This window comes from Sphingobacterium yanglingense, assembly GCF_004363245.1.
GTDB lineage: Bacteria > Bacteroidota > Bacteroidia > Sphingobacteriales > Sphingobacteriaceae > Sphingobacterium > Sphingobacterium yanglingense.
Genome location: NZ_SNYV01000013.1, coordinates 1 through 57,671 on the forward strand (window position 1 = coordinate 1; position 57,671 = coordinate 57,671).

A 57,671-nucleotide genomic window follows, 5' to 3' on the forward strand; every position below is an offset into this window, starting at 1 on the left:
GTTATAACCGCATAGTAGCTATGGCCGGACTTTGACTGTGCATGTCATTTTTATTATTATGAAAGAGATGTTGCAACAGATTATTGATCAACAGAGCCAAACGAATTCTTTGTTGAGCCAGCAGAATGAGATGTTAATGGGGCGCTTGTACCCGGCCGCAGGTAATGCTACCGAACCACAGCGTATACTACCTAATCAAAAACCTGATGTGTTGCCTAGGCACCTAACGGTCAGTGAGGTCATAGATTATTTTGACGTGTCGCAGGCTACATTCTACCGCAATATTAAAAATGTGCTGATCCATCCAGTCAATAAGGTGGGCAATAGGCCTTACTACCTATTTAGTGATGTGGAGGAAGTTATGAAACATATTCCGGCTCATGAAAAAGGGGCCTGGACCTTTAAGAAGCTCAAAAATAGATTAAAAGATGGCTAGAAGGGATTGGTTCTTGATAGCTGTTGATTGCTTTTAGTGAATAAGGGTTCACTTTTCCTAAAAAATTGAACCCTTTTAACAAGGAAGGACCTCCTTGTTGAAAATAAGGAGGTCCATTTTGAGATAAAGGAGATAGAATTTTGTAAAAAGGGGGTACTTGCTGTTAAAAAGGGATTATTTGTTCTGAATAAGTAATCCCTTTTTCTGAAATAGGAACTGCCATTTGTGAATAAGGTGTATCTGATTGATAAATAGTGGCTTGTTTTTTTGTGGAAGTGACCACTATTTGTGTAAAACCTTTCGATTGGTATTAAAAAGGGGACGTAATATCATACGAGGGAAAATGGTTTTGATAATAAGGTGCTCCTTTTTGCTCAATAGGGGCTGTAAATTGGAGATAAGTGCTTCCTTTTTCTTAAAAAGGGGGGCACTTGTTGTGAAAAAGGGAATGGTTGCCCGCGATAATCATTCCCTTTTTGAAGGCAACTGAATGTAGATTTTCTCAGTACAGGATCTTGTTCCTCTCAGTATGCCCTATACTTTATCAGTTTGAAAGAGGGATTCTCTCAGTTCGTCTCAGTCTGTTTTTTTAGGGATAATCCGAGATATGTTTGTGTCATAAGGTCGGCCGCGGCGACCAGTGTTCATTAATTTATTAACAGGGAATATTTCCCAAAAAACATTACAGTTATGCGTACAAAAAGAGTATTGCTAGATTATTCGGGGTTCAAAGATGATGAGTTGAATACCCTGGTCGGGAAGGTCTTGGACTGCCTTACAGATCACGCTGTTTTTACGGATCCGCCGATCGAACTGACTGAGCTGAGTGCACAGATGGTCGATTTTAGAGAAAAGTGGCAGGTGGCAAGTAGAGGGGGAAGTCTGTTAGAGATTTCCGAAAAGAATGATGCTAAAGGTGTATTGGCTGCTAGCTTGAGGGACATCGCTTTTTATGTCAATAAGATGTCGAATGGTTCGCGCTCTAAACTGTTGAGCTCGGGGCTACAGCTTGAAGCTGATCCAAAGGAGGCGCAGGTGCCGAATAAGGTGACAGGTGGAATGTTGGTCGATGGTAAACAACAGAATCAGATGGATATCAAATTCAAACCACAGAAGGAGGCGCTGATTTACGAATATCAGATTGCAGATGGTGTAGATGATGATGGTGCTCCGATATGGAAGGAAACTTTCCAGACGGGCAGCAGTCGAGGCAATATGTATGCGCCTACGGTGCCTGACAGAACCTACTACCTGCGCGTACGTGCCCGCAATAAAAAAGGTATCGGCGATTGGTCGGATGTCTTCTCTCTGAAAGCGAGGTAAATCATCAATGGTTAATTATAGGAAGGGCGGATATGCGTATTCGCCCCCTTTATTAAAACTGGATAACTCGTTCACTTGCGTAGTGCAACGAAGTCCCGACATAGTCGGGAATAACTTCTTAACTTTTATAACATGACAACACTAACAAATAATCCTTCATGGCTGGCTCAGGGCTGGGCGGAAGAACTCACATTAAAAGAAAAGCTGTTCTTTGGCTTTCTATTTCTAAGCATCGGATGGATAGGGATATCGGTCATCCTACAATTGATAGACCCGGCTATAGGTGTGCTGGATTTTGGTACACTGACGGTGGCGGTCTTTGGTCTACTGGTCGGATGGCTCGCTATCTATATCAGTATATGGTTGCAGGAGCTCCTATGGAGCCCCTTTAAATCTTTTCGTAAACGGTTTGCACAACATTTTAACCAATTGACATCATGGCAACAATGTATTATTTACTTCTCAGTTTTCTTTTTATTGCTTTATGCAGTGATAATGGTTATGGAAGTGGTGATGTAAGCTCGCTCAGGCCACAGCTGTCATTGTCCATGACGAGGATTTCATTTTTTTCCTTGATGAAAAAAACGAAACAAAAAAAATCAAGACTTGGGCAATACGACGCTAAATATTTCATGACAGGTCTAAACATCTCGGAGCCGTTACACTTCGCTTCACTTCATCGATATGTTTTTTACGACCATCAAAAAATATTTTTAACGCTGTATCGCCCTAGGTCGTTGGAGGATCAAAAATCAAGAACACGAACGGTCTCACAACCTAGGCCGTTTTATTTAACTAGTGTTAGTAGTCCCTTACAATCAGAAATAATTGACAATTCTTTACGCCTTGCGCAACCTAGGCCAAATGAAGGGGGGAGTGCTAATAAGCCGTTTTATTCAGGAAGTGCTAGGGGGTCTATCTGTACAGTGTCGAAAAACGTCGCCTTCGATATTTTTAAAAATTTGAAGGAAGAGGCACAATCCATTGTTTTAAAAATATCCAGCGACGAGTTTTTGCGTACTTTTTGCGGAAAAAAGTACGAGCCTCGCCACGGCTTGAGTGGCATAAAAGCTAAGCATTCTGGTATGGAAGACAAAAGAAACCTCATTATTAACATTGCTTCTGCTGAACTTGGCGTTCACGAAACTACGGGCAACAACGATGGTCCCCGTGTCGAGGAATATCTCCGTTACACAAACCTAGGCAAGGGATACGAATGGTGTGCTGCATTTGTCTCTTGGTGCTATGGGCAGGCTGGACTTGAGGTTCCACGTAACCCTTGGTCTCCGGCGTTATTTCCCAAAGCTAGGCAGATCGCTAAAGATAAAGCCAGGCCCGCTGACGTGTTCGGGATATATGGGGCCAAAGCCAAACGCATCAATCACGTAGGCTTGGTCAAAGAGCACCATGATGATTATCTGATTACAATCGAAGGCAACAGCAATGATCGGGTGGAATCCCGACGGAGACATCTACGAACCGTGTATGCAGTGGCGGAATGGGTTAAATAGTATTTAGTATCTAGTATTTAGTATGGAGACTGTCAATTTCCTTAATTTTATCACTTCATCATTATGAAACATATCACTCTTGTCCCAATTATCGGGTGCTTCGCTATCATAACCCTCATATCCTTCTTCACTTTTTCTTCTTGCCGAACGCTAAAAGAGAAGGCTGAACAGCAGCAATCAATGGTTCAAAAACATTTTACGGAGACGCAGAGTCGGCAGGCGGCAATGTCGCAGTGGTGGGACAGCACCGGGCGGTACTGGTATTTTACTACAGACAGTGCTTTCTATTACCATCCTGATAGTGGATTGTATGCTGCACAGGGCATGCTGTCTATGAGCGAAAGCAACCTACAGGTACAGCGTCAAGAGCTACTGCTTGATAGTATCCATACAGTTACGGCCCAACAGGAAAGCTACAATGTCTGGAAGACATACTATCGTCGGGTAACAGATAGTATGTGGACGATACTTTTAGTTGTAGTCGTATTATTGGGCTGTGGCTTTCTCTTTAAACGTATAAGACGGATGTGAAGTTGTTACTTACATCCGTCTTAATATTTTATTTTGAATTATTGTGTTCTATTTTAGGTAACCGTAGAAAAAATCAGCGGCATTGCTCTGCGGAGATAATCCACCTAGAGGTTCCGTAACTTTCGAGGAACTACTACTTACCCAGTCAAGTACAAAAGGTCCTTTCAGAATATAATCTTCTAACACACTAAGCTGTGCCAAACGAGAAGTCCAGTTTCCGTTGGAAAAATCTCGCTTTGGATCGGTGAGCTTCAGTAGGTTTTGATTAATGGTGTACGTAAAAGACATATCTGCTATATAATTTGTCGTACCCGATGAGTAGTACACCGTTAGGGTGGCCTGATTTTCTGATATCAATTTAAATTCTATATATCGGATGGTACGTCCACTGCTTGTAAAGTTAGTATTGACTGTCTTCCAAAGGTTATTGAAAGTCGAGTTTACACCATCTGGCAGTGTATTATTGTTGGTGCCAATAATAGAGTATGTCTTTTTAAAACCAAATTGTAGAACAAGAGGAAAAACTGGTGTTGGATTGCTCTGCACCTGGATCTGTTGACCAGCAACGGTCAATATGTAGGTTTTCTTTTCATTATCCCATTTGATTTCTTCTATGTAATTTTTCCCGAGTTCCAAGAAAGGGGCGATTATACCCTCAGGTGTATAAAAAAAGGGCGAAGACAGATTCGTAATGGTCGTACCATCTGCTTCGAGCCAGCTTAAGGTCACCTGGCGGCTTGACTGATCGATAGCAAGCGCTATTTTTTTATTGTCGACCAATATGTAAGGATATTTATGACTATTCATAAACGTCGTCAATAACTGTCTTGACTGTCCTAAGCCACCCTCAAGATAGCTTTTTTGTTCAGCTTCAGTTGCTTTTATGAGAAGAAGCTGAGAAGTGTTTTTATTCCCGATTAACCCTACCGAATCACCACTGAATTTCAGAAAGCTATAATCATTGTCACCAAACAAACCTTGGCCATTAGTTCCTCCATTGACTGATCCCTGAGGATCGGCTAGCATGGAGATGTAATTGTAGGTGTCAAAAATTACACTTGGACGTTGTAACGCTTTTAGGCGATAAGTGCTGGATTGTAACTTCACTGCCGAGTTTCCATCAAAATCAGACAACATACTTACGCGACCGTCTTTATCGAATTGCATAAAAAAAGCAAAGGTCTTTTCTGCCTTTGTAAATAAGGTAGCTTTGTAGCCATACGGGGCTTCTGTCAGAGTCTGTAAACTATTTTCCAGGTAGGTGTTCAGTCGGCTATCTGGATCGTCGAGGATTGGGTCGTCTTCTTTTTTGCAAGCAAAAAACGAAGCAAGTAGGATCACAAACAGGAGACTATGTATTTTTCTTAAATTCATCTTAATAACTATTTTTTAATAAACCATACATATAATTTTCAGGATTATCATCTCTTCGCATCTTGGCATATGGGGTCGGATAAATACCATCATTGGACCAAGAAAAGTGGAATGTCTTACCATCAAAATAATTGATCATTTCGCGCAGATAGGGTAGTACAGCGTTTGCATTGCCACCAGCAGTCGAATTTAGATCTGTTGAAGTCCCTACAAATGCAAAGGTTGTCTTCTTTGTATTTGCATTCTCTACATAGTTAAATTTGAAATCCGCGTTATAGATAGAATTCGGTGAGTTTGGATTCTTATATTTTAAGCGGAGCATCATATTATTCTTGCTGTAATAGATGACATTTACATCTTCAAGGTATCGTCCTACATTGCCATAAGTTCCCAAAGAAGTTGATGCTTTTTCAAAAGTCTCTTTAAACAAGGGAGACCAATTTGGAATATCGGTCGTATTGGATGTGAACAGTACAGACGAAGATCGTTCAAAGCCAAGCTGTTCGAATGCGCTTGGTGGGGGAGATAGCTTATTGATTGCTGCTTCTGTTTTCTTTTGTAGTGCATACAAATCAATATTCCAAGTTTGTCTGAAATAATTCAATACAACCTGTTGTTTCTGACGTATCTTTTCTACTCCCTGCGGATCAGTGATGGATTTGATAATCTCTTCAAAGGGCTCATAACCTTGTGTCAGCATAATTGACGCTATTTCTACAAAGTCTTCATCTGGTCCAGACATGGCATATGAAGAAATAAAGCCAGCTTTGCGAGCATCAGCGACATTCACCTGATTCCAGGTCGAAGTGTAATCGGCCGCTGTAATGGCTTCAAATTCCTTAGGGTACATTACAGTCTGGTGTAAGATGTGTGCAAACTCGTGGTGTATGGTTTTTAGCATTGCCTGCACCAATGCACGGTCTTTCACATCAAACCAATTGACCCGATAAAGGACAATTTTTGCCCCTGCTTCGGCCGTACCCAAGGTAATCGTTCCGGAGGAGTTATACTCTGGGCTACCCACTAACAGATATTGGCGGGGAGCAAATTTCTTGATAAAATCTTCTCCTGCTATTTCTACATAAGGTTCGATCCATCCTTTCATGATCATGTCCATTACAGGAATGATTTTATCCTCTTTTGGCGGGACCAAATTGTTTACAAAACTTACTTCAGAAGCATTCCAACGGTACAAAACATCGATATTATAGGGCTTTGTAAATTGCTGGTAGATATATTGGTCAATTTCATTCTTTACCCATTTCTCCCCACCAAGGCCAACAATATCCTTGTCAAGGTCGTCCTTTTTAGCACATGAAAGGGTAAAAAGGGATAGGGTAAAAAGAAAAATATAATTAATTAATTTATTGATTTTCATAACATATAAATTATTCATTATCAGTACTTGGTCGTGGATTTAGCTCGATATTAGATAGACGGACTTCATCAGGAAGTTGCAATACACGTCTTAGGTCATTGGGAGCCAGCGTAATAGAAGCACTATTATACACTGCATGAGTTACTGGTATTTTGTGGCGTAGAATATCGAACCAACGTAATCCTTCATGCATGAACTCGGCACGTCTGAACTGTAAACAAGATTGGATCAATCCTGCTTTTAGATTTGCATCTGTAAATTCATCCTCGGTGAGATCTTTATAGAAAAAGGTGCGGATTTTGTTTTTATCAATCACACGGGTTCCGTTATAATCAGCAGGCTTGATTCTGTTTTTTGCATAGCCATTCAAATCATTCATAGCTTCTTCATATTGTCCTAAATTGGCATATGCTTCGGCACGACTCAACAAGACCTCTTCTGTGGTGAATAAAGGGACCATATTGTAGCCCACACCCGTTGTTGCATTGATGCTGTTGCGTACAAAATGTTCCATAGACTTTCGGGTATAGTAGGACTGGCTACTGATAGACCAAGTACGGATCGCAGTCAGGGCGCCAACCACTGTATTTCGAGTGATCTCGTTCATCAATGCCGATGTTGTTGAATAGCGGTATTGACGGAAGCGACGTGCCCACCAAGAGGTGGTTTCCGCAATCAGAAGGTTGGCTCGTTCTGTAGATTGCGTGTATGTCCGGGCAAACTCCTCGGAGCCAAAGGCAGCATATTTTCCATTGAGATCACGCATGTTTGCTTCAATGTTTCCTTCAGGAAATGCATGGCCTGCATGAGCCACTACTTTAGGGTAATCGCCTTTGAACAAGTAAAAGCGGACAGCGAAAGCATGAGCTGCCTTTCTAGTAAAGTGGTATGATGGCACTTTATAATTATCAACAATCAACGGCAAACCTGCAGTTAGATCACGCTCAATCTTCTCGTATACGGCACTTACTGTATTACGCTCATAGTTTTTCCAAACCACGGTCTCAGGCACCTCTACATATGGAATGCCCATATCAGAACTGGCGGTGGCTGGATCGTAGAATTTGGAAAATAAACTCACCAGCATAAAATGTGCATATGCTCGTGCGACTAAGGCTTCCCCTTTCTTGGAGGCGTAGCTTGCAGGATCTCCTGCTTCTTGGATTGCTTTTAAGACCTCATTGGCTGCTGCTATGGCGCGGTATGCATTATTCCAATAATAGATCGGCGAATCCTGACCTACGGCATTTACATCCATCCAGGCATAGCTATTGGTATTAATCTCATCATTGGTGGTCATCCCAAAGTTGTCGGTGACATTGTCGCCCATAGCTTCACAAAAAGTGATATAGTTGCCAGAAGGGTAAGCAGACACCAATAACTCAGACAACTTTTCGCCATTGTTGAGAATAGTACGCTGATCGGGTAGAGTGTCCAAGTACTTTTCACAGCTTGAAAAACTCAACGCTAATGCGCAGAGCGTGATAGTATATATATAGCGATTCTTTTTCATCTCTAGATTCCGATTTTTAAGGTTAATGTAAATTGTTTAGGCATGGGATTGGCCACACCGCCTGAATTGAAAAACTCCGGATCCTGACCTTTTAGTTTTTTGTCTGCATAGATCAACCAGATGTTGTTCGCATTAAAGGCTGTAGAAAGGGACTTCACTTTAAGATAGGAACTGATACGCGCCGGTAACTGGTAGTTTAATGCGATGGTTTTTAACCGAACAAAAGAACCATCTACCACTCTTTCTGTCGAGAAATTGTAGTTATTATACGGATAGGTACTGCCCAAGACTTCTTTTATCTGCCCGTCAATAATAGATGGAATATTGGTGGTTGCTTCGTCGCCAGGCATTGTCCAGCGATCTAAAAACTCTCTAGGGGTGGCATCCAGATCACTGTATTCGCTTTTGAATACCCTGTCCAGACGGATCTTATTACCCCATTGGTAGGTTACAAAGACATTTAGTGTAACACCCTTGTAGGAAACCACATTAGATAGACCTCCTGTATAAAGAGGGTCTACAGAGCCTTCCATTTTCAGGTAGTCTGTATTGGTGCTTTGTAGGTATACATGTGGGTTTATTGAACCATTATGATCAATGAAAGTCGGAACCCCAGTAAGTGGATCGAGCCCTTCAAATGCAACGGAATATAAACCTCTAACTGGACCGCCTATTTTTGGTCCCCCTTCGGGAATAACTAAATCAAAGATCCGAGGTAAGCTGCGGAGGTTTTTGATTCTATTCTTGACATAGCCTAAGGTGAAATTGGTACGGTACCTCCAGTCTGATTCGCGAAGCCAGCTCATACCCATGGTGATGTCTATCCCGTTTGAAGTCATATCCGCATAATTCGCCGACTTAGTAGCTTGGCCGCCGATTCCAGAGGTACGTACGGTATTGATCAACTCAAAACCATTCCTGTGGAAATAATCTGCAGATAATGTAAACCTATTTTGGAATATTCCTAGATCAAGTCCCGCATTGGTCTCGTATTGTTTTTCCCAGGTCAGTTCGGCATTCTCTAAAGCTGAGATTACGATTTTGGATTCGATCTCTGAAACATACGGTCTGTTGGTTTGGGTGTTGTTAAAGATCGCTGTAGAGTTGCGCGCATTTCCAATATTGGCCGTTAGACCATAGGTACCACGGAGTTTTAACATGGATATGGCCTCGAAATCCTTCATAAAAGGTTCTTCGTCTATATTCCAGGCTCCGGAAAACGTCCAAGTGGGTAACCATCTTGACTTGCGGGTATTTCCCATCTTATTAGAACCATCGTAGCGGCTGGAGAAACTGAATACATAGCGACTCTTATAATCGTATTGTACATTTCCAAAGAATGAAACAAACCGATCATAGTTGTAGTCCATGCCAAAGTAATTATAATTTCCTTCTAGCATCTGTTTGACAATACGGTAATCAGTGAAGGGAACACCTCCTTTATCATATTGGTAACCGTATCCGTTGTTATAGCTATTCTGGCGGTCTGCAAAACGGATGTCCTGTCCGACAAAGGCATTGATCCGATGACCATCCATAAAATCTGTCTTGTATTGTAAGGTGTGACGCCCATAGTAACTCTTCAGCATATCATCACCACGCAGATAGAAGCCTCCTTCAGGCAAGACAATCTGTTTTTCCTGATACGGTTTGTCAGGGTCATTGTACAAGAAGTTGTTGCGATCCCGGATTGTAGAGTTGTTGGCCGCACGATAGGCACCCGACATATTCGAATATTCAGTAACCATATTCTCTCTACTGCTCTTAACATATCTTACAGATCCTAATGCTTTATACTCTAGGTTTTTGAGGATCTTTACACCCAGTTCTCCTTGAATCTTAAAGTCTACCATGTTTACCTGGATCTTATTGTTTTCCAGTTCATGGATGATATTAAATGGTGCGTAGTTGCGGGTGAAAAATTCGAGGTCACCATTTTCATCGTATGGTGTGAGTGTGCGACTTGTATTTAATGCGTACGAATAGGGGTTGATATCAAAGTTACGCGTATATTCACCGCGTACCACGTCATTTTCCCTTGCTAATGTTCCAGGTACTTTCTGATCCCGTAAGGAGCCATTCACAATAACACCAGCCGTTACGCGGTCTCCGATTTTGTATTCCGAACGCATATTTCCGGTAAATCGTTTTACATTATCAGCAATAGTATAGCCATTATCGTCGTAATAACTGCCCGAAAAATAATGACTGGCTTTATCAGTCCCCGATGAAATGGAGATTGAATGCTCCTGTACAAAGGAGTTGCGGAACAAGACATCAAACCAATTGGTATTGGCCTTGGCGTAGCGGTTCAAAAATTGTTCTCTAGCTTCGGTTGTGTTCTCTAGAAGAAATTTTCCTGTAGACTCATCGTATGTGTTAATAAGATTGTACATTTTGGTGTAAACCCCACCGTTTGCTTTACGGAGTGCAGGAGCAAGGTTAAGTAATCCCTTACGATCCATCTCAGAGTATACTGACATCTGGTCTGCAGAGTTCATGATATTGAACGTAGAATAGGAAGGTTTTAGGTAGGTAGAGAAGTTTCCCGTATAGTTTACAACGGGTGCACCAACTTTTCCTTTTTTGGTGGTGATCACTACTACACCATTCATCGCACGTGCACCATATAGGGCTGTTGCCGATGCGTCTTTTAGGATTTCGAAAGACTCGATATCTTCTGCGTTGATACCTGCGACCGAAGAACCAATTAAGGTAAGTGCGTCTCCACTTGACAATTGGTCATTGGAGATATTTACGATATCTTCTAGCACGACCCCATCAACAACCCATAGAGGTTTGTTATCTCCAGTAATTGAGGTGGCTCCACGAACCCTTATTTTAGGAGCCGAACCGAAGGTGCCGGAGACGTTCTGTACGGAAACCCCCGCAACACGACCTTCCAACATCCGTCCGATATCTGTCATTCCCTCAATCTTTGTATCTGCCATCTTTACCGAAGCGGAAGCACCGGTGAATAGCTTTTTGCTTATGTTCTGAAATCCCGTGACGACGACTTCTTCCATTTCGTTGTCACTCAATCGCATTACTACCCGAAGTGGAGATTCTTGATAAGGGAGTGTTACAGCGGTGTAACCAAGCATATTGATGCGTAGGCTGGCATTTTTTCCCTGTACGCGGATATGAAAAGCCCCATTGCCATCGGTAATCGTTGTTAGAGTAGCTCCGACTTCAGTAACCGTCGCACCAGCAACTGGTTTTCCTTGCTCATCAACGACTTTTCCTGACATTTCAAGTTGCTGTGCGGCCTGCAAACGTTTTGTTGCTTCGTCGACAGTGGACTCTTTACGTGGTGCAATTGTTATGATTTTGTTATTCAGGCTATAACCGAAAGGTTGTTGTGCAAAGATGGCATCCAGTGCCTGCTGTATAGGCGCATTTTTCAGCTCTATAGAAACTGTCTTTGCTTTACTTAGGTATGCCGCGTTAATGAAAAAATCATAAGTCGTTTGTTTTTGTACCTCATTAAGAGCCTGCTTCAGCGGGACGTTCTTCAGCGACAAGCTAACGTGTTGAGCCATAGTGTTGCCCATGGCCTGTAAGTTAATACACAGAAATATAAAAAATGTTAATCGCATACAGATCAAACTAATAGAACGGGTGAAATCTATTTTTTTACTATTTTTTCGGTGAAATGGAACAGTAGATACTGTTATATCTTCCATAATTATTTAATTGGATTGCACAAATACAGGATACCAAATCCATTGATATCTTTATATTTGTACAATAAGGTTAGTTATTCTGTTTACTTATTCAGTGTGAAAACCTTAGCTTATGTTCCAAGGGTGTTGCAACCACCCTTGGTTCAATATATTACTAAGGACAAAGTAGAGTTTACATGTCCATAAATATCCTCCTTCCTTTCATTGAAAACTTATAGGATGTATTTACCGATAATACTGTCAGCAGCTGATCTAAAGCTACATTTTTTGACAAGCTACCTTCAATTAGGATTGGAGGGATAGCTCCATTGTGGACGAACTCAATATCATACCAGCGCTCAATATCGCGCAAGACTTCCTCCAAGGGAGCTCTTGAAAAAATAAACCGATTTTGAATCCAGCCTACATATTCCTCTGTTCGTACAGCTTGCACGTGGATCTGTTGGTTATGAACAGTTGCCTGTTCACCAGGTTTAAGCAGAATACTCTTAGGTGTAGGAGCATCGTCTAGGCGTACGTTGACAGCACCTTCTATGAGGGTGGTTGCCATTGAATTTTCTTCTGGATAAGATTTGATATTGAATGTGGTTCCCAATACTTCTACAGCTTGGTTTGCAGTGTGTACGACAAAAGGAGCTGCAGGGTTCTTGACCACTTCAAAATATCCCTCTCCCTCTAGATATACCTCGCGTTTTCCGGCTTTAAATGCCAGCGGGAAACGTAGTGTCGATTCTGAATTTAAATACACCTTGGTGCCATCTTCCAATAAAAACTTGGTAAATCCGCCTTTAGAGGTGTGGATTCTATTCATCTGTTGGTTAGCCTGCTGTTGGGCTTGGTTCGTATATAACAATTTGAGTTCTCCTGTTTCGGCCCGGACGATATGAATATCCTCGTCTTGATATACGGTGCCTGGCACATTTTCCTGTATTACGACAACCTTTCCATCAGGTAGTGTAATTTTAGAAATGTTTTCTGAAGAATAGACTGTCGAAGGTGAAGTAATCGGCAATTCATCAGGAGAGGGAGGGGCTGCAAGGTACCAATAAAGCCCAAAGACGGCCAAGAGAGAGGCTGCCACACCGGTCAAGATGCGAAATTGTAATGTACGCTTATTCCCCTTGGGAGATAAGGTGGCCATTGGAATTGCTCCCTGGCTTGTTGCTATGTCAATATTTTCCCATAGCTTGTTCAGCTTGCCATGCCATAAATTGGGGCTTTTATCTGTAATCTGTTTCCAGTCTGAATCCTCGATCCCCAAGATTGTTAGGTAAGCAACAAGCTCATCCTTATCTACCTGTTGTAGCTCTTCCAGAAAAGCGTCTAAGGAATGCTGGTCCAATTGATTGGATAGAAAACGGACTACATTATGTTTAAATTCCGTGGTTAGTGGCATAACAAATTAAGGTTTAACAAAAGTTAATTTAATAAGAATACGAAGTGAAAGAGAGAAACACACTATTGGGAAAGTGTGTTTTTTTAAAAAAAGATATAAATATTTGGTATTAAGAGGGTTAAAATGATGGCGTCTTTGTGCTTATTGAACTCTTCACGTAAGGTCTTAACACCCATGACCAGTTGGTTGCTGACGGTTGATGTAGAGATTCCCAGCTCATCAGCGACTTCTTGGTAAGAGTAACCTTCTAGTTTACAGCGTGTAAAGATTAAGCGTCGTTGCGGTGGGAGAGAGTCTAGTAGTTGGTCAATTAATACCGCTTTTTCTTTGATTAAAAACTGTTCTTCAACTGATAGCGCTAGTTCATTCATCTGTTGGTACAGATGTTGTTTTTTGCGTTCTTGCTGCGCAATCTGACGGAGGGTGTCAATGCAGAGGTTGGAAGCGATCTGAAAGATGTAAGCATCAAATAGTTTCTCTTCGTCAATCTGCTCACGGTTATTCCAAATACGTACAAAAGTGAGCTGTAAAACATCGTCGGCAAGATCTACATCCTTTACAACTTTGAAGATAAATGAATAGAGCCGCTGTGCATAAGCATGATAGATCTTTTTGAACGACAAGTAATCGCCTTTTCTTAACTCTATCAGTACTTTTTTATCTACTTGACCCGCGCTCTTCATAACTTAGTTTATTATAAAGATAGTTTTATTTTCCCTTATAAGAAAAGTGTTCATGGAAAGATTGGACTAACTTATAAAAAGTAGGTCTAATCCTTTTAGCAGAGCCTAATCCAAGAAGACTGTTTTCGCTGTTTCTACTTTTATCTTTCATTTTGTTTCTTTTGTTGATCTCCTCACTTAAAACCAAAATAGAGTTTACGCTAACTTAATATAAGATTAATGATATGATAATTGCCTTTATTGGGCTTTTGTTGGGGGGCTGTGTAGTTTTGCAGCGTTAAAAATATAACACCACAAACTGATATTAACTTGTATTGTATGTTTCTGATAGTTTCGGATTTTATTGAGAAGTTTTTGTTTTGTTTCTTTTTTGTCCAGAGTGATTTTAGAAATGAAGCTTACTCCCTAACCTTTGAGCATAATTAACCCCATATATGTTATGAAAAAACGTAATCTATTGACATTTCCTTTGGTGTTTTTGCTGTTTTTCTCTTCTTGTAAAGAGGATTCTGCATCAACACAGAGTGAGCATGATCCCAACAAACCGATCGTGCTGACCTCATTTTACCCTGCAGAAGGTGGGGCAAAAGACAAAATCCTATTGAATGGTGAGAATTTTGGTTCTGACCCAAAGAAAATCAAAGTTTATTTTAACAACGCCAAAGCAGCTGTCGTGTCAGCTAGTGGAGGTCGTGTGTATGCTATCGTCCCTCGTTTGCCGGGAGAAAATCCAAAGATATCGGTAGTAATCGGTAAGGATTCTGTAGTATATGATAATACATTCTCCTATCATGTACAGGCACAGGTGACTACAGTTACAGGAACAGGATCTCGCGAATTTATTGCGGGTACTCTTGACCAAGCGCGCGTTTGTGCCAAATACCTGGAACTGGATGCAGAAGGTAATCTATTTATGACCTGGCGGGACGGTAAAGACAACGCGAAATTTGGTGTCGGACGTGTCAGTGAAAAGGAGAATCTAGTTACAGCCATGTATCAGGTAAAGGAAAGTCCCTATCCTTATGCGAATGGAGTTACTGTAGATAGGAAGACAGGAGTAATGACGGTCTCACATGAGTCCGTTGTTGAAACATTTTTCTCGTTCGATCCTATCGAAGGTTGGTATCCGCGTCAGCGTAATGCCAAATTTGCGCAGGCCCATGGTATACCCAATGGGGATCAATATATGAACTTTATTACTTTCAGTCCTTATGATGGTTATCTCTACAGCCGCTCGCGTGATGGAAGTGTGATCAAGATACATCCAGATACGTACGAAGCGACACTGGTTCATAAAGGATCAAAAGCTGCAGGTTCTACATGGCCATATGGATCGCAGTATGGACAGGGGATCAACCCGGCCAAACCATGGGAGCTGTGGATGACACTGCACTCGAATGCGAGTCCGATAGAATATCGCCAGGGACTTATGGTACTGGACCTACGTCCGGAGCATATCGGTAAAGGTTTCCGGCGTGTGAACGGTACAGGTGGTAGCGACCATCGGGACGGACCGATCGAAGACGCGATATTCAACTATCCAAAGGATATTAAGTTTGATAATGCTGGTAATATGTTCATAGCAGATTCGGGCAATCAATGTATCCGTATGGTATCTGCCGATGGAATCGTTACGACTGTAGCAGGTCAGCCTAAGGTCAAAGGTTATAGGGATGGTGGTCCGTTGGAGTCGATGTTCAATGAGCCATGGGGAGTGGCAGTCAACGAACAGGGCGAAATCTATATTGCTGACTATGGTAACTCACGAATTCGCAAACTAGTTATTGAATAATTAACCTAATTCTATATCATGAGGATTATTTATATTCTGTGTATGCTACCGCTATGCCTATGGTTTACGGGGGTGTCTGCACAACAAACAGAAGAATTGATAATTACAGGTACTGTTGTCAATGAAAAAAGTGTACCTGTACAAAGTGTTTCTGTATACATAAAGGATAGACCGGCAGGTGCTGCATCTACCGATCAGAACGGAAAATTCAGCATTAAAGCGATATATGGCGATATGTTGGTATTCAGTTATGTAGGTTACGAATCGATAGAGCATCTCGTTACAAAGTCTGAAGCTAATTTGAGTATTAAACTTGCAGACAAAAGTCTTGATGTGGAAGAGGTGGTAGTGGTCGGTCTAGGGGCTACGCAACGGAAAATCAGTTCAGTCGGGGCTATCACTACGGTAGATGTCAAGCAGCTGCAGAGTCCCGCTCCGTCGATGTCGAATCTCTTGGGTGGACGCGCTGCGGGAGTAATCTCAATGCAGACGTCCGGAGAGCCGGGTGCTAATATTGCCGATTTCTGGATACGTGGAATCGGTACATTTGGGGCTAATAGTAGCGCCCTAGTACTTATTGATGGATTGGAAGGTGATTTAAATACCATCGACCCTGCCGATGTGGAGAGCTTCTCTATCTTGAAAGATGCGTCGGCTACAGCAGTGTACGGTGTACGTGGTGCGAATGGGGTGGTTTTAATAACCACTAAAAGAGGTACGGTAGACCGTATACAGATTACTGCTCGAGCTAACTCTACACTCTCTACGCTTAATAGGTTGCCTAAATATCTAGGAGCTTATGACTATGCAAAGCTAGCTAATGAAGCAGCTTTCTCGCGTGGAGAATCACCAGTATATAATCCGACGGAATTGGGGATTATTGAGCATGGACTGGACCCGGATATGTACCCTGATGTGGATTGGCAGAAGGAGATCTTGAACAACAGCTTCTGGCGCCAGAGTTACTATGCCTCAGGGCGTGGTGGATCGGAAATAGCACGTTACTTCTTGAGTCTCGGTGGAAAAAGTGAAACGGCTGCCTATAAAGTAGATAAAAACAGCCCCTATAGTTCCAATGTAGGATTCAATACCTATAATTATCGTGTAAACTTGGATTTGAACCTAACTAAAACGACCAAAGTATATCTTGGCTCGGACGGGTATTTATCCAGATTATTACAGCCGGGTATCTCAAATACGGATTATATATGGGGGGCACAATCTAGTCTGACCCCACTGTCGGTGCCTACAAAATATTCTAATGGCTTGTTTCCTGCTGCAGGAGGTGGGGAGCTTTCCTCTCCTTATGTATTGATCAATCGCACAGGCCGTGCTTCGGAGGAGTGGTACAAAGGTAAGACTACACTCGCTATAGATCAAGATCTTACTAGCCTATTAGATGGTCTTAAATTCCGCATGCAGGGAGCCTATGATATTCATAGTAATTTTGAGGAGCGACGTTGGGTACAACCGGCTCTTTATCAAGCTATGGGTCGTAATTATGATGGATCGCTTATTATGAAGGAAACGGTGCAGGAACGTTCAGCGATCTACGGTAAATCATTAAGACAGTTTCGTAAATACCATTTCGAAACTACCCTTAACTACGATCAGAAATTCGGAGAAGATCACCGCACGTCGGCATTGCTGTATTATTATATGAGTGACTCCAAAGACACTAAATATGCAACAAATAATCTTACGGCTATTCCTGAACGCTATCAAGGGGTATCCAGTCGCTTGACTTATGGATTTAGAGATACTTACTTATTGGATGTCAACTTCGGGTATACAGGATCAGAAAACTTTCAGCCTGGACGTCAATATGGTTTCTTTCCTTCCGTAGCTTTAGGTTGGGTACCGACCGGTTATAAGTATGTACAGGAAAAAGCACCTTGGTTGGATTATTTTAAGATCAGAGCTTCTTATGGTACAGTAGGTAATGACCGTATTATTGACGGTGTCCGGTTTCCATATTTGACGAAAGCGGATCAGTATTTCAGCAATGTATGGGGAATAGGAGGTGTAGAAACGATAACCGAAACCCGTATTGGAGCTGATAACCTGGCTTGGGAAAGGTCGATTAAGTCAAATCTGGGAATTGAAGGTAAATTGTTCAATAACAAGATTGACTTTGTGGTAGACTTCTTTAAAGATCAACGTAACGGTATATTCCAGCCCCGTGTGCAGGTGCCTGAATATGTAGGGGTTATTTCCAACCCTTGGGCTAATGTCGGACGGATGTGGAGTGCCGGAGCGGATGGTAATATTAGTTACAATATGCAGATAAATCAGGATATGGGATTTACGGTGCGTGGTAATTTTACCTACTCTAAGAATATGGTGCAGAACTGGGAGCAGCCTTATATGGAGTATTCATACCTAGAGTACAATGGATTCCCTTATGGTTCTATCCGTGGTTATCAGGCGCTTGGTTTGTTTAAGGATGAAGATGATGTCAAGTATAGTCCGAAACAAACTTTTGGAACGGTATTGCCCGGTGATATTAAATATAAAGATGTAAACGGAGACGGAGTAATCAACTCGCTGGATAAAGTGCCATTGACGCACAACGATTATCCATTAACAATGTTCGGATTTGGTGGTGAGTTTCGCTACAAAAATCTATCGGTAGGGGTTTTATTTAAAGGAACAGGTAGTACACCTTTCTACTACGTGGGAATGCCTAAAACATATAAGAATGTAACAGAGATCAATGGCAAGGGGTATATGCCGTTCTATAACGGTAGTGAAGGTAATGTAATTACTTTGGCCAATGATCCTGCCAATCGCTGGATACCTCGCGAATATGCTTTGCAGGAAGGAATGGATCTATCTCTAGCAGAAAATCCGGATGCCCGTTTTCCTCGTTTGCAATACGGTAAAAATGAAAACAATACGCAATTGTCCACATTCTGGAAGGATGATGCGCGCTACATAAGACTACAGGAGCTAACGGTTAATTATCGGGTTAACCCTAATTTTCTTAAACGCGTAGGGGTTAAATCTATGGATCTACAGTTTGTAGGAAATAACCTGTACATCTGGGATAATGTCAAAATATTTGATCCTGAACAGGCTGCCTGGAATGGACGTAAATATCCAATACCATCCACTTATTCGGTGCAGGTATATGTTAATTTTTAATACGATTAGATATAGATCAACGATATGAAGACGTCAATAATCATAAAGAGAATAGCGAAAGCAGCCTTTATTATTCAACTGTTTTTTCTGGTGACATCCTGTAAGGACTACCTGAATATCGATAATTATTTCGATGATGAATTTAATATAGATTCCGCTTTCAGTAATGCGCGGAATATGGAAGCTTATATGTGGGGAGCTGCAGCTATGTTTCCAGACGAATCCAGAACGATACGAGGCAACTATACCCCGGGGCCAATGGCTACAGATGAGGGATTTAACGGTTTGACTGGGGCTGGAACAACTAATATCTATTATGGGATGGATTTTGCAACAGGGAATATCACTCCGGATAAATTTGGGGGGCTTAATCAATGGGGCAATTATTATAAAATAATCCGTAAGTGTAATCTAATCTTGCAGAATCTGCAAAAGCCAAAGGATATTACTTCAACAGATAGGCTTCGTATAGAGGGGTATACCCGTTTTATCAGAGCTTATGCTTATTACAACATCTTAGTGGATTATGGCCCTCCTATTTTATTGGGCGATGAGGTTGTAAATACCAATGAAAGTATGGAATATTACGACCGTCCGAGGTCTACGTATGATGAGGCCATGGAGTATACCTGCGCAGAATTTGAGAAGGCAGGTACGCTAATGCCTCCTGATGTCGGTCTTTTGAATTTTGGACGACCTACTCGAGGTGCTGCTTTTGCTATGATCGCTCGTCTACGTTTGATACACGCTAGTCCTTTGTATAATGGAGGTAATGCTGCGCGTTCTTACTTCGGAAACTGGATGCGTAAGACTGATGGGGTGCATTATGTATCGCAGCAGTACGATGAGAGTAGATGGGCCGTGGCAGCGGCAGCCGCAAAGCGTGTTATGGATATGGGGAAATACCAGTTATATACTGTTCCTGCAGATAACATGACCGCTCAGTTGCCTTCGGGGGTAACTTCGGATCCAAATTTCTATGGATCATATCCTAATGGTGCTTTGGGAATAGATGCATTCAAATCCTATTCGGATATATTTACGGGTGAGTCTGTTGCGGCGATTAATCCGGAGTTTATCTGGGGAGTGAGTGCACCCTATATCAACACGGACATTAATCAGGGGGCTTTCCCGCCTACACTGGGCGGATGGGGCCGTTTCTGTGTGACACAGAAAGTAGTGGATGCTTATCTGATGGAAGACGGACGTAGTATACAGGAAGCCCGTGGTGATACCTATTTTGAAAGCGTAGCCGATCTACCTGCAGGCGGAACTTTTAATGACCTCTTTACGGAGCAGTCTAAAACTTTCTCTGGATATCCACTTAATGCTGGTGTGTATAAGATGTACGCAAATCGTGAAATGCGGTTTTATGCCTCTGTTGGTTTTAACGAAGCTGTGTGGCAGGCGTTGTCAACGTCTGATGCTGCATTACAGAATCATACTGCTAAGTATTATTTTCAGGACCTTGATGGCCGTGGTGGCGTATCTGCAAGCTCTCCTAACTATCCTATTACTGGATATATTATTAAGAAATGGGTTCACTCGTATGATGCAAAAACCGGTACAGGAGCTCGTACACTTCCTAAATTCTATCCTATTATACGGTATGCGGAGATCTTATTGTCTTACGCAGAGGCATTGAACAATCTGAACGGTAGTCATACGGTCAAGATGGGAGAGAGAGAATATACGATGTCAAGAGATGTGGAAGAGATTAAGAAAGCATTCAACCAGGTACGTTACCGTGCAGGGCTACCGGGATTGTCCCCAAGTCAATTGACTTCTGCAGGCACTGTTCAAAAAGAGCTTGTACGTGAGCGTATGGTGGAGTTTTTGTGGGAAAATAGACGTTTTTACGATGTACGTCGTTGGGGAATGTATGAGGAAACCGAGCGTGAACCTATTATGGGAATGAATCCGGATGGAGCGACCAAGGAAGCATATTATAGACGTGTGATTCCAGGGACATCATCTTTCTTGACAAGAGAAGTGAACAAAAGACTGAATTGGGTGCCGATACCGCGTTCGGAGATGAGAAGATTACCTTCTGCGGATCAGAATCCGGGATATAATTAAAAAAGTAGTACCTGAAAACTAAAAAAATAACAGATGAAACGAAGATATATAACAGTTCTCGCACTCCTGTTGGGCGTGGCTTCATGTAAGGATAATGAGGTGTTTGAGAAAGAAATGTATAAGAATGAGGTTTCCCTGATTAGTAGCGAAAATCACAATGTCTTTCAAGAGGTGGTGCATATGACAGGTGAAGAAATCATTGGCTATGTAGCTGCTTCTGCTGGTGGTACATTGGCTCCAGCAAAGGATCTGGTCGTAGGATTGGAAGAGGATGCCGAGCCGCTAAAGGAATATAACTGGGCTAATTTTGACGCTGCAGAAGAGCTCTATGCTAAGCTGTTGCCTCAGGATAAGTATGAGATCATGGATGACAAAGTGGTGATCAAGGCTGGTGAGCGTACGGGAAGGACGATGATTAAATTGAGACCAGAAGGGCTATCGCCAGATTCGACTTATTTTATCGGATTGAAGGTGGTTGATAAGTCGGGGGTTGAGATTAATCCGAAGAAGAGTACGATGTTATATCAGGTGTCTTTTCAGAATGATTATGCTTCGCAAGTGAATAGTTCGATGTATATGATGACGGGGGTGAAGGATGATGTAATCCCTGTTGCGGCCAATAAAAAGCTTTTTCCATTGACTCATAATAGTGTAAGATTGACTGCAGGTAATGAATTGTTCGAACCGAAGCTTGCGAACATTGATAAAAACTCAATGATATTGGAAATTGATGACTCTAATCGGGTGACCATCAAACCGTATAAGACTATACATGTTGTGCAATTGGATAACGATCCTAAATATCCGAATACATTTCAGGTCGAAGAGTCTTTTGGTAAGAAAACTAATGTGTTCTTGATTTCTTATCAGTACTCGGTTGATGGGGGAAAAACTTACAGTAAGATGAAGGAACGCGTGGAGATGCAGGTTAAATAATAAAAGAAGGAATCCATGAAAACGACTAATTATTATAAAATTAAGGCGATGTCAAAAGTAGTTTTTGCTTTTGTCCTTTCCCTGACAATGCTATTGACGTCCTGTAAAGATGAAAATGAGGTGAAGGGCCGCTTTATGTTAAAGGACAATCCATCGAAGATGGAAGTGCCTTCGCGTGGCTCTTCGGAGACCTATACCGTGCAATCTAGTGGTCACTGGAAGGTGGAACCACAGCGTAAAGAGAAGTGGCTAAAGATCGATCCAATGGAGGGTAATGGCGATGGTACATTTACAGTGACGGTGAATAAGAATATGGCTCAGGAAGCCCGTAATGTAACGCTCTTTTTTACAGTAGATGGTCAGCTTCATAATAGTGTGCTTAAGATAGAACAGGCAGCTGGGACAGGAGAAGGAGAAAATGAGGAGCCTTATATTTACCTTGATGGAAAGCCAATTAAACTGGAATCAGAGGAAGCTGGTGCTGTGACAAATTATGTCTTGCGTGCTAATGGAAAATGGCGCTTGGAGTTGGAAGATCAACCAGAATGGGTGAATGTGGAGCCAATGGAAGGTCAAGGGGATACGCCAGTAAAAGTGACTATTGATAAAAATACTGACCTAGAACGTACAGCAAACCTGTTGTTCTTTTTGGATGGTGTACAGCAGGAAAATGTGTTGAGTATTTATCAAAAAGGTCAGAAGTTACAGGTTTCAGGAGATTTGGTCTTGAAAGAGGATTTCAATTGGCTGAGTTACGGTAGTGAGATTTTTAATGTGACGACCGGCGAGACGAGAATTGGTTCGTGGAAAGAAGAAGACCTAGCTAAAGGTTGGACAAGTACCATAAATACAACAACAGGAGCTAGCGATTATGCTTCCATCTATGGGCGTCCGGGGTTTGTGAAGTTAGGACGCACCAATTACGGTGGAGATCTGATATCGCCCAAGTTGGAAAATGTACAACGTACGAAGGACCTGTTAGTGACTTTTAAAGCGGTACGATATGCAACAGGGGATCATTATCTTCTTACGGTAGGTGTCAATGGCCCGGGAACGGTCAGTGTAAAAGAGTTTGATATTATGAATGTGGCTAGCCCGAATTCGAATCTAGAGGCATGTAGAGCTGCATGGCAAGCTCCTGCAGCGACATATTCTTTTGAAATAAAGGGAGCGACTGCCGAGACGCAAGTATGGTTCTTAGGGGGAGCTTTTGATCAACGTGCAGGAAACTGGCCTAAAACGACAAACCGCATTTTTATCGATGATGTCGTCGTCACTGTAAAGTAAATGTAATCAACCTATAGTTAACTATAAAGTCCGTGCAGAGTATTCCGCACGGGCTTTTTAATAACAGACAACAATGAATAAGAAATTCCATTATAGTAGACGTTCCTTTATCCATGCTTCTCTGATAACAGGATTAGGTCTTTCGTTGAATCTTTATAGTTGCACAAAATCTGTGGCCGAGCCTGCAGAACCTACCACACCAGATTCTGGGGGAGGGGATGATGGTAAATTGAGTATTACAGGCGTGCTTATCGCTGCACATATAGATGCAACCAAAGGGTCAGAATATAGTATTAGCGGAAAGGGATTTGCAACGGGTGATCAGCTCTACTTTGAATCACGGGCTAATCTAACAGCAACTGGGAAATACACAATAACGAGTAAAAATGTTACAGCAGATCAGATCAGTTTTGTGTTTCCAATGGATATCCCTTCGGATAGCTATAGGGTATCGGTAAAACGAGGTGCGCAGTCTTTTTTACTAGGGACGACAATCCTTAACCTGTATTTTAATGCTAATATTCCGGATAAGGCAGGTATGACTGTAAAAGGGGTAGTCTATGCAGCAGGTGTTGGGATTGCCAATGTGGTGGTATCTGATGGATTTGAAGTGACGACAACAGATCAGGATGGTGTATATTATCTTCCGTCTAATAAAAAAGGAAGGTATGTCTTTGTGTCTATCCCCGGGAATTATGAAGTAGCGACTAGCATGAATGCGCCACAGTTTTTTCAACGTCTCAATTTGCCTGCGGATGTTGTCGAAACCAAAGATTTTGAATTGAAGGCGGTCAACAATGAAAAGCATGCTGTAATGATTTTGGGTGATATGCATCTGGCTCGACGTACGGATGATATCAATCAATTTCAAAAAGGATTCTTGCCCGATGTCAATAAGTCTATTCAGGCCTATAAGAGCGCAGGTAATAAGGTGTATGCACTAACACTGGGGGATATGACCTGGGAAAGTTATTGGTATTCGAATAATTATGCTCTACCACAGTACTTGACCGAGATGAATAAGATTGAGGCTATGGTGTTCAATACGATGGGTAACCACGATAATGATCCTAAGGCCTCTGGCGATTGGGAATCTGAAAATACCTATAGAACGATTATCGGACCGACTTATTATTCTTTCAACTTGGGTAAGGTACACTATGTCGTACTGGATAATATTGAGTATCTGAATGTAAATGAGGCGAGGAATTATAACACTAAAATTGTAGAAAACCAGATTGAGTGGCTTAAAAAGGATCTGGCGACGATAACGGACAAAAGTACACCTATAGTAGTCGCTATGCATGCACATTTGCATAGTAACCCTTCATTAAATAGTAGTGGTAGTGAGACAACAGGCTATAGGATTACTAATGCGGCTGATTTTGTCAATGCGTTGAAGGGCTTTACGACGGTTCATGTGGTTACGGGACATACACATATCAATTATAATGTAGAGCTAGCTACTGCACCGAATATTATGGAGCATAACACGGGGGCAGTGTGTGCGACCTGGTGGTGGACCGGTAATGTGGGGTATGCAGGAAATCATATCTGTAAGGATGGTGCACCAGGTGGCTATGGTATTTGGGAAATGCAGGGGAGAGATTTGAAATGGAAGTACAAGGCTATAGGCGAAAGCGAAGATTATCAGTTTAGGGCTTATGACCTCAATCAGGTGCATCTGACTAAGGATAAATATGCTCCAGCTTACACAGGATCGGAGTGGAATACGTATGCGGCTGAATATGCGAATCCAAATAAGAACAACGAGGTCTTAATTAATGTCTGGAATTATGATAAAGGCTGGAAGGTGGAGGTTACAGAAAACGGAACGCCCCTTACAGTAAACCGGGTGCGCATGCGTGACCCGTTGCATATTATATCGTATTCGGCGCAACGACTGAACCGTAATGCCGTACCTACGGAAGATTTTGTGACGACCCTGACAGCACATATGTTTAAGGTAAAAGCTTCTTCGTCTACCAGTACATTGGAGATCCGGGTGACTGATCGTTTTGGAAAGGTATATCGGGAAAGCATGGTGCGGCCTAAAACATTGGGCTATTTAATGAAGTAGTCGAGTACGTCATGTCGCAGCGTCACGATTGTGGTCGACGAGTTCTCGGTGTCGGTTTATCGCGGACCTTGTGGAGACATCTATAGGGTATCTAGACAACGGATGTAATGCTCGAGGGGATAAGTCGTAATTCTTGGTAGCCGGTACTCCGTCATGTCGACCTTGTGGAGACATCTATGGGCTATCTAGACGGTGAGTATAATTATTATTAGTGTTAAATTTTTTTAAAATGAAAGCTATATTAATATCATTTGTCGGGATTTTGGTGTTTGGCTTTAGCGCACAGGCACAAACCGAATTTGGGCTAAAAGCAGGAGCTAGTTTTCCCTCTTATAAATGTGCTGATTCGGAAGTACTTGGAGAGACGAAATCTCTTACTAGTTTCTATTTAGCAGGCTACCTTGATACGCGTATTGCTTCAGGACTTTATTTTCAACCTGAGGTATCCCTACAAGGAAAAGGAAGTAAGCTGGTAGAGTCGCAGGAACGAGGGGCATGGCAGATTGAACAGAAAACCAAATGGTTGGATTTTGCTTTTAACTTTTTGGGGAAAGTGCCTATTGGGCAAATAGGGAAGGTATTTGTTGGTGCTGGTCCTTATATTGGATTTGCGATGGACGGGATCAATGAATATGCCGAAAAGGGCACTACCACAGCCGTGATTATCTATGATGATAATGCCATGAGAAGCTTTGATTATGGTGTTAATGCGTTGACAGGGATTAAATTTGCCAAGCGTTTTTCTGTGACAGCTAATTATAGGATGGGGATGGCTAATATCGCAGAGAGTGCTTTTAAGTGGTCGGATAATGTCAAAAACCGAGTGTTTTCTGTAGGTGTTGGAGTTGGTTTGTGATGTAAGGTATGACTTTTAGAGGAGCTATTTGTGCTGAGGAGCTTTTTTACGGTTAACTGGAGGTTTAGCTTTGGAAAGGTATACCGACAGACGATGGTTCGTCCCAAAGGATTGGATTATTTAATGAAGTAATCAAAAGCGGCTGTTTTTTAAATAGCTTCTTCTTTATTCTTAATGTTTTGAATAATGGATGTTTTTTCTTTATCTTAAAGCATTATAAACGAGATTATGAAGATAAAAAATATTTTATGCTGTTCGCTGTGCTTTATTATGTCATCATGGGCATGGGGACAGGAGAGCGCGCTCAAACTTACCTCTAAACGCAACGACGATAAATCTGTGGAATTGTATTTTGAGAAGGATGATCCGGGGACTATGACGGTCAACCTCAAATTTAAATCACTTAGTAATTCGAGTGTTCCGACGAATATCTGTAGAGCAGAAGGATACTCGGGGCCGTTACTGACTTTAAGGCCTATGAACAAGGATAATGGAATTGATTTGTCCTATAGTTACCGTTATATTAGAGGACGTCTGATGCCTAAGTTTGATGAAACATTTGTTTATGCAATCCCTTTTAGAACTGGTACCGAAGTCTATGCGCGTGAAGCTGGTTTTTTGAGTGCAAGATATTTCGGAAATACGACGCCGGATGATTGGAAAGTCTATCATTTTTATACAAATGATCAACAAGAAGTGACTGCTTCGAGAAAAGGAGTTGTGGTAGAAATAAACGACCGACATGAGGATGCAGTGCTAGAGGATAAGGAATACAGCTCGAGTACGAACAGTATTATGATAGAGCATAAAGATGGTTCATTGTTGAAATACGATGGATTGAGCAAGGACAATATGAAGGTGAAACTGGGTGATGTTGTATTCCCTGGGCAGGTAATCGGAAAGAATGTAAAGCGGGGTAAATACGGGTATTTTGTGAGTTTTATGTTGATGTATCTTAAATCTGCCGATCTGGATGCGAATGAAGGAAAAAATATTACGAATTCTACTAGCTTCTATGGTTTTATCACGCCACTCTTTGATGTGGGGACGGAAGCTGTTGTCTTGACGAAAGATGCGAAATATACGGCATCGATTAGTCCTGATCTTATCACCAAAGAAATGAGTAAGAAGGAGATAAAGAAGTATAACGGGAAATAAGGCTTGTCGCTATCACTATGATTAAACAAAAAAAGAGCGATCTAAAAAGCTTGAATTTCCCGTCTTTGCGAGAGGTAGGTTTTTTTAACAAACACAGAGGAGATTTGATGACAGTGCGTAGCTTTAACCGAGCTTGCGAGCTCACCAAAAGTAATCCGTCTTTGCGAGGATTCAGCCAAGTAGCCGGAGACGAAGCAATCTTAAAAATGGCTTTACGATATATGGCTTATAGATCGCTTCGTAGCCTCGCGATGACGAGATAGTTTTTAAACCGAGTTTGCGAGCTTACCAAAGGTAATCTGTCATTGGTAGGAAGTATGAAGACCCGCGAAGGCAGATGCGTAGCAAACTAATCTGTGCTTTGAGTAAGTTAGATTGCCACACCATTCCCGATTCTCGGGACAGGCTGTTCCTCAGGTTTGCAATGACGATGACTTATTGCTTTTTAGACACCTTATCTGTTTTTAGATTTGCTTCCTAAGGCAGAACAGAATTTAAGGCAGAATATACTCTTGCACGCCGGTACTCCGTCATGTCGACCTTGTGGAGACATCTATAGGCGATCTACCTGGTGAATTCTATTGAGTAGGCTAGCCGATACCCGTATTGCTTCAGGACTTTATCATCAACCTGAGATGTCGTTGCAAGGAAGAGAAATTGGGGCTTTGCTGCCTTTAATAATGGGAGGATATGACGATAAAATATTGAAAATTAGAGCGAAATGTAGGTAATAATATTTGCAATCTTTATATTAGAGTTTTAAAAAATAATAATCAACTTATGAAAAGCCCCCAATTTATTAACCTATTGGCTCTGCTATGTTTTGGATTGTTAATTTCCCACGCGGGATATGCTCAGTCTAGATCTTCGCAAGCTATTCAGGTATTGGTGTCACCAAACAAACCTGATTGGACTTATAACAAAAATGAGGAAGCCTCTTTTAAAATTCAGGTATTGCAACATCAAGTCCCTTTGACAGATATTGAAATTACCTATAGTGTAGGCCTAGAAAAAATGACACCTACTGACCAAGGTAAAGTGAAGCTAAAGGACGGTTTTGCGGTGGTAAAGGGCAGGTTGGCCGCGCCTGGGTTTTTACGTTGTGAAGCAAAAGTATCTATAGACGGGCGTTGGTATAGTGGTATTGCTACAGCAGGATATGTACCATTGGACATCAAACCGACTCAGACATTGCCAGATGATTTTCAAGAATATTGGGATACGGCAATAGCTAAGGCCTCGAAGGTACCTCTGGATGCGAAGTTAACATTATTGCCCGAGCGATGTACGGAAAACGTAGATGTATACCATGTAAATATGCAAAATGCAGCCGCTGGGACACGTCAATATGGTATACTGGCTAAGCCAAAAAAGGAGGGTAAGTATCCTGCGGTATTATCGGTCCCTGGCGCCGGTATTCGTCCGTATGCTGGTGTTATTGATCTTGCAGAAAAGGGTATAATTACACTGCAAATCGGTATTCATGGTATTCCTGTCACCTATGAAACAGGGCTGTACAATGACTTGGGCAATGGTCCACTAAAAGGATATCCATTCTTTAATTTGGATGATAGGGATAGTTACTACTATAATAGGGTGTACTTGGGCTGTGTAAGAGCTGTGGATTTTCTATACGCTTTGCCAGAGTTTAATGGTAATGATCTATTGGTCTGGGGTGGTAGCCAAGGTGGTGCTTTAGCTATTATTACGGCTTCTTTGGATAGTCGGGTAAAGGGCTTGGCCTCACTGTATCCTGCTTTGAGTGATCTCACTGGTTATATGCACAATCGTGCGGGTGGATGGCCTCATATGTTTAGAACGGATGTGGATGAGAATAAAGTGAAGGTGTCGGCTTACTATGATGTGGTCAATTTTGCCCGTTTTGTAAAGGTGCCCGGATTTTATACCTGGGGATATAATGATGATACATGTCCTCCAACTTCTTATTATTCGGCATATAATCTTATTAATGCACCTAAAGAATTATACCTGGTACAAGAGACTGGCCATTGGACTTATCCTGAGCAACATCAAGAAATAGAAAAATGGATGCTCAAGCAGTTGAAGAAATAAAAGAAATATAGCGTAAATCAACATAAAAAGGGGCATCGTATGCCCCTTTTATGTTGATTATTGATATCCTAAAAGTTTCATGACCTGTTTGGAGTTTTGCTCCTCACCGAATACTTCGTAGTTGAATGTCTCGTCTCTATTACGACGGATGATCACGTGCTTAGGTGATGGCAGTAGACAGTGGTGTATGCCTCCATAGCCACTTAATACATCTTGGTAAGCTCCCGTGTGGAAGAAGCCAAGGTACTGCACCTTACGTGTCTTAGGCATGAACACGGAGTTCATGTGTGCCTCTTGGTTGTAGTAATCCTGTCCGTCGCAGGTGATACCACCTAAATTGACCCGTTCGTATTCCGAATCCCAATTGTTGATCGGTAATAGGATGTACTTTTGGTTCAACGCCCATACGTCCGGTAGGTTGGTAATGAATGAACCATCGATCATAAACCATTTCTCACGGTCATTCTGTAACTTACGGCCTAATACTTTGTAAAGTATACCTGATGCCTCAGCCACCGTATACTTACCAAATTCGGTAATAATATCCGGTTCCATGACCTCGTGGTGCGCGCAGATCTGCTTGATGCGGTTTACGATCTCATTGACCATGTATTCGTAATCGAAGTCATGCACCAAAGAGTCTTTGAATGGCATACCGCCACCAATATCTAAGGTATCTAGATCTGGGTTTACTTTTTTGAATTTACAGTACAAAGTCACGTACTTCTCTAATTCGTTCCAGTAGTAAGGGGTGTCCGAAATACCGGAGTTGATAAAGAAATGCAATAACTTAACCTTGAAGTTAGGGTTGTCTGCAATCTTATTGTTGTAAAAATCGATAACGTCTTCAATACGTATACCTAGGCGCGAAGTATAAAACTGCGAGTCTGGTTGCTCCTCTGAGGCGATACGTATCCCTAGGGCACAAGGTTGGTCTAGCTCTATCTCATCGTCATAGAGGTTGAACTCTTCCTTATTGTCCAATACCGGGATGATATTCGTATAACCATCATGGATCATATCGATGATATACTGCTTGTACTGGTAGGTCTTAAAACCATTACAGATTACGGTAATGTCTTTGGTCACCGTACCGGCACGTTCTAAGGAGTCGATCATAGGCATATCAAAAGCCGATGAGGTCTCCAAGTGGATGTCATTTTTTAAGGCTTCCTCTACGATATGTTTGAAGTGGGAAGATTTGGTACAATAACAGTACTTATACGATCCCCTATAATCGTGTTTAAGGATAGCGGTTTGAAAAAGAATCTTCGCCTGTTGAATTTTTTTGCTGATTATAGGTAAATAAGTAAAACGTAGTGGCGTGCCATACGTCTCTATCATTTCCATCAAATTCAAATCGTGGAAGTACAATTCGTCGTCGATTATTTCGAATCCGTCTTGCGGAAAACCAACACTTAAGTCAAGAAATTCCTGATAGCTCTGCATTTTTTATTATTTTTGGCAAAGATATACTTTCATAATGAATACCTAAACACTTTGAGTGTTATTTTTATGTCTCATTATCAGAAAGATACAAATATTACACAATATTTACATGGCTAACTCTATACAACTTACGCTCGTCCAAGAGACTGTAGCGGCGGTAAAGTCACTTTATGACGCCGATATTCCGGAATCTCAGATCACTTTGCAGGAAACACGCAAAGAGTTTGAGGGACAAATAACGATTGTCACATTTCCGGTTACGCGATTTTCGAAGAAGTCACCAGAGCAGACAGGGATGGAAATCGGGGCCTATCTGCAGCAGCATATCGATGCTATATCGGGGTACAATGTCATCAAAGGGTTTTTGAATATCAGCCTGTCTGACGCTTACTGGATAACGATGCTCAATGAGACGATATTGCAAGAAGGATTTGGACAGTTTGCTAAGAATGGAAAGAAGCTAATGGTGGAGTATTCTTCGCCAAATACGAATAAACCATTGCACCTTGGACATATCCGTAACAACCTCTTAGGGTATTCGGTAGCCGAGATATTGAAAGCCTATGGCTATGAGGTGGTGAAAGCGAATCTGGTAAACGATAGAGGGATTCATATCTGTAAGTCTATGCTGGCTTGGCAGCGATTTGGCAATGGTGAGACGCCAGCGTCTGCAGCTATGAAAGGTGACCATTTGGTGGGTAAATACTATGTGGTATTTGATAAAGAGTATAAGAAAGAAATAGAAGCCCTCAAGGCTGAAGGACAGACGGAAGACGAAGCGAAAAAAAATGCATCGATGATGAAAGCTGCACAGACTATGTTGCAGCAATGGGAAGCAGGGGATGAAGAAGTGATATCGCTTTGGAAAACGATGAACGGCTGGGTGTATGAAGGTTTTGCAAGCACTTACAAACAACTGGGAGTAGACTTTGATAAATACTATTACGAGTCGGATACTTACCTGTTGGGTAAGGATATTATTCAGGAAGGTCTGGAAAAAGGAGTGTTCTTCAAGAAGGAGGATAATTCGGTATGGATAGACCTGACGGAAGAAGGGCTGGATCAAAAACTGGTACTCCGTGGCGATGGTACCTCGGTATATATCACGCAGGACTTGGGGACAGCTCAACTCAAATATGATGAGTTCCACATGGACGAATCGATGTATGTCGTGGGGAATGAACAGGATTACCATTTTAAAGTGCTATTCACAATCTTAAAAAAATTGGGTAAAACATGGGCTGATGGTCTGTTCCATCTTTCGTATGGAATGGTCGATCTGCCATCAGGCAAGATGAAATCGCGCGAAGGTACGGTAGTGGACGCAGACGATTTGATGAACGAGATGATTGAAACGGCCAAGGAACGTACCGAAGAACTGGGTAAGACGGAGAGTTTTGATGAAGAGGAGAAGGCATCACTTTATAATAGCATTGGTATGGGAGCACTTAAGTACTTTTTGCTTAAGGTAGATCCTAAGAAGAGGTTGTTGTTTGACCCGAAGGAATCCGTAGATTTTCAGGGACATACAGGGCCATTTATACAATATACGTACGCTCGTATCAAGTCGGTGTTGCGTAAAGCGGATTTTGATGCGGCTTCTGCTCGTATAGTGCCAGCATCATTCTCTCCTTATGAGCGGGATTTGATTCAGGTATTGACCAATTATCCGGCGGTGATCGAAATGGCAGCGAAAGAGTTCAGCCCAGCACAAGTGGCCAACTATGCCTACGATGTTGCAAAACTGTACAATAAGTTCTATCACGAGGAAAGTATCCTTAAAGCAGAGCAGGAAGATGTAAAGGCTTTCCGTCTACATCTGTCCGTAGCATCGGCTCGCATCATAGCCGAGAGTATGCGGATGCTGGGTATTGAAGTGCCAGAGAGGATGTAAATTGAGTTATCGAGTTATGGAGTTAACAAGTTGTCAAGTGAGGTATGAATCCTGGTGGAGGTGAGGAAGGTGAGCGAGTGACTTTATAATTGAGTAAGTCCTGAATGATTTTTATTTAGTAACTAGAGGAAAAAGAAGATTCTTAAAGGAGTCTTCTTTTTTGTATTTTTGTTTAGTACTTGGAGTGTTTTTTATTGTTGATAAATAATTGAAAATCATATTTGATATGGAAACAGGACAAAGAGTGAAGGTGTCTCCAGAATTGACTGGACTGGGAGAGTGGGTCGAAGGGTTGGTGATAAAAATACGTAAGAATCCGTTCTTAGGGATAGAAATTGCTATAAAGGATAGTTTGGGAAGGATTTTCTTTGGTGAAGAGAAATACTTTAAGCCTCTGTAAGATGTTTGCTATTAGTTTTGATATGATTGTTTCTGATCTGAAGAAGTATTATGGAGAGCCTTATAATAATGCTTATTTTGAAATCAGTACGATATTGGAAGAGTTTAGTTTTTTTAGAACTCAAGGAAGTGTCTATCTGAGTGAACTAAATGATATGTCCAATCTAGTTGATGCAATTGATGCATTATCAGCACGGATTTAGTTTGCAAACTCTGTTCGCGATGTTAGAGCTTTTAGGGTAGAAGATTGGAGTAATTTTACAGAAAGAGTAAAACGAAAAGCAACAAAAAATGAAGAAATTTAAAGTTGGATTAATTGGGTTTTCGATTGGAGGGTACGTATTTCATGCACCCTTTATCGCTAGTAATCCAAATCTGGAATTATACAAAGTAACTGCTCGAAAAGAAGAGCAACAGAAGATGTTGGCCGAACGCTATCCTAATGCGATAGGCGTATTATCTGCGGAAGATATTATTCAAGATCCTGAAGTGGATATTGTGGTAGTAGCGACTTCCAATGACGTACACTATAGTCTTACTAAAGCGGCTTTGGAGGCCGGAAAAAATGTGGTGGTAGAGAAACCATTTACCAATACTACCGCTGAAGCTGATGAGCTGATCGCATTGGCAAAGGAAAAAGGTGTGTTACTATCAGTACACCATAATGCACGCTTTCATTCGGATTTCAAAACGGTGCAAAAAGTGCTGGCTTCGGGAAGATTAGGGCGTGTCGTACATTACGAAGCGCGTTTTGACCGTTTCCGTAATTTTTTGCGGGAGGGAGCATGGCGTGAAGCAGCGCTTCCGGGCTCGGGCATACACTATGACCTAGGGGCGCATTTGATTGATCAGGCGCTACAGTTATTTGGACATCCGGATTCGGTGTTTGCTGACCTAAGGGCGCAGCGTGATGGGGCTAAAGCAGTGGATGATTTTGAATTTATCTTGTCTTATCCAGGTCTTAAAGTATCCTTAAAAGGACAAATGCTGGCAAAGGAGCCTACACCGAGATTTGCTATCTATGGCATGAATGGCTGTTTTGTAAAACGTGGAGTAGATCCGCAGGAAAACTTGCTGCGTGCCGGGGCGCGTCCAGAATCGGATCCAAGCTGGGGTGTAGAACCTGCCGAGATACAAGGTAAACTCTCGCTATTGGAGAATGGTCAGGATGTGGAGGAGTATGTACTCAGTGAAATCGGAACCGGACAGGATTTTTATAAAAATATTGTCGCGACATTATTGGGCGAAGAGGAGCTTTTTATAAAACCCGAACAGGCCCGCGATGTAATCCGTATCCTGGAACTAGCCGAGCAGTCTTGGGCAGAGCAAAGAACGGTGAAAACGGACGAACAGTTGATATCGTGAATAGGTAAAACTGTCAATGGGTAAAAATGTGAATAAGTGAAACTGATCTTAACCCTTTAACGATTTTACTCTTTAACTTTATAACTTTTATAACTTGAACAACTACGACGCGATTATAATTGGCGCAGGAGCCTGTGGGTTGATGTGTGCTGTACAGGCTGGAATGTTGGGTAAGAAGACTTTGGTCTTGGAGCGGAATGAAAAGCCTGGAGCCAAAATATTGATCTCTGGTGGTGGGCGTTGCAACTACACTAATCTATATACCTCTACGGATAATTTTGTATCGGAAAATCCTAAGTTTCTGAACGCAGTGTTTGCACAATGGACTGTGGATGATACGGTAGCATTTTTTGAAAATTTTGGAAACATCGAAGGCCAGGAGAAGACGCTCGGGCAGCTTTTTCCGGTATCTAATAAAGCCAAAGATATTGTAGCTACATTCACCCAGCTGATGTATGATACGGGACAGGATATCTGGCTGAATACTTTAGTGAAAGAGCTAAAACAGGAAGGGACAGGCTATGTACTGACACTCGAAAGAAATGGCAGGATAGAATATATTACAGCTCCTAAGGTGGTGTTTGCATCTGGTGGACTGCCTGTCGCAAAATTGGGCGCATCTGATTTTGCGTTACGTACTGCCCGCGGATTGGGCCTAGAGGTGGTGCCTACAGCCCCAGGGCTGGTGCCGCTCACCATAACGGGGAAAGAGGCCGATTGGTATGCCTCGCTATCCGGTAACTCGGTATATGCAAGAGTGTATAATGATAAAATATCTTTTGAAGAAAATATCCTTTTTACACATTGGGGACTGAGTGGCCCTGCTATTCTTCAGATATCTTCGTACTGGCGTGCTGGGGAGTCTTTTACTATCGATCTATTGCCTAAGTTTAAACTTCGTGAATTGATTGCCGCAGAGCGGAATGCTGGCGGAAAACGTACCGTTGGACAATTATTACAGGGGTATTTTACAAAAAAAATGGTGGAAGCATTAGCCCGGTTTTTGCCGATAGACGTAAAAATTGCCTCACTGAGTAAGGCAGATGCCAATCTGGTCGTGGATACGATCCATCAGTTTAAAGTCAAGCCAGCAGGTGATAAAGGCTATGATAAAGCGGAAGTGATGCGTGGAGGTGTATCTACGGCAGAGCTAAATCCGAAGACATTGGAATCTAAGAAATACCCCGGCTTATATTTCGGTGGTGAAGCTGTCGATATTACGGGATGGCTCGGAGGCTATAACTTCCAATGGGCATGGGCTGCAGGCTATGCGATAGCGCAAGATATATGATGGAAGGTGATGGAGTTAACAAGTTATCAGGTGAGGAAGTTAACAAGTTATCAGGTGAACAAGTTAACTAGATAACAGGATAACACGTTCACTCGATAACAGGATAACTCGATAACAAGATAACTCGATAACAAATCTACATCCTCTTTTTATAAATACTGTCCACAATCAATGCTATAGCCCCATCTCCGGTCACATTACAAGCGGTACCAAAGCTATCCATCGCAATATATAGGGAGATCATCAACGCTTGATTCTGTAGGTCAAAGCCCAACATAGAGGCAATGACACCGATTGCAGCTATAATGGCTCCGCCAGGTACGCCCGGTGCGGCAATCATGGTGACACCCAGCATACAGATAAAACCAGACATCTGTAAGGGATCAATGGGCATTCCTTGCATTAACATTAAAGCGACTACACAGGCTACAATCTTAAGCATACTCCCTGCAAGGTGTATGGTAGCACACAGAGGAACAGTAAAGTTTGCGATATCTTCACTGACACCTGCCTTTTTTGCCTGTGCCAATGTAACCGGGATGGTCGCGGCAGAAGACTGGGTGCCCAGCGCTGTAAAATAGGCGGGCATCATGGTCATCAACAATCGGAATGGATTTTTCTTTCCTATAAGCCCAGCTATGCAAAACTGTATTGCAAGGAGCAGGATGTGCATAATGAAAATAACTCCAATGATTTTGATGAATACATCCAATATGAGACCTACTTTGCCCGAATACGTCATATCCAGAAAAATGCCGAATATGAATACGGGAAGAATGGGTATAATCAGTTTTTCTATCAAAAAAGAAATAATCTTTTCAAAATCAATAGCGACCTTCTCCAGCGTTGAGTTTTCTATACGAGTCAATCCTATACCGATGAGAAAGGCAAATACCAGTGCGCTCATGACATCAAAAATAGGAGGGAAGCTGAGCGTGAAATATGGCGCCAATGCTTTGTTAGATTCTTCGATCGTGGCAGCGGCCTGTCCATCGATAAGCGATGGAAATAGGGCCATACTACCAAAGTAGGATGAAAAACCTGCAAACAGAGTAGAGCCGTAGGCTATTCCTACAGTCATGAGTAATAGCTTTCCGGCAGTTTTACCGAGTTTGGCAATTGCAGGGATAATCAGTCCCACAATAATCAGGGGAATCAAAAATTTGAGTAGCTGATCGAATAGGGAATTGAAGGTCGCAAAAATGCGACCTATGGATTCCGGAATAATATAGCCCATGCCTATACCGAGCGCAATTGCTACGACGACTCGGAAGAGAAGGTTGTTGGTGATTTGTTTCATCCTTATGGTTTGTTATTTCAATAGACCGGCCCGTTTTAACAGAGGTTCTACTTGCGGCTCTTGTCCTCTAAAACGAAGATATAGTGTCATTGGATGTTCGGTTCCTCCCTTGGAAAGTACGGACTCCTTAAATTTTGTAGCAATCTCCCTGTTGAATATGCCATTCTCCTGAAAGTATGCAAATGCATCTGCGTCCAGTACTTCGGCCCACTTGTAGCTGTAATATCCGGAGGAATATCCACCGTTGAAGATATGCGAAAAGCTAGGGCTCATGGCATTCTCTGCAACATCAGGATACAGTTTTGTGGAAGCAAATTGTTGGTTCTCGAAATCTTTTATAGAACTGATAGCACGTGGATCTGTTCCGTGCCAGCCCATGTCCAATAGTCCAAAGCTGATCTGTCGTAGGGTAGCCATTCCTTCCAGGAAGGATGCAGATTCTTTGATTTTCTCGACCAGTTCCATCGGGATATTTTCCCCTGTCTGGTAATGCTTGGCAAATAGGGCGAGGGCTTCCTCTTCGTAACACCAGTTTTCCATAATCTGGCTCGGTAGCTCGACAAAATCCCAATATACCGATGTGCCTGAAAGCCCAGGGTAGGTGGTGTCTGCCAGCATGCCGTGTAGGGCATGGCCAAACTCATGGAATAGGGTGGTGACCTCTTGGAAGGTCAGTAAGGAAGGTTTGGACGCGGTAGGTGGAGTAAAATTACATACAATAGAAACGTGAGGACGTTCTTCTATTCCCTGATAATGATACTGCGGTTTAAAGGAAGTCATCCAGGCACCATTACGCTTACCTTTACGAGGGAAGAAGTCGGTATAGAAGATAGCGACCAATTCGCCTGCATCATTGCTCACCTCAAAAGTTTGTACTTCAGGGTGATATTTATCGAGGTTGTGGACTTCTTTGAAGTGTAGCCCATAAAGCAAACGAGCTGTCTCATAGGCTCCGGCTAGTACTTTTTCGAGCTGAAAGTAAGGTTTTAGTTTCTCGTCATCTAGATTGAAACGTTCTTGTTTTAGTTTCTCAGCGTAATAGGCGCCGTCCCATTTTTCCAACTGGGTGATGCCATCCAATTTTTTAGCAAAGTCAGAAAGCTCTTGGAACTCCCGTTCGGCAGCAGGTTTGGCTTTCTGCAAAAGGTCATCCAAAAACGCTTTTACTTTATCTGGCGATTGTGCCATACGTTCGGCCAATACAAAGTGAGCGTGGGTGTCATAACCTAATAGCTGGGCTCTTTGGAAGCGAAGCTTAGCGATTTTGAGCACGTTTTCTTCATTATTGTACTCATTGTCTTGAAATGCTTTACGACCAGCAGCCAAGGCTAGCTCCCGGCGGAGGGCTCTGTTGTCTGCATAGGTTACAAATGGGATGTAGCTGGGATAATCTAAGGTAAATAACCAGCCTTTTTTATCTTGGCTTTCCGCTAGTGCGGCAGCTGCTTCTATGAGTCCATCAGGTAGTCCTGCTAGATCAGCTTCGTCTTCTATCAGCAGTTGGTAAGCATTGGTCTCTGCCAGTACGTTTTCGCCGAATTTTAGTTTTAGTACCGCGAGCTCTGCATCTATTTTACGAAGTTCTTCTTTGGCTTCACCCTGTAGCAATGCGCCATTACGGGCAAAATCTTTATAAGACTTTTCTAATAGCGTCCGTTGTTCGGTACTAAGGTCAAGGTCTGCACGTTGTTCATATACCTTCTGTATACGTTCGAATAGATCAAAATTGAGGGTGATGTCATTGCTCAGTTCAGAGAGCTTTGGTGCCACCTTCTGCGCTATCTTCTCGAGTTCGTCATTGGTCTCGGCCGAATGGAGATTGAAGAAAATGCTGGAAAGACGGTCTAAGGTCATTCCTGAGAAAGCCATAGCTTCTACAGTGTTTTCAAAAGTCGGAGGGGCAGGATTATTGACGATAGCGTCTACTTCGTCCTTTGTTTTTTGGATAGCTTCTTCGAAAGCCGGAATATAATCTTCGTTCTTTATCTGCGAAAATGGTGCTGTATTGTGCAGCGTATTAAATGTGTTCGTTAATATTGCCATGGGGTAAAGTTAACAAATATTTGTGCGGATTGTATCCGCACAAATATCTGTTAAAGCTATTACATCTCCCGCTCGACGTCTTTGTCTCCTCTACCGGATACATTGACGATAGCCAATTCGTTTTTACCTTTCAGTAACTTGATCGCTAAGGCTACGGCATGGGCACTTTCGATGGCAGTAGTAATCCCTTCTAGGCGGGACAATAACTTGTAAGCCTCGATTGCCTCTTGATCCGTAACCGGATAGTATTGTGCGCGGTTCGTATCTTTTAGATAGGCGTGTTGCGGTGATATTCCTGGGTAATCCAAACCCGCTGCAATGGATTTGGAAGCTATCGGTTCGCCATTGTCATCGACAAGACAGTAGGAACGTGTACCTTGGAATACGGTAGGTTTGCCAAATGATAGGGTAGCAGCCGTGTTTGGATAGGTACCATCGCCACCACCTTCGGCACCATGGATAGATACTTCTTTGTCTTCTAAGAAACCAGAGAACAAGCCTATAGCATTGGAGCCACCACCTACCGAAGCAAAAATGCTATCGGGTAAGCGTCCTTCAAATGCAAGGATCTGCTGACGGGCTTCCTGACCGATTACGGACTGGAAGTAGCCGACCATCTTAGGGTAAGGGTGTGGGCCTACGTGTGATCCCAATAGATAGAAAGACGTCGGATTCTCGATATAATAACCCAAAGCCGCATCGACGGCATCTTTAAGGGTTTTGCTACCGAGTTCTGTAGCGATAACTTCTGCTCCTAGGAGACGCATACGTCTCACGTTGAGGGCTTGACGCTCGACATCTATCGCTCCCATGAACACCTTACAAGGGATGCCTAGCAACGCCGATGCTGTAGCAGCGGCAACTCCATGTTGGCCAGCTCCAGTTTCGGCAATGATCTCTTTTGCTCCCATTCTCTTAGCAAGTAAGATTTGTCCGATACAGTTGTTGATCTTATGTGAGCCTGTATGGTTGAGGTCCTCACGTTTTAAGTATATTTTAGAACCTACGTATTCACTTAGATTTTTAGCATGAAATAGGGCAGAAGGTCTTCCAACGTAGTTTTTTAGCAGTTGAATGAACTCTTCGTTGAACTCTGCTTTTTGTGTTTCGTTGTCAAAAAAATCAGCGAGTTGTTGTAATTGTTTCTCTAATACGGGTGGAATATAGGCTCCCCCATACTCACCATAGCTGCCTTGGTGAGCAAGCATGGAAGGATTTGGTTTGACTTCTATCATTGTAGTTTTGATGTTATATTATTGAGCGTTAAACTTAGATAAATTATCTAGAATAAACAAGGTAGAAGTCGGTTAATATGGTAAGAAGAAGCCTCTTTGCTTCTCGTAAATTCACTTTTTAAAGGGCAAAGGGCTTCTAAAAAGCTACATCCTCGATGAGTGATGATTAAAGCCTGATAGAAACCCTTCTATAGTTAGTGGTTTGGTACAACAATATAACGGAGACCTGCTAGTTCAATTGAAGGGATGCAGGCCCAAATTCTTCAAAGTGTATGGTTTCAATAGGTACGCCATTGGTAATCAGAAAATCATAATGCTTGCTGATGAAAGGAGCTGGCCCACAAATATAGTAATCAGTCTCGGGTTTTAATATTTCGTTTTTCAATAATTCGAGTTCGACACGTCCCCGGTAGTGATTTTTTGCCGTAGATTGTTCGTTCTCGTAAAAGATATGTTGATCTAGTTGAGTATAGTTTACACTGATCTCGGCTATTTTATCCTTGAATGCGTGTACCTGTTCGCTGCGGCATCCGTGGATCCAGGTTACGGCTGGTATGCTCCGTACGTCTGGTGTGGAGACAATATATTCTAGCATAGACAATAGTGGAGTCTGGCCGACACCACCGCTGATGAAAACCTTATGTGATGGAGTCTGTTTGTTTAGCACAAAGGAACCAGCTGGAGCAGTCAGTTCGACAAGGTCTCCGGTATAGATATGGTCATGAAGGCGATTGCTGATCATACCATCGGGATGCTGGCTGCCGGCTTCTCGTTTTACAGAGATCCGATAGTATTTTCCATTGGGCGCGCAAGAGATACTGTATTGGCGTGGCTGTAGAAGATTGAGTTCAGGAAGGAACAAACGAAGACTGATATACTGTCCCGGCAGATAATCGGCTACATCGCCTCCATCAGAAGGATACAGATAGAATGAGGTGATTTCGGCAGACTCTTTGACCCGTTCTCGGACGACAAATGGCCGCCATCCTGTCCATCCGCCCTTTTTTGCGGTCTGCTGGCTATAGATTTTTTGTTCGTGGCCAGTCATGATGGCAGCAAGCTGTTGGTAGGCGAGCGTCCATGCCTCGAGCAATTCGGGACTAGCAGCGTCCCCTAGCACTTCGGAAATCGAAGCAATCAGGTGCTGTCCGACGATAGCATAATGCTCCGGACGGATGTCTAGACTCGTATGCTTGTGGCCGATATGGTCTACAGCAGGCATTAATACCGCCGGGTTCTCAATGTGCTCGGCATAAGCGAGTACCGCCATAGCTAGGGCAGTCTGTTGTCTGCTGTTCTGCTGATTGCCCATATTAAAAACATGCTTTAGCTCTGGATTGTGTACGAACATACGTTTGTAAAAATGGCTGGTCAGTAATACGCCATGTTCTTTTAGTATAGGTACTGTGCTTTTTACGAGTTGTATTTGATCTGTTGTCATGATATATTGAATAATTAAAAGATATTTTTGTCTTCTATTTTTGTGCGCGATATCCAAAATTGATTTCTCGTCAATCTAATAGTGGATGTTTTTGTCCTTTATTAGGGTTTAAAAAAAGTTATTTGTTGAGCGTAAGGGCTCCTGTCAAAAGCTCGCTGTTAAACTCTCCGATACTGGTATTATAAAGCATGTGGGTCAACTGGTTTCTAACTTTCTTAAATTCATTATGAAGAGGGCAGGGGTTGCTTTCGGAGCAGTAGCTGAGTCCCATGCCGCAACCTGTAAATATTTCGTCTCCCTCTAGGCAGGTGATGATGTCTGCTAAGGGGCGTTTCAGTCCATTAGGCTCGATGTAAAAACCGCCATTGGGACCTTTGATGGAGGAGATAATTCCGCCTTTACTGAGCTTTTGTAGTATTTTGGCTAAAAAATGTTCCGGGGAGTTGATGTTTTCGGCAATCTCTTTGATACCTGGACGGCTCCCATCAGCGGAGTGACTGGCAATATAAAAAACCGCCCGCATCGCATACTCACATGTTTTAGAAAAAAGTCCCATTGATTATTTTCCTTCTACTGCTTGTTGTACCCGTTCTATCTGATCTCCTTTGTAAAGGGAAAGACGTACTATGCTATCGGCAGTAGCTTTAAGGTCATGTACGATATTGCCCTCAAGGCTAATGAGCGATCCTTTTGGTAGGGAATAACGAGCTTCTCCAACACCAAAATCGATAAAACCTTCGACGACCTCTACGATAATAGGGTAGGGAGCCTTGTGGGCTTTCATTTCCTGTCCCTCCCGAAAAGTGATACGGATTTCCTTGCTGTAAGCATTATTGATCAGAACCTGGGCAGAAGGATGATTTTCTGCATAGCTGATGTTTTCTAGAAGAGATATTATTTCCATGTTACTGTTATTGATCTCTGTGGTGATTGATGAAACAAATATAGGTATTTCTGAATAAAAGACAAAAATATCTTTTATTCAGAGCCGTCTCGGAAAGATAATCGATGGTCGAGTCGTGATGTGTGACCGAAAATTCGTATACTAGTATGTATAGAAGAAGATATGATTATGGAAAATATAGGATTTATAGGTTTGGGCAATATGGGGTACCCTATGGCCAAGAATTTGGAAAAGGCAGGATTCCCACTTACTGTATATAACAGGACCGCACAGAAGGCAGCTGGCTTTGCCCAACAATCGGTGGTATCGCCAGATATGGAAACACTCGTGGCATCCAATGATATTGTATTTACGATGTTGACCAACGATGCTGCCGTATCGGCGGTATATGAGGTCATTGCAAAGGAGGATATCAAAGGAAAGCTTTTTGTGGATATGAGTACTATCTCCCAAAAGCTGAGCCAGCAATTGGCTGTAACGATGCGGGAGTGTGGAGCATCGTTTGTGGATGCGCCTGTGGCAGGTAGTACCATGCCAGCTACGGAAGGTACATTGATTATTATGGCAGGTGGTGACGATCCTGACATTGCGCGCGCAATGCCTTATTTTGAGAAGATGGGCAAGCTGACCAAGCATGTTGGGAAAAATGGACAAGGGATAGCTGCAAAGCTCGCTATCAATTATTTCTTGTCAACGCTATATCAGGGACTGGCCGAAACGGTTCTTTTCTCTGGCAGCCTGGGGGTATCCCGGACGGATATGTTAGAGATTATTAATGAAAGCGCAAGTGGCAGTGGTGCTACAAAGGTGAAGACACCGTTACTATTGAAAGATGATTATAGCCCAGCATTTGCATTGGACCTGATGCTGAAGGATGTATTGTTGGCTCAAGAAGCAGGAGCAGATTATCCGCTGACCAAACCGTTGATCGACACATATAGTGCTGCTCAACGAGAGGGATTGGGAAGCAAGGATGTGATGGCGGTGATTGATTATTTAAAAAAATAGAAGCCATGTACGCAAGAAATTTTATGGGTTGCGCTTTATTGGTATTATCACTAGGGGCATGCAACTCGGGAACGAAGGAAGGTCAGAAAAGCAATGCGCCTGTTGAAACACAGGATTCAACCTATTCGATCGTAAGTGAGGGCTTTAAGGTGAAGTATAATCCTGGGGATACGCTGTCTTTGACAGTGAAGGGACCAGAAGGGGCAAATATCGATTCTGTTCTGTATGCTATCGATGGTGATGTGATAGGTCGGGTAAATGGCAATGAGGAGTTAAACTACGATTTTGGTAAAAGCAAGTTTGGTATTAAAGTCGTCAAAGCAACAATTTATGTGAATACGGGGACCGAAGAGGCAAATGTGCGAGTCGATTATCTACCGGCTATGGAACCAAAACTGCGTAATTATGAACTGGTAAATACCTATCCCCACGATATCGAGGCTTACACGCAGGGGCTTGAGTTTTATGGAGACAAGCTTTTGGAAAGTACTGGTAATGGGGCAGGGCGAAGTGGCAAAAAAGGAAAATCCAGTGTTCGAATTGTGGATCTGAAAACCGGAAAGGTTGAGCGCATGATAACTTTAGATGATAATATCTTTGGAGAGGGCACCACAATTTTGAATAGTGAGCTTTATCAATTGACCTATAAGAATAATGAGGCGTATGTCTACGATATATCAACCCTGGAGAAAAAGAAAACGCTCCCTTATTTTAAGCCGATGGAAGGGTGGGGGCTTACCAATAACGGGAAAGATCTGTTTATGAGTGATGGTTCTGAAAAGATATATGTGTTGAATGCAGGAGATTTTAAACCCAAAGATATCATACAGGTGGTCACCAGTGAAGGACCTGTGCCGACCATCAACGAGTTGGAATGGGTAAACGGTAAAATCTTTGCCAATTTTTATCAGGAGGACTTGATTGGTATCATTAATCCGGTTACAGGTGTGGTAGAAGGATTGATAGATTTATCAAAATTAAAGACGATGGTTACACAACATGTTGATTTGGACGTGTTGAACGGGATAGCTTATAATAAAAAAACAAATACCTTTTTTGTGACAGGGAAAAATTGGGATAAAATGTTTGAGATTAAAATAGATTAGCTATGGCAAAGATCTTTACGGCGCAGCAAATGGCTTTGGTAGATAGGGAAACGGCTAAACAGCAGTGTATTTCCAGTTTTCAGCTGATGGAGCGTGCTGCTGGTGTGCTCTTGGCAGCTCTAGAAAGTAGGCATGTTCTATCGCAGGAACGTTTTGTGGTTGTTTGCGGAAAAGGGAACAATGGCGGAGATGGTTTGGTATTGGCGCAATACCTACGGCAGCGGCAGGCAAAGGTAAGCCTGTATCTTCTAGACGCTACATCCTATTCGGAGGATAATAAAGATGCCCAAAAGCGAAATCCTGTTTCATTGATACAAAAGTTTGCGCTTGAAGATCAGTTAGACATCCCTGAAGATGCTGTAATACTGGACTGCCTATTTGGTTATGGAATGCAGCGTGGACTGGATGATTCCTGGCAACATATCGTTGGGCAAATAAATACCTCGGGCTGTAAGGTCATCGCGGTAGATATGCCTTCCGGATTGTTGTCCGACAGTCCGACGCCGATAGGTTGCCCGGTGGTGTATGCGCATGAGGTATTGACTTTTCAAAGTCCAAAGCTGGCGTTGTTGATGCCGGATAACCAGTTGTTTTTTGAGGGATTTGAGGTATTGGATATAGGCCTGACCGAGGAGGCAATGGCACGCGTGGCATCGGATAGTATCTATGTGACGAAGGAAGATATACAGCCATTTTATAAAAGACGTAAGAAATTTGGACATAAAGGAGTATTTGGCCACGCGCTGATTTTAGGAGGAAGCTACGGTAAGATAGGGGCTGTGCAGCTGGCAGCGAAAGCTACGCTACGCTCGGGCTGTGGGTTATTATCATTGTATGTGCCACACTGTGGGTACAGCATATTGCAGACGGCTGTGCCGGAAGCCATGTTGATTACGGATGAGCAGGAGAACTTAATTTCTTCTTTTCCCGATATAGCTCCTTACCAAGCTATAGGACTAGGTGTAGGTATGGGGACAGAGGAAAAGACAAAAGGGGCTTTTCGTGAATTTCTGACTGCCGCACCGTTGATCCCATTGGTATTGGATGCTGATGCGTTGAATGTATTGGCACAAGAACCCGACCTGTTGGAGTTGATTCCTCCGCGGAGTATTCTGACACCTCACCCTAAGGAGCTGAAACGTATCATTGGCACATGGGATAATGACTGGGAGAAGATCGAAAAAACAAAGCAGTTGGCTGCCCGATATAAGTTATGCATCTTGATCAAGGGGGCTAATACGGCAATTGTACTGGCGGATGGACGGGTTTATTTTAATAGTACAGGCAATGTCGGAATGGCGACGGGAGGTAGTGGCGATGCATTGACGGGTGTTCTCACAGCTTTGCTCGGGCAAGGATATTCTACGGAGGAAGCTGCGGTGATGGGAGTATATCTGCACGGACGGGCTGCGGATATAGCGGTAGCAGAGATAGGTGTGTATAGTCTTTTGCCCTCGGATACAATTCAATTTCTGTCACAGGCATTTTTGGAATTGGAAAAAGTACCCTAGATTATTCCATAAATTCTTTTGGATAGATGACCTGACCGCTGTGTCCCATCAATGCATCTTCCTGTAGCTCGATGACCATGCAATTCTCTTCAGGTACATCGAATGGTAAGCTAATCCCATAGGTTTTGGCCATTTTATACCCCAGTCTAGGGTAATAATCTTCATGTCCCAATACGACTACTGAGCCAAAATCGAGATCCCGCGCTCTATCGTGGGCATACTGTATTAGACGGCTACCAATTCCTCTTTGTTGATAGGACGGGCTGACTGCTACGGGGGCCAATGCCAAGGAGGAGACCGCTCCGGATAAGGGGCTGGCAATATGAATTCGGGTTAATAGAATATAACCGACAATCTGTTGATCCAGTTCGGCAACTAAGGAAAGTTCTGGTATAAATGCAGCAGAGCGGCGAAGCCGTTCTACGAGAAGATGTTCCCTATGGTCACTGTGTATTTCATTTTTAAAAGCATCCTGGATAAGGACTGATATCGCTTGGTGATCGTTGTTATTTTCGGGTCTTATATGCATAGGATACTAAGATAAGAGATAATCTTTGGAGATGCCAAAAAATCAGGTGAATTCCTAATGGTCAAAATTAATTGCACGTAATTCCCTAAATGTAAACCATTTTCTTTAAGTTTGATGTATCGTAATCTCAACCTAATCAAAACGATAAACCATTCATGAAGTATTATTGCGCTTTTCTTTGCTGTCTTTTCTATTCTTTGCTGGGCTATGGTCAGCATGAGAGAAAAGAGGTCGTCTCTTTTGAAGACGCTTACAAACGGACCTACAATATTACCAAGCTCTCCGGCGAACGCCCCCGCATCGATGGTAAGTTAGACGAAAGCATCTGGCAGGAGAAGGGGGAGTGGTCGGAGAAGTTTTCTCAGGTCATTCCTTTCGAAAGAGCCTATACCGCTTCCTGGACCAGAGTAAAGTTGTTTTATGATGATGTGAATATCTATATAGGGGTGTATTGCAAGGATGCATTTCCGGAAACGATGAACGCTTTTATCGGTAACAGAGATGATAATAGTAATGGTGATCTGGTTAGCATTGCTTTTGATACCTATCACGATTATCGTGTTGCATCGGAGTTCAATATCAATCTCGGAGGAAATAAAACAGATCTGACAGTCACGGATAAGCTTTCTGTAAATCTGAGCTGGAATGCAGTATGGGAGGGACAGACGCATATCAATAAGACGGACTCATGCTGGACTGCCGAGTTGCGTATTCCATTCAGCCAATTACGCTATAACCAGGATAACGGGGACGGTAAATGGGGACTGCATGTACGTCGTATCATCCGTCGTAATAATGAAGTACAGAACTGGAGCTTGATACCGATAAAAAATAATGGTCACGTTTTCTCGTTTGGGGAGATGCATGGGATGACAGACTTACCAAAACCGAAAGGAATTGAGTTCTTGCCTTATGCAATGGCCAAATTTACAAAGGAACCGAAAATACCAAATAGCCCTTTTCAGAAGGGAAGTAGATGGGGACGTAATGTTGGAATGGATGCGAAGTTTGCGTTGAATGATTTTACAATGGACCTGACAGTGAATCCGGACTATGGACAGGTCGAGCTGGATCCTTCAGTGATGAATCTCTCCGCATATGAAATTTTCTATGACGAAAAGCGTCCTTTTTTCCTGGAGGGCAAACATATCTTGGAGTTTGATAATAACGAGGGAGGAATGATGTTTTATTCGAGACGCGTTGGCGCTATGCCCTCGTATCAACCGAAGGGAATCGACAATGTCGATAACTATGCGAGTACAGCTAGTCCTATACCGATTCTTGGAGCGTTAAAATTGACAGGAACAACTAAAAGTGGTGTGACTGTAGGTCTATTGGAAAGTATTACGGCACAGACTTCCTCACGGGTGATGCGTAGCGGTATTGAGGATCGGGAGATTACGGAACCATTGACCAACTATACAGTAGCGCGTGTGCAGAAAAATTGGGCCGGGAATACACTGCTGGGGGGGATGCTGACGTCGGTCAATAGAAATCTTCGAGCAGAGCATCTGAAAGATGCCTTGATTGAAAATGCTTTTGCGGCAGGTATCGATTTTACGCAATACTTTGCAAACCGGCTTTACTATATCGATGCGAAAGGGATGTTCAGCACATTGCATGGCTCTGCATCAGCAATTTTGAATACAAAGCAAAATGCCGCGCATTACTATCAGCGGGAGTCGGGAAGCTCTTACCTGGATCTTCGACCAGAGCAAACGGCCCTGCAAGGAAGTAGTGGATACGTTAAAGCAGGAAAAAAAGGAAATGCCCAATGGAATTTTTCCCAGACCTTTAGTTGGGCCTCACCGGGTTTTGATCTGAATGATGTAGGCTATATGAAGCAGGCAGATTACAAATCGAATGAATCGGAGGTGGTATTCCGTAAGACCGACCCTTGGGGACCTTTTCGCTTTGCCGGAATCAACCTGACCCAAAAAAATATATGGAATTACGGTGGAAAGGCGGTCAATAATGATTTTGCGGTTCGATGGCGCAGTCTGAGTATCAAGCGCCGTATAGAGATGGATATCAAAGAGATTTTTAACTGGAATACAATCGATAGCCGACGGTTACGTGGAGGGCCAGATATGCGCTATAATGCCAATTTTGAAACTAATGCGATGATCAGTACGGATAGAGCAAAACCGGTGATGTTCAAAATGGAGTATAACGGTCGTCATTATGTGGACGAAAAGACAGCTTATAATGCATTACATCCGAGTATGGTAATTCGTATGGGCAACCATCTACGTGTGGCAGGACAGTTTAACTATGCTTGGAACAAGGATGACCTGCAGTATGTGGGAACAGTGAAACCTACGGGAGCAACAGCCGGCCCAAATGCCTATATATTGGGACATATGGATCAAAAGACATACGGAGTGACCTTGAACCTACAGATGAATGTGACACCGGATATCTCAATCCAATACTATGGATCGCCATTTACTTCTACGGCGGTTTACGACAGGTTTAAGCTGGCGAAAAACATGGATGCTAAGGAGTATAGCGATCGGTTTACGACATTTGCGGAGGAGAAGGTGCAGACTACGGATGGTAGTTATACTGCCCAGGAGGGGAATGCCAGTTATGCATTCAAAAACCCAAATTTTAGCTTTAATGAATTCCGCTCCAATTTAGTAGCACGGTGGGAGTATTTGCCGGGCTCTACTATCTATGTGGTATGGGAGCATAACCAGTCACGCAATGATATGGTGTACCAACCGGGCTGGGGTAATAACCTGGATCGTATGTTTGGACTACCTGCGAGTAATACTTTTATGATGAAGGTCAACTACTGGTTCTCTTTGTAATAAAAAGTAGAGAAAGGGAAGTCCCTTTCTCTATTTGCTAACTGCGGATAGTTTTTCGGTGAATTGCTTTAGGACATCAATCTGGACGTGATCCATCACGACGATTTTATACCATTGGGAGCTATCTCCATGCGAGTCCGGTACAAGACCAAACTCCTGCACTAGGCTACTCGGTATATCTGATGCGCGGATGGTGATGATATTCATCTGTGGATTTCTATAATATCGTATACCTAGCTGATCTAGATCGGTACAACATACGGTGGTCCTATAGAGCAGGGTGTTTAATTTTTCAAGCCAGCCATGTGGTCCGTAGGTCTGCAGTATCATCCATACTGCAATCGCATTGGCTCCAGATCTACTGCCGCTAAGGGTAATGTCCATCCCATTTACATACTTGGCCTCTTTGGTGAGAACATGTTGGATCAATCCTTTTCTGGATAGAAACACACCGGTACCGTAGGGAGCCTGAAGCATTTTATGGGCATCCAGTGTTACGGAGGAGACATGAGGATTGTCAAAACCAATATTGTTGTCGCGCTGTACAATAGGGTAGATAAAACCACCAAAGGCAGCATCCATATGTATTTTGAATAGGAAACCATGCTTAGCTAGAACTGCTGCATACTCGTCAGGATTGTCTACACTACCAAACATGGTGGTACCGACGTTGGAAATAACAATTGCATATTTCTTTCCGTCTTGTTTGGCTTGAGCAACAAGGTTTTCTAGTTCGCTAGAGACAATGGCTCTGTTTTCCATATGGACAGGAATAGACAGGAAGTCTATCTGCAATAAGTTGGAAGCTTTGTGTACGGAATAATGGGTGTCCTCGGAAGCAATAAGTAATATCTCGTCAAGACGGGCATTGTATTCCTGTGTAAAGAGATTGCGGTACATCCAACAGGCCTGTATGTTGGCTTCGGTACCGCCTGTTGCAATATAACCATCACAGCTGCTGCTTTCTGCTTTTAGAATATCTTCACTTAATATTTTGATGACTTCACGCTCGATCTCCTGTGTACCGGCAAAATAGGGTTCGGAGTCACCAAGGGTGTGGCAACCGATATGGTTGGGGTTTTGAACGATGGATTGAAGAAAAGGAGCCTCTTTTAAGAAGGTGGCCTGATCATAAAATACCTGACCGTCCAGTTTGGAGCCGGGTACACCGAGTGTTATTATTTTTTGATAGTCGATGTTCTTGGAGAGAGCATCTGTGATAAGCTGCCTTTGCTCGTCAAAATTAATCTTTTTCCAGTATTGCATGTTGTTGTTTAGCTTTATCTTTCTACCTGATGCTATAGACTCTAAGCAGAGGGTAGTAAATGGTTAGGACATGGCCCTATGGGCAAAAATAAGTTATCTCCTCGATTAATAGGCTACTAGGTGTTGTTTCCGAATATTTTGTAGAAATATCGCTGTTATGGAGCTGTCTTCTGATATTATTTCGGTGTAACGATTCAAAGACTTGTTTTTCTTTTCTGTCATAAAGCAATTGAAAGATGATGCTCTACGGAGATTTTCGTACTTTTGGGCAGATTAGAGTGATTTTTGAAATATTAATTAGAAATAGCCAAGTGAATATATTACGCGCGTACACGGATTCTTTTAAGGGATTATCTCAGGAAGCATGGATGCTTTCCATTGTTATGTTGATCAATAGGACAGGCTCCATGGTTATTCCTTTTTTGGGTGTGTATATGACCGGGCATCTCAATTTTGATATTACACATACTGGGATTGTACTGAGTTTTTACGGTATCGGTTCTGTTATCGGCTCTTGGTTGGGAGGTTTCTTTACGGATCGATTTGGAGAATATCGCGTACAGAGCCTAAGTTTGTTCCTTAGTGCACCGCTCTTTATTATGATACCGCTATTCCCAACAGTGGAAGGAATGGCGTGCATTATCTTATTACAGAGTATTATAAGCGAGACGTTTCGACCGGCCAATTCGGTGGCTATTACAAAGTATGCAAAGCCGCAAAATCTGACCCGTGCCTTTTCTTTGAATAGAATGGCGGTAAATCTAGGGTTTTCTATAGGACCAGCATTAGGCGGTATCCTATCGGCTATTTCGTATGAATTCCTGTTTGCCATTAATACGGCTGGAGCTTTGATCGCGGGGATTGTATATGTGAAATTCTTTAGAAAAAGACATAAGGTATTTCAGGCGAAGGTACAGGAACGTCAAAAACATATCGATGAACTACCGGTAAAAGCGGACGATAAAAGTAAGTCGCCTTATAAAGATGTGCCTTTTATTATCTTCTGTTTCTTCTGTACGATATTCTCGATCTGTTTCTTTCAGTTTTTCAATACGATTCCGATTTTCTACAAAGAAGTAGCGAAGATGGATCAGGCTACAATAGGTTATGTGTTGGGCTATAGTGGTTTCATAATTGTATTATTGGAGATGCTAGTGGTTAATTTTGCAGACAAATATTTGTCGATAGCAAAGACAATTTTATATGGCGCATTATTGTGTGCTGTGGCCTACGCTATACTGGCGTTTGATCACCATTTTTCTATTTTAATACTGTCGATTACCTTATTGAGCGTTAGTGAGATATTGGTGCTGCCGTTTATGTCTACGATTACGGCTCTACGTTCAGGGAAGAAAAATCAAGGTGCCTATATGGGAATGAACGGAATGAGCTTTTCGTTCTCATTTATCATCACCCCTTTATTAGGGACACAGATTGTGCATCAGCTGGGCTTCGATACGTTATGGTTGGGAACAGGCGCAATACTTGCTTTCTCTGCGGTAGCCTTGTATTTTGTGATACGATGGATGCTACCCCAGGATAAACATACCCAAGCGGAAGGGCTAGGCGGACACTAGGGCTTTTCTGATTCCAATAGAATCGCCCGCAGTGATGATGGTTCTCCATAAAAAAAGGTTGCTCGTTTATATCGGGCAACCTCTCAGAATATTATAAGTAAACTATAAGCAAGATTACATCAGCTCTACTTCAGAAATCTGATTGCCTTGTTTAGTTCTTGTATATTTGTATTTGACTTTCTGATTTAGGGTCAATACCATTCCTGCTAACTTATCGTTGAAATATACAGTCTCTCGAGTTTCGTTATCTCTGATAAAACCATAGTTTCCAGTTTCATTGTAGTAGGAGACTTTGCCGTAGAGAAACTCATCCTCAATATCTGCAGGACGGTGTAAATCTTCTTCTTTGAATTTGTAAACTTGTGTAGGCGGGGTGTCGGAGATATTTCCGAACTCATCTACATAAGCAAACATTTCTTCCAACGATTTTCCTTTGTTGTTGTTGGACTTATTTATTTCCCGTCTTTCTTGCTTTTCTTGTTTCTTCTGTTGTTTTTTCTTCGCGCGTTCTTTTTTGTTGAATGTAAGTTGACTTTTAGCCATTAAATAGAATTAAAGATATAAAATATAATAAATGAAAGGTGTATGTCTTAAATTAGCGGAGTGGCTCAAGGATAAGATATAGGGGCCTTTTGTGATGCTGCAAATATACGTAATTTTTTTGAGAAAAACGAATATCCTATTCTGTCTGAATCGGCTGGGGATAATGCTGTTACAGGCTTTGGAGCATGTTGTCTGTCTACGAAAAATAGGGCAAGGTCTTGTCAAGAGGATATGTAAGCTGTTAGAGGTGTTATATGGGATGCTATTGTTAAGAAAGAAAAATGATTAAATTTAGATAAATATTAATAGTCCAATAATCTTAAACTTATGAACTTTAGAATTGTTTTTTTCTTGAACAGCTGTATGTTGTTCTTACTAATACCAGAGCTGAATGCCCAACGCGCTTTGGACTATTGCAACGATAGAATCCGGACCGGCGCAGAGCGAACGGAACACTATGTTCCCTATTTAAAAGGTAAACGAGTCGCTATATTAGGTAATCCTTCTACGGTTGTTAAGAACAAGCATCTTGTAGATACACTACTGACCATGGGAGTCAATGTCGTTAAGATATTCGGCCCTGAACATGGATTTAGAGGTAATGCAAGTAACGGTACCGAGGTCGGTGATGAGGTGGATCCGCAAACGAATATTCCTATTATTTCGTTATATGGTAATAAGAGGAAGCCATCTGGGAAAGACTTGGCGGATGTCGATGTTTTTATTTTCGATGTGCAGGATATGGGAGTTCGCTTTTATACGAATATCAATACCCTACGGGATATTATGGAAGCCTGTGCCGAACATGGTAAGGAAATGTTGATTTTGGATCGACCTAATCCCAATGCGTATCTGATCGATGGCCCGATATTGGATGAAAAGCATAAGTCTGGTATAGGACAGTTTCCAGTACCTATAGCGCATGGAATGACGATTGCTGAGTTTGCACAGATGATCAATGGAGAAGGTTGGATGTCGTCGGCAAAGAAATGTAAGCTGAAGATTATTCCAGTAGAAAACTATGCGCACCACATGTTGTACAGGTTGCCCGTAAGCCCCTCGCCAAATCTTAATACCGAGCAGAGTATTCTGCTATATCCAAGTACCTGTCTTTTTGAGGGAGTGAAGGTCAATCATGGTAGAGGTACAGATTATCCATTTACAATTATTGGTAGTCCAGCTTATAAAGGGATTTATAGTTTCTCTTTTACACCAGTGAGTAAGAAGGGAATGAGTGAGCGGCCTCTTTTTATGAATGAGCTGTGTTACGGATTGGATCTGCGTTCGTATGATGTTCAAAAATTGGTGGATAGTAAGAGATTGAATCTTTCGTGGATCATTGAACTATACCAAAAATCACCTGAGAAGGACAAGTTCTTTGATAATAGTTTTTCGGACCAGATAGGAAGGTTTGAGAACCTGTCGGGAGTTGATGACCTTCGCCAACAGATCGAAAGAGGTGTCAGTGAAAAGGAAATCCGTGCGAGTTGGGCACCTGGATTGACAGCGTATAAAAAGATGCGCACAAAATATGTGATTTATAAGGACTAGGGTGTGGAGCGAAAGGAATATCAAAATCTAGAAATGACGAAGGAAAAATTAAATGTGTTTTGGTTCAGACGGGACCTTAGGTTGGAGGATAACCATGGTCTCTGCCGTGCGCTGGCTAATGGGAAAAAGGTACGGCCCATTTTTATTTTTGACACTACTATTTTATCGAAATTGCCCTCTACATATGATAGACGGGTGGATTATATCCATCAGGCACTGCTGCTGTTGCAACAGAAGCTGAATGTGTTCGGGACTGATCTGCGGGTATATATCGGTAACCCGATCGATATTTTTAAGGATATGAACCGAGTAGTTTCAATAGACTCCATTTTTTGTAATGTGGACTATGAGCCGGATGCGGTACGTAGAGACGAACTGGTTAGGGCCTGGGCAGTTGGAGAGGGAATCGGTTTTGAGGCTTTTAAGGACCAGGTTATCTTTGAAAAATCAGAGGTAATGAAGAAGGATGGCACACCGTATACGGTATTTACCCCCTATAGCCGTGTCTGGAAGTCAAAGCTCGATCCGAAAGATTTACTGCCATTTGAAATCAAGGACGATTGGTTTGAAAAGTTGGATTTGAAAGAGATACCTACTTTGGATGAAATAGGTTTTCAAAAAACTGACATCCTATTTGAAGAACCAGATATTAGGGCTGCAGATATCAACGATTACGATAAGAATAGGGATTTTCCAGGGATGGATAGTACTACGAGGCTAGGAGTGGCCCTGCGTTTTGGTACGATCTCTATTCGTCAGTGTGTTTTGCTGGCCAGCGAGCACAATGAAACCTGGTTGAATGAACTGATCTGGCGTGAGTTCTTTATGCAGATCTTATTTCATTTTCCGAAATCCCTGACGCAATGTTTTAAACCCGCTTATGAAGGGATTGTGTGGCGCAATGATGAGCGTGAATTTGAGGCTTGGTGCAATGGAGAAACAGGATATCCATTGGTGGATGCAGGTATGCGTGAACTGAATGAAACAGGATTTATGCATAATAGGGTACGGATGGTGGTCGCAAGCTTTTTGACGAAACACCTATTGATTGACTGGCGTTTTGGGGAAGCGTATTTCGCTAGTAAACTATTGGACTATGATGCTAGTGCCAATGTGGGGAATTGGCAGTGGGCGGCAGGTTGTGGTTGTGATGCGGCACCCTATTTCCGGATATTCAATCCGGAAGAGCAACTTCGAAAATTTGATAAAGATCTGATTTACGTGAAACGTTGGAATCTGGATTTTGAATCTAAATCGATGTGTAAAATAGTAGAACATGCTTTTGCAAGGGATAGGGCATTGCGTGCTTATAAGGTCGGACTGGGTAAATAATTGACCGCATTGGGCTCAAAAAGAAGGATTTGGGTAAAAAGAAAAAGGTTTTCAAACGGGGAGAATGAAAACCTTTTATAACCAATTATAAACCTAAATTATGATACTGCAAAGATAGTGTATCTTTTACACAAGTGCAAATTTATTTTTATTTAGGTGTTAAGCGAACTTTTGTAAGCATCTGATTTACCAGAATAACGTATATAAAGCTGCTGTTATGCCTAATACCAATAATGCACCGACGGCAAACGAGCGGTCGAGTTTGAACATCTTTATATCTATTTCAAGGCCCTTTGGTATCACTCCTTTTTTGTTTTCATATATACTTATTAAATACATTCCTATTAAACAGGTAATAAATACGATAGCAACTCTATCTATAAACGGTATTTCGTAGATCCCGTTGACCGGAACGGCAAATCCGGCGGACGCTAAGAAGGACAAGTCTACCATTTTGGGTAAAAATTTCAGAAGCAAAGAAAATAGAAAACCTCCAATCGTCGCAAACAAAGCCGCGTTGGAGGTGGTGCGCTTCCAGAAGAAACCCAATAAGAACATGGCGAAAATCCCAGGAGACACAAATCCGGTGTATTCTTGTATATATTGGAAGCCTCCTTTTTTATCTATTCCTAAGTGTGGAGCTATTATTACAGCCAATAGCATAGAGACTACAATTGTTATCTTACCAATATTGACCATTTTTTTTTCTGAAGCCTCTTTATGGAAGAGGTTTTTGTAGATGTCTAGTGTGAATATAGTGGCAATACTATTTGCTTTTCCTGCTAAAGAAGCGACGACGGCGGCAGTCAATGCTGCAAAGGACAAGCCTTTAAGTCCTGTAGGGAGAAGATTCAGGAGTACAGGGTAGGCCCGATCTGGATTAAGCTCTCCACCGCTGGTCATTTCTTGTTGAAAGAGTCCTTCTTTGTAGAGTACGTAAGCAGCAATGCCTGGCAAAACAACGATAATAGGCATTAAAAGTTTTAAAAAGGCCGCAAATAGAAGCCCATTCCGTGCAGTCGAAAGGTCTGCTCCTAAGGCCCGTTGGGTAATATATTGATTACAGCCCCAATAGCTTAAATTGATCACCCACATACCTCCGATCAGGACACTTAGTCCGGGTAGATCTATGTAATTGGGATTATCGGGGTGTAATATCATATGGAAATGTTCTGAGGCATGGGTCGTGACATGCCGGTAACCGTCCAAAATGCCAGTGCCCCCGAAGTGGCTGGATACTAAATCTAAGGCCAAATAGGTGGTGGCCAGTCCGCCAAAGATTAGAAAGAATACTTGTATAACATCGGTATACCCGATTACTTTCATACCGCCCAGGGTGATAAATATCGCAAATATGGCTAGCCCATACATGCATAGATTAAAGTCTAATTCTGAAATACTGGATACCGCTAGAGCGCCAAGAAAAAGTATGGAGGTGAGATTGACAACGATATAAAGTAATAACCAAAAGACCGCCATAATTAAAGCAACGGTCCCATTGTACCGTTGATGGAGAAATTGTGGCATGGTAAAAATCTTATTTTTTAGATATACTGGAAGAAAAAATACCGCTACAACTAGTAGAGTAACAGCGGCCATCCACTCGTAGGTGGCTATAGCTAATCCTATTTTGAAACCAGAGCCACTCATGCCTATAAACTGTTCGGCTGAGATATTAGAAGCGATCAGGGAGGCACCGATAGCCCACCACGTCAAAGAACCTTCTGCTAAAAAATAGTCTTTGGAACCTTCGATAGCAGATTTTTTCTTGAAGTAGATATATATTCCATAACCTGCTACGATAATGAAATACACTAAAAAAACGATATAATCTTGAATAGCCATATTGGGTTTATATAAAGGTTGTCTGGT

44 protein-coding genes are annotated in these 57,671 nt (G+C 42.3%); 27 read left to right on the plus strand and 17 right to left on the minus strand.

Annotation, left to right across the window (positions count from 1 at the left end; all coding sequences use genetic code 11):
• The first annotated feature begins 58 nt into the window (after nucleotides 1-58).
• From CLV99_RS08460 to CLV99_RS08480, 5 genes are all read left to right on the plus strand, one after another.
• On the plus strand, nucleotides 59-436 hold the full coding sequence (locus tag CLV99_RS08460; RefSeq protein WP_133584082.1) for a helix-turn-helix domain-containing protein: 378 nt from the start codon (nucleotides 59-61) through the stop codon (nucleotides 434-436).
• Between the two features lie 690 nt (nucleotides 437-1,126).
• Nucleotides 1,127-1,759 carry a fibronectin type III domain-containing protein gene (locus tag CLV99_RS08465; protein WP_133584083.1) on the plus strand — a complete coding sequence of 211 codons (633 nt, stop codon included), beginning with the start codon at nucleotides 1,127-1,129 and terminating at the stop codon, nucleotides 1,757-1,759.
• Between the two features lie 132 nt (nucleotides 1,760-1,891).
• The gene (locus tag CLV99_RS08470) at nucleotides 1,892-2,278 is read left to right on the plus strand and encodes a hypothetical protein (protein WP_133584084.1); all 387 of its coding nucleotides are present in this window, start codon (nucleotides 1,892-1,894) and stop codon (nucleotides 2,276-2,278) included.
• A 56-nt stretch (nucleotides 2,279-2,334) separates the two neighbouring features.
• A complete protein-coding gene (locus CLV99_RS23380; protein WP_246032717.1) occupies nucleotides 2,335-3,270 on the plus strand; it encodes a CHAP domain-containing protein in 936 nt (311 codons plus the stop codon).
• A 63-nt stretch (nucleotides 3,271-3,333) separates the two neighbouring features.
• The gene (locus tag CLV99_RS08480) at nucleotides 3,334-3,801 is read left to right on the plus strand and encodes a hypothetical protein (RefSeq protein ID WP_133584085.1); all 468 of its coding nucleotides are present in this window, start codon (nucleotides 3,334-3,336) and stop codon (nucleotides 3,799-3,801) included.
• 48 nt (nucleotides 3,802-3,849) lie between these two features.
• Here CLV99_RS08480 and CLV99_RS08485 read toward each other — a convergent pair whose 3' ends face one another.
• The 6 genes from CLV99_RS08485 to CLV99_RS08510 all read right to left on the minus strand — a co-directional run bounded on the left by CLV99_RS08485 (nucleotide 3,850) and on the right by CLV99_RS08510 (nucleotide 13,831).
• Nucleotides 3,850-5,175: a DUF4302 domain-containing protein gene (locus CLV99_RS08485; RefSeq protein WP_133584086.1), complete on the minus strand. Its 1,326-nt coding sequence runs from the start codon at nucleotides 5,173-5,175 to the stop codon at nucleotides 3,850-3,852.
• A gap of 1 nt (nucleotide 5,176) precedes the next feature.
• Nucleotides 5,177-6,553 (minus strand): zinc-binding metallopeptidase, encoded by a 1,377-nt coding sequence (locus CLV99_RS08490; RefSeq protein ID WP_133584087.1) that lies wholly within the window; start codon nucleotides 6,551-6,553, stop codon nucleotides 5,177-5,179.
• 10 nt (nucleotides 6,554-6,563) lie between these two features.
• Nucleotides 6,564-8,066, minus strand: coding sequence for a RagB/SusD family nutrient uptake outer membrane protein (locus tag CLV99_RS08495; protein ID WP_133584088.1), 1,503 nt, complete (start codon nucleotides 8,064-8,066; stop codon nucleotides 6,564-6,566).
• A 2-nt stretch (nucleotides 8,067-8,068) separates the two neighbouring features.
• On the minus strand, nucleotides 8,069-11,665 hold the full coding sequence (locus tag CLV99_RS08500) for a SusC/RagA family TonB-linked outer membrane protein (RefSeq protein WP_211348469.1): 3,597 nt from the start codon (nucleotides 11,663-11,665) through the stop codon (nucleotides 8,069-8,071).
• Nucleotides 11,666-11,924: 259 nt separating this feature from the next.
• Nucleotides 11,925-13,148 carry a FecR family protein gene (locus tag CLV99_RS08505; protein ID WP_133584090.1) on the minus strand — a complete coding sequence of 408 codons (1,224 nt, stop codon included), beginning with the start codon at nucleotides 13,146-13,148 and terminating at the stop codon, nucleotides 11,925-11,927.
• A gap of 83 nt (nucleotides 13,149-13,231) precedes the next feature.
• Nucleotides 13,232-13,831, minus strand: coding sequence for an RNA polymerase sigma factor (locus tag CLV99_RS08510; protein WP_133584091.1), 600 nt, complete (start codon nucleotides 13,829-13,831; stop codon nucleotides 13,232-13,234).
• Nucleotides 13,832-14,270: 439 nt separating this feature from the next.
• On the opposite strand from CLV99_RS08510, the gene CLV99_RS08515 reads away from it, so the two are divergent.
• The 10 genes from CLV99_RS08515 (at nucleotide 14,271) to CLV99_RS08560 (ending at nucleotide 29,239) form a co-directional block, all read left to right on the plus strand.
• Complete coding sequence (locus tag CLV99_RS08515) at nucleotides 14,271-15,623, plus strand: IPT/TIG domain-containing protein (protein WP_133584092.1); 1,353 nt, start codon at nucleotides 14,271-14,273, stop codon at nucleotides 15,621-15,623.
• Between the two features lie 18 nt (nucleotides 15,624-15,641).
• On the plus strand, nucleotides 15,642-18,770 hold the full coding sequence (locus CLV99_RS08520) for a SusC/RagA family TonB-linked outer membrane protein (protein ID WP_133584093.1): 3,129 nt from the start codon (nucleotides 15,642-15,644) through the stop codon (nucleotides 18,768-18,770).
• 24 nt (nucleotides 18,771-18,794) lie between these two features.
• On the plus strand, nucleotides 18,795-20,849 hold the full coding sequence (locus tag CLV99_RS08525) for a RagB/SusD family nutrient uptake outer membrane protein (RefSeq protein ID WP_133584094.1): 2,055 nt from the start codon (nucleotides 18,795-18,797) through the stop codon (nucleotides 20,847-20,849).
• A 33-nt stretch (nucleotides 20,850-20,882) separates the two neighbouring features.
• Entirely contained in the window at nucleotides 20,883-21,785 is a 903-nt protein-coding gene (locus CLV99_RS08530; protein WP_133584095.1) for a BT_3044 domain-containing protein, read from the plus strand.
• A gap of 15 nt (nucleotides 21,786-21,800) precedes the next feature.
• Entirely contained in the window at nucleotides 21,801-23,072 is a 1,272-nt protein-coding gene (locus CLV99_RS08535; protein WP_133584096.1) for a BACON domain-containing protein, read from the plus strand.
• Between the two features lie 73 nt (nucleotides 23,073-23,145).
• Nucleotides 23,146-25,152 (plus strand): calcineurin-like phosphoesterase C-terminal domain-containing protein, encoded by a 2,007-nt coding sequence (locus tag CLV99_RS08540; RefSeq protein ID WP_133584097.1) that lies wholly within the window; start codon nucleotides 23,146-23,148, stop codon nucleotides 25,150-25,152.
• Nucleotides 25,153-25,381: 229 nt separating this feature from the next.
• A complete protein-coding gene (locus CLV99_RS08545) occupies nucleotides 25,382-26,008 on the plus strand; it encodes an outer membrane beta-barrel protein (RefSeq protein WP_133584098.1) in 627 nt (208 codons plus the stop codon).
• A gap of 228 nt (nucleotides 26,009-26,236) precedes the next feature.
• On the plus strand, nucleotides 26,237-27,166 hold the full coding sequence (locus CLV99_RS08550; protein ID WP_133584099.1) for a M23 family metallopeptidase: 930 nt from the start codon (nucleotides 26,237-26,239) through the stop codon (nucleotides 27,164-27,166).
• Nucleotides 27,167-27,183: 17 nt separating this feature from the next.
• Nucleotides 27,184-27,429, plus strand: a complete 246-nt coding sequence (locus CLV99_RS08555) for a hypothetical protein (protein ID WP_133584100.1) — start codon at nucleotides 27,184-27,186, stop codon at nucleotides 27,427-27,429.
• A gap of 517 nt (nucleotides 27,430-27,946) precedes the next feature.
• Nucleotides 27,947-29,239 (plus strand): acetylxylan esterase, encoded by a 1,293-nt coding sequence (locus tag CLV99_RS08560; protein ID WP_133584101.1) that lies wholly within the window; start codon nucleotides 27,947-27,949, stop codon nucleotides 29,237-29,239.
• Between the two features lie 57 nt (nucleotides 29,240-29,296).
• Here the strand turns inward: CLV99_RS08560 and CLV99_RS08565 are convergent, their stop codons facing one another.
• A complete protein-coding gene (locus tag CLV99_RS08565; RefSeq protein ID WP_021070919.1) occupies nucleotides 29,297-30,688 on the minus strand; it encodes an arginine decarboxylase in 1,392 nt (463 codons plus the stop codon).
• Nucleotides 30,689-30,797: 109 nt separating this feature from the next.
• On the opposite strand from CLV99_RS08565, the gene argS reads away from it, so the two are divergent.
• The 5 genes from argS to CLV99_RS08585 all read left to right on the plus strand — a co-directional run bounded on the left by argS (nucleotide 30,798) and on the right by CLV99_RS08585 (nucleotide 35,637).
• Nucleotides 30,798-32,582, plus strand: coding sequence for an arginine--tRNA ligase (gene argS, locus CLV99_RS08570; protein ID WP_133584102.1), 1,785 nt, complete (start codon nucleotides 30,798-30,800; stop codon nucleotides 32,580-32,582).
• 226 nt (nucleotides 32,583-32,808) lie between these two features.
• Entirely contained in the window at nucleotides 32,809-32,982 is a 174-nt protein-coding gene (locus tag CLV99_RS23190) for a hypothetical protein (RefSeq protein WP_162850069.1), read from the plus strand.
• 1 nt (nucleotide 32,983) lies between these two features.
• Complete coding sequence (locus CLV99_RS08575) at nucleotides 32,984-33,184, plus strand: hypothetical protein (RefSeq protein WP_246032718.1); 201 nt, start codon at nucleotides 32,984-32,986, stop codon at nucleotides 33,182-33,184.
• An 88-nt stretch (nucleotides 33,185-33,272) separates the two neighbouring features.
• Nucleotides 33,273-34,346, plus strand: coding sequence for a Gfo/Idh/MocA family oxidoreductase (locus tag CLV99_RS08580; RefSeq protein ID WP_133584103.1), 1,074 nt, complete (start codon nucleotides 33,273-33,275; stop codon nucleotides 34,344-34,346).
• 142 nt (nucleotides 34,347-34,488) lie between these two features.
• Nucleotides 34,489-35,637, plus strand: a complete 1,149-nt coding sequence (locus tag CLV99_RS08585) for a BaiN/RdsA family NAD(P)/FAD-dependent oxidoreductase (RefSeq protein WP_133584572.1) — start codon at nucleotides 34,489-34,491, stop codon at nucleotides 35,635-35,637.
• A gap of 136 nt (nucleotides 35,638-35,773) precedes the next feature.
• Here the strand turns inward: CLV99_RS08585 and CLV99_RS08590 are convergent, their stop codons facing one another.
• The 6 genes from CLV99_RS08590 to CLV99_RS08615 all read right to left on the minus strand — a co-directional run bounded on the left by CLV99_RS08590 (nucleotide 35,774) and on the right by CLV99_RS08615 (nucleotide 42,560).
• A complete protein-coding gene (locus CLV99_RS08590) occupies nucleotides 35,774-36,937 on the minus strand; it encodes a dicarboxylate/amino acid:cation symporter (RefSeq protein WP_133584104.1) in 1,164 nt (387 codons plus the stop codon).
• A gap of 12 nt (nucleotides 36,938-36,949) precedes the next feature.
• Complete coding sequence (locus CLV99_RS08595; protein WP_133584105.1) at nucleotides 36,950-38,980, minus strand: M3 family metallopeptidase; 2,031 nt, start codon at nucleotides 38,978-38,980, stop codon at nucleotides 36,950-36,952.
• Nucleotides 38,981-39,039: 59 nt separating this feature from the next.
• Complete coding sequence (gene trpB / locus CLV99_RS08600; RefSeq protein ID WP_246032719.1) at nucleotides 39,040-40,215, minus strand: tryptophan synthase subunit beta; 1,176 nt, start codon at nucleotides 40,213-40,215, stop codon at nucleotides 39,040-39,042.
• A gap of 229 nt (nucleotides 40,216-40,444) precedes the next feature.
• On the minus strand, nucleotides 40,445-41,656 hold the full coding sequence (gene hmpA, locus CLV99_RS08605; RefSeq protein WP_133584106.1) for an NO-inducible flavohemoprotein: 1,212 nt from the start codon (nucleotides 41,654-41,656) through the stop codon (nucleotides 40,445-40,447).
• 118 nt (nucleotides 41,657-41,774) lie between these two features.
• On the minus strand, nucleotides 41,775-42,212 hold the full coding sequence (locus CLV99_RS08610; RefSeq protein WP_133584107.1) for an RrF2 family transcriptional regulator: 438 nt from the start codon (nucleotides 42,210-42,212) through the stop codon (nucleotides 41,775-41,777).
• 3 nt (nucleotides 42,213-42,215) lie between these two features.
• Complete coding sequence (locus CLV99_RS08615; protein ID WP_133584108.1) at nucleotides 42,216-42,560, minus strand: cupin domain-containing protein; 345 nt, start codon at nucleotides 42,558-42,560, stop codon at nucleotides 42,216-42,218.
• 168 nt (nucleotides 42,561-42,728) lie between these two features.
• Here CLV99_RS08615 and CLV99_RS08620 point away from each other — a divergent pair, with 168 nt between their 5' ends.
• From CLV99_RS08620 to CLV99_RS08630, 3 genes are read left to right on the plus strand one after another with little or no spacing between them, the layout of a single operon-like run.
• A complete protein-coding gene (locus tag CLV99_RS08620; protein ID WP_211348471.1) occupies nucleotides 42,729-43,568 on the plus strand; it encodes an NAD(P)-dependent oxidoreductase in 840 nt (279 codons plus the stop codon).
• A 5-nt stretch (nucleotides 43,569-43,573) separates the two neighbouring features.
• A complete protein-coding gene (locus tag CLV99_RS08625; protein WP_133584110.1) occupies nucleotides 43,574-44,674 on the plus strand; it encodes a glutaminyl-peptide cyclotransferase in 1,101 nt (366 codons plus the stop codon).
• Nucleotides 44,675-44,676: 2 nt separating this feature from the next.
• A complete protein-coding gene (locus tag CLV99_RS08630; RefSeq protein WP_133584111.1) occupies nucleotides 44,677-46,185 on the plus strand; it encodes an NAD(P)H-hydrate dehydratase in 1,509 nt (502 codons plus the stop codon).
• Nucleotide 46,186: 1 nt separating this feature from the next.
• Here CLV99_RS08630 and CLV99_RS08635 read toward each other — a convergent pair whose 3' ends face one another.
• On the minus strand, nucleotides 46,187-46,714 hold the full coding sequence (locus tag CLV99_RS08635) for a GNAT family N-acetyltransferase (RefSeq protein ID WP_133584112.1): 528 nt from the start codon (nucleotides 46,712-46,714) through the stop codon (nucleotides 46,187-46,189).
• Nucleotides 46,715-46,869: 155 nt separating this feature from the next.
• Here CLV99_RS08635 and CLV99_RS08640 point away from each other — a divergent pair, with 155 nt between their 5' ends.
• The gene (locus CLV99_RS08640; RefSeq protein ID WP_133584113.1) at nucleotides 46,870-49,530 is read left to right on the plus strand and encodes a DUF5916 domain-containing protein; all 2,661 of its coding nucleotides are present in this window, start codon (nucleotides 46,870-46,872) and stop codon (nucleotides 49,528-49,530) included.
• A gap of 30 nt (nucleotides 49,531-49,560) precedes the next feature.
• Here CLV99_RS08640 and CLV99_RS08645 read toward each other — a convergent pair whose 3' ends face one another.
• The gene (locus CLV99_RS08645) at nucleotides 49,561-50,796 is read right to left on the minus strand and encodes a pyridoxal phosphate-dependent decarboxylase family protein (RefSeq protein WP_133584114.1); all 1,236 of its coding nucleotides are present in this window, start codon (nucleotides 50,794-50,796) and stop codon (nucleotides 49,561-49,563) included.
• Between the two features lie 236 nt (nucleotides 50,797-51,032).
• Between CLV99_RS08645 and CLV99_RS08650 the strand changes: the two genes are divergently transcribed.
• Entirely contained in the window at nucleotides 51,033-52,373 is a 1,341-nt protein-coding gene (locus CLV99_RS08650; protein ID WP_246032720.1) for an MFS transporter, read from the plus strand.
• Between the two features lie 114 nt (nucleotides 52,374-52,487).
• On the opposite strand, the gene CLV99_RS08655 is transcribed toward CLV99_RS08650, so the two are convergent.
• Entirely contained in the window at nucleotides 52,488-52,916 is a 429-nt protein-coding gene (locus tag CLV99_RS08655; RefSeq protein WP_133584115.1) for a cold shock domain-containing protein, read from the minus strand.
• Between the two features lie 327 nt (nucleotides 52,917-53,243).
• On the opposite strand from CLV99_RS08655, the gene CLV99_RS08660 reads away from it, so the two are divergent.
• A complete protein-coding gene (locus CLV99_RS08660; protein ID WP_133584116.1) occupies nucleotides 53,244-54,467 on the plus strand; it encodes an exo-beta-N-acetylmuramidase NamZ family protein in 1,224 nt (407 codons plus the stop codon).
• A gap of 33 nt (nucleotides 54,468-54,500) precedes the next feature.
• Nucleotides 54,501-55,799 (plus strand): cryptochrome/photolyase family protein, encoded by a 1,299-nt coding sequence (locus CLV99_RS08665; protein WP_133584117.1) that lies wholly within the window; start codon nucleotides 54,501-54,503, stop codon nucleotides 55,797-55,799.
• 186 nt (nucleotides 55,800-55,985) lie between these two features.
• Here CLV99_RS08665 and CLV99_RS08670 read toward each other — a convergent pair whose 3' ends face one another.
• On the minus strand, nucleotides 55,986-57,644 hold the full coding sequence (locus tag CLV99_RS08670) for a sodium:solute symporter family transporter (protein WP_133584118.1): 1,659 nt from the start codon (nucleotides 57,642-57,644) through the stop codon (nucleotides 55,986-55,988).
• Between the last annotated feature and the right edge of the window lie 27 nt (nucleotides 57,645-57,671).

Excerpts from the sequence above, each read along its gene's own strand:
- CLV99_RS08460 (WP_133584082.1), top strand. The coding sequence starts at position 59 with ATGAAAGAGATGTTGCAACAGATTATTGATCAACAGAGCCAAACGAAT.
- CLV99_RS08465 (WP_133584083.1), top strand. The coding sequence starts at position 1,127 with ATGCGTACAAAAAGAGTATTGCTAGATTATTCGGGGTTCAAAGATGAT.
- CLV99_RS08470 (WP_133584084.1), top strand. The coding sequence starts at position 1,892 with ATGACAACACTAACAAATAATCCTTCATGGCTGGCTCAGGGCTGGGCG.
- CLV99_RS23380 (WP_246032717.1), top strand. The coding sequence starts at position 2,335 with ATGAAAAAAACGAAACAAAAAAAATCAAGACTTGGGCAATACGACGCT.
- CLV99_RS08480 (WP_133584085.1), top strand. The coding sequence starts at position 3,334 with ATGAAACATATCACTCTTGTCCCAATTATCGGGTGCTTCGCTATCATA.
- CLV99_RS08485 (WP_133584086.1), bottom strand. The coding sequence starts at position 5,175 with ATGAATTTAAGAAAAATACATAGTCTCCTGTTTGTGATCCTACTTGCT.
- CLV99_RS08490 (WP_133584087.1), bottom strand. The coding sequence starts at position 6,553 with ATGAAAATCAATAAATTAATTAATTATATTTTTCTTTTTACCCTATCC.
- CLV99_RS08495 (WP_133584088.1), bottom strand. The coding sequence starts at position 8,066 with ATGAAAAAGAATCGCTATATATATACTATCACGCTCTGCGCATTAGCG.
- CLV99_RS08500 (WP_211348469.1), bottom strand. The coding sequence starts at position 11,665 with ATGCGATTAACATTTTTTATATTTCTGTGTATTAACTTACAGGCCATG.
- CLV99_RS08505 (WP_133584090.1), bottom strand. The coding sequence starts at position 13,148 with ATGCCACTAACCACGGAATTTAAACATAATGTAGTCCGTTTTCTATCC.
- CLV99_RS08510 (WP_133584091.1), bottom strand. The coding sequence starts at position 13,831 with ATGAAGAGCGCGGGTCAAGTAGATAAAAAAGTACTGATAGAGTTAAGA.
- CLV99_RS08515 (WP_133584092.1), top strand. The coding sequence starts at position 14,271 with ATGAAAAAACGTAATCTATTGACATTTCCTTTGGTGTTTTTGCTGTTT.
- CLV99_RS08520 (WP_133584093.1), top strand. The coding sequence starts at position 15,642 with ATGAGGATTATTTATATTCTGTGTATGCTACCGCTATGCCTATGGTTT.
- CLV99_RS08525 (WP_133584094.1), top strand. The coding sequence starts at position 18,795 with ATGAAGACGTCAATAATCATAAAGAGAATAGCGAAAGCAGCCTTTATT.
- CLV99_RS08530 (WP_133584095.1), top strand. The coding sequence starts at position 20,883 with ATGAAACGAAGATATATAACAGTTCTCGCACTCCTGTTGGGCGTGGCT.
- CLV99_RS08535 (WP_133584096.1), top strand. The coding sequence starts at position 21,801 with ATGAAAACGACTAATTATTATAAAATTAAGGCGATGTCAAAAGTAGTT.
- CLV99_RS08540 (WP_133584097.1), top strand. The coding sequence starts at position 23,146 with ATGAATAAGAAATTCCATTATAGTAGACGTTCCTTTATCCATGCTTCT.
- CLV99_RS08545 (WP_133584098.1), top strand. The coding sequence starts at position 25,382 with ATGAAAGCTATATTAATATCATTTGTCGGGATTTTGGTGTTTGGCTTT.
- CLV99_RS08550 (WP_133584099.1), top strand. The coding sequence starts at position 26,237 with ATGAAGATAAAAAATATTTTATGCTGTTCGCTGTGCTTTATTATGTCA.
- CLV99_RS08555 (WP_133584100.1), top strand. The coding sequence starts at position 27,184 with ATGATTAAACAAAAAAAGAGCGATCTAAAAAGCTTGAATTTCCCGTCT.
- CLV99_RS08560 (WP_133584101.1), top strand. The coding sequence starts at position 27,947 with ATGAAAAGCCCCCAATTTATTAACCTATTGGCTCTGCTATGTTTTGGA.
- CLV99_RS08565 (WP_021070919.1), bottom strand. The coding sequence starts at position 30,688 with ATGCAGAGCTATCAGGAATTTCTTGACTTAAGTGTTGGTTTTCCGCAA.
- argS (WP_133584102.1), top strand. The coding sequence starts at position 30,798 with ATGGCTAACTCTATACAACTTACGCTCGTCCAAGAGACTGTAGCGGCG.
- CLV99_RS23190 (WP_162850069.1), top strand. The coding sequence starts at position 32,809 with ATGGAAACAGGACAAAGAGTGAAGGTGTCTCCAGAATTGACTGGACTG.
- CLV99_RS08575 (WP_246032718.1), top strand. The coding sequence starts at position 32,984 with ATGTTTGCTATTAGTTTTGATATGATTGTTTCTGATCTGAAGAAGTAT.
- CLV99_RS08580 (WP_133584103.1), top strand. The coding sequence starts at position 33,273 with ATGAAGAAATTTAAAGTTGGATTAATTGGGTTTTCGATTGGAGGGTAC.
- CLV99_RS08585 (WP_133584572.1), top strand. The coding sequence starts at position 34,489 with ATGTGTGCTGTACAGGCTGGAATGTTGGGTAAGAAGACTTTGGTCTTG.
- CLV99_RS08590 (WP_133584104.1), bottom strand. The coding sequence starts at position 36,937 with ATGAAACAAATCACCAACAACCTTCTCTTCCGAGTCGTCGTAGCAATT.
- CLV99_RS08595 (WP_133584105.1), bottom strand. The coding sequence starts at position 38,980 with ATGGCAATATTAACGAACACATTTAATACGCTGCACAATACAGCACCA.
- trpB (WP_246032719.1), bottom strand. The coding sequence starts at position 40,215 with ATGATAGAAGTCAAACCAAATCCTTCCATGCTTGCTCACCAAGGCAGC.
- hmpA (WP_133584106.1), bottom strand. The coding sequence starts at position 41,656 with ATGACAACAGATCAAATACAACTCGTAAAAAGCACAGTACCTATACTA.
- CLV99_RS08610 (WP_133584107.1), bottom strand. The coding sequence starts at position 42,212 with ATGGGACTTTTTTCTAAAACATGTGAGTATGCGATGCGGGCGGTTTTT.
- CLV99_RS08615 (WP_133584108.1), bottom strand. The coding sequence starts at position 42,560 with ATGGAAATAATATCTCTTCTAGAAAACATCAGCTATGCAGAAAATCAT.
- CLV99_RS08620 (WP_211348471.1), top strand. The coding sequence starts at position 42,729 with ATGGAAAATATAGGATTTATAGGTTTGGGCAATATGGGGTACCCTATG.
- CLV99_RS08625 (WP_133584110.1), top strand. The coding sequence starts at position 43,574 with ATGTACGCAAGAAATTTTATGGGTTGCGCTTTATTGGTATTATCACTA.
- CLV99_RS08630 (WP_133584111.1), top strand. The coding sequence starts at position 44,677 with ATGGCAAAGATCTTTACGGCGCAGCAAATGGCTTTGGTAGATAGGGAA.
- CLV99_RS08635 (WP_133584112.1), bottom strand. The coding sequence starts at position 46,714 with ATGCATATAAGACCCGAAAATAACAACGATCACCAAGCGATATCAGTC.
- CLV99_RS08640 (WP_133584113.1), top strand. The coding sequence starts at position 46,870 with ATGAAGTATTATTGCGCTTTTCTTTGCTGTCTTTTCTATTCTTTGCTG.
- CLV99_RS08645 (WP_133584114.1), bottom strand. The coding sequence starts at position 50,796 with ATGCAATACTGGAAAAAGATTAATTTTGACGAGCAAAGGCAGCTTATC.
- CLV99_RS08650 (WP_246032720.1), top strand. The coding sequence starts at position 51,033 with ATGATGCTCTACGGAGATTTTCGTACTTTTGGGCAGATTAGAGTGATT.
- CLV99_RS08655 (WP_133584115.1), bottom strand. The coding sequence starts at position 52,916 with ATGGCTAAAAGTCAACTTACATTCAACAAAAAAGAACGCGCGAAGAAA.
- CLV99_RS08660 (WP_133584116.1), top strand. The coding sequence starts at position 53,244 with ATGAACTTTAGAATTGTTTTTTTCTTGAACAGCTGTATGTTGTTCTTA.
- CLV99_RS08665 (WP_133584117.1), top strand. The coding sequence starts at position 54,501 with ATGACGAAGGAAAAATTAAATGTGTTTTGGTTCAGACGGGACCTTAGG.
- CLV99_RS08670 (WP_133584118.1), bottom strand. The coding sequence starts at position 57,644 with ATGGCTATTCAAGATTATATCGTTTTTTTAGTGTATTTCATTATCGTA.